The sequence below is a fragment of the Bradyrhizobium yuanmingense genome (assembly GCF_900094575.1).
GTDB classification, from domain to species: Bacteria; Pseudomonadota; Alphaproteobacteria; order Rhizobiales; family Xanthobacteraceae; genus Bradyrhizobium; species Bradyrhizobium yuanmingense.
On the sequence record NZ_FMAE01000014.1, the window covers coordinates 1 to 53,932 of the forward strand.

Annotated in this window: 36 protein-coding genes and 5 pseudogenes; 16 read left to right on the forward strand and 25 right to left on the reverse strand. The window is 58.0% G+C overall.

Annotated features, from left to right (window positions below):
* A pseudogene (locus GA0061099_RS34140) lies at positions 1-331 on the forward strand (transposase); the annotation flags it as partial.
* A 336-nt stretch (positions 332-667) separates the two neighbouring features.
* On the opposite strand, the gene GA0061099_RS34145 reads toward GA0061099_RS34140, so the two are convergent.
* The 12 genes from GA0061099_RS34145 to GA0061099_RS34200 form a co-directional block, all read right to left on the reverse strand.
* Positions 668-1,531 (reverse strand): electron transfer flavoprotein subunit beta/FixA family protein, encoded by an 864-nt coding sequence (locus GA0061099_RS34145; protein ID WP_036030720.1) that lies wholly within the window; start codon positions 1,529-1,531, stop codon positions 668-670.
* A 497-nt stretch (positions 1,532-2,028) separates the two neighbouring features.
* Positions 2,029-3,777, reverse strand: a complete 1,749-nt coding sequence (gene nifA, locus GA0061099_RS34150; RefSeq protein WP_420886580.1) for a nif-specific transcriptional activator NifA — start codon at positions 3,775-3,777, stop codon at positions 2,029-2,031.
* A gap of 250 nt (positions 3,778-4,027) precedes the next feature.
* Entirely contained in the window at positions 4,028-4,864 is an 837-nt protein-coding gene (locus GA0061099_RS34155; protein WP_036030714.1) for an SDR family NAD(P)-dependent oxidoreductase, read from the reverse strand.
* 721 nt (positions 4,865-5,585) lie between these two features.
* A complete protein-coding gene (locus tag GA0061099_RS34160; protein WP_081493063.1) occupies positions 5,586-6,698 on the reverse strand; it encodes a nodulation protein NodZ in 1,113 nt (370 codons plus the stop codon).
* A gap of 145 nt (positions 6,699-6,843) precedes the next feature.
* Entirely contained in the window at positions 6,844-7,401 is a 558-nt protein-coding gene (locus GA0061099_RS34165) for a carbamoyltransferase N-terminal domain-containing protein (RefSeq protein ID WP_036030711.1), read from the reverse strand.
* A gap of 302 nt (positions 7,402-7,703) precedes the next feature.
* A complete protein-coding gene (locus tag GA0061099_RS34170) occupies positions 7,704-8,492 on the reverse strand; it encodes an ABC transporter permease (RefSeq protein WP_036030707.1) in 789 nt (262 codons plus the stop codon).
* Positions 8,493-8,495: 3 nt separating this feature from the next.
* Positions 8,496-9,416, reverse strand: coding sequence for a nodulation factor ABC transporter ATP-binding protein NodI (gene nodI, locus GA0061099_RS34175; protein ID WP_074448273.1), 921 nt, complete (start codon positions 9,414-9,416; stop codon positions 8,496-8,498).
* A gap of 1 nt (position 9,417) precedes the next feature.
* Positions 9,418-11,127 carry a nodulation protein NodU gene (nodU, locus tag GA0061099_RS34180; RefSeq protein ID WP_036030702.1) on the reverse strand — a complete coding sequence of 570 codons (1,710 nt, stop codon included), beginning with the start codon at positions 11,125-11,127 and terminating at the stop codon, positions 9,418-9,420.
* Positions 11,128-11,140: 13 nt separating this feature from the next.
* Positions 11,141-11,770 carry a nodulation methyltransferase NodS gene (gene nodS, locus GA0061099_RS34185; RefSeq protein ID WP_036030699.1) on the reverse strand — a complete coding sequence of 210 codons (630 nt, stop codon included), beginning with the start codon at positions 11,768-11,770 and terminating at the stop codon, positions 11,141-11,143.
* A gap of 11 nt (positions 11,771-11,781) precedes the next feature.
* Complete coding sequence (gene nodC / locus GA0061099_RS34190) at positions 11,782-13,158, reverse strand: chitooligosaccharide synthase NodC (protein WP_036030696.1); 1,377 nt, start codon at positions 13,156-13,158, stop codon at positions 11,782-11,784.
* Positions 13,159-13,175: 17 nt separating this feature from the next.
* Positions 13,176-13,835 (reverse strand): chitooligosaccharide deacetylase NodB, encoded by a 660-nt coding sequence (gene nodB, locus GA0061099_RS34195; protein WP_036030693.1) that lies wholly within the window; start codon positions 13,833-13,835, stop codon positions 13,176-13,178.
* A complete protein-coding gene (locus tag GA0061099_RS34200; protein ID WP_036030691.1) occupies positions 13,832-14,464 on the reverse strand; it encodes a NodA family N-acyltransferase in 633 nt (210 codons plus the stop codon). Before GA0061099_RS34200 ends, nodB begins: the two co-directional genes overlap by 4 nt.
* Positions 14,465-15,296: 832 nt before the next feature.
* Here GA0061099_RS34200 and nodD1 point away from each other — a divergent pair.
* The 6 genes from nodD1 (at position 15,297) to GA0061099_RS34240 (ending at position 22,784) form a co-directional block, all read left to right on the forward strand.
* Positions 15,297-16,241 (forward strand): transcriptional regulator NodD1, encoded by a 945-nt coding sequence (gene nodD1, locus GA0061099_RS34210; RefSeq protein ID WP_036030688.1) that lies wholly within the window; start codon positions 15,297-15,299, stop codon positions 16,239-16,241.
* Between the two features lie 639 nt (positions 16,242-16,880).
* Positions 16,881-17,873: a transcriptional regulator NodD2 gene (gene nodD2, locus GA0061099_RS34220; protein ID WP_036030685.1), complete on the forward strand. Its 993-nt coding sequence runs from the start codon at positions 16,881-16,883 to the stop codon at positions 17,871-17,873.
* A 556-nt stretch (positions 17,874-18,429) separates the two neighbouring features.
* On the forward strand, positions 18,430-18,639 hold the full coding sequence (locus tag GA0061099_RS34225) for a hypothetical protein (RefSeq protein ID WP_036030681.1): 210 nt from the start codon (positions 18,430-18,432) through the stop codon (positions 18,637-18,639).
* Between the two features lie 124 nt (positions 18,640-18,763).
* Positions 18,764-19,468 (forward strand): MerR family transcriptional regulator, encoded by a 705-nt coding sequence (locus GA0061099_RS34230; protein ID WP_193375216.1) that lies wholly within the window; start codon positions 18,764-18,766, stop codon positions 19,466-19,468.
* A gap of 299 nt (positions 19,469-19,767) precedes the next feature.
* A complete protein-coding gene (locus GA0061099_RS34235; RefSeq protein WP_225114804.1) occupies positions 19,768-20,907 on the forward strand; it encodes a branched-chain amino acid ABC transporter substrate-binding protein in 1,140 nt (379 codons plus the stop codon).
* Between the two features lie 1,514 nt (positions 20,908-22,421).
* Entirely contained in the window at positions 22,422-22,784 is a 363-nt protein-coding gene (locus GA0061099_RS34240; protein ID WP_036030678.1) for a hypothetical protein, read from the forward strand.
* A 418-nt stretch (positions 22,785-23,202) separates the two neighbouring features.
* Here the strand turns inward: GA0061099_RS34240 and GA0061099_RS34245 are convergent, their stop codons facing one another.
* Positions 23,203-23,547, reverse strand: a complete 345-nt coding sequence (locus GA0061099_RS34245; RefSeq protein WP_036030673.1) for a hypothetical protein — start codon at positions 23,545-23,547, stop codon at positions 23,203-23,205.
* Positions 23,547-24,634: pseudogene (locus tag GA0061099_RS34250) on the reverse strand (IS5 family transposase). The gene GA0061099_RS34245 and the pseudogene GA0061099_RS34250 overlap by 1 nt, the downstream one beginning before the upstream one ends.
* 665 nt (positions 24,635-25,299) lie before the next feature.
* Between GA0061099_RS34250 and GA0061099_RS34255 the strand changes: the two are divergent.
* From GA0061099_RS34255 to GA0061099_RS34280, 4 genes and pseudogenes are all read left to right on the forward strand, one after another.
* Positions 25,300-25,545, forward strand: a complete 246-nt coding sequence (locus GA0061099_RS34255) for a hypothetical protein (protein ID WP_036030671.1) — start codon at positions 25,300-25,302, stop codon at positions 25,543-25,545.
* Positions 25,546-26,026: 481 nt separating this feature from the next.
* Entirely contained in the window at positions 26,027-26,752 is a 726-nt protein-coding gene (locus GA0061099_RS34260; RefSeq protein WP_036030669.1) for an outer membrane protein, read from the forward strand.
* Between the two features lie 1,749 nt (positions 26,753-28,501).
* Positions 28,502-29,837 (forward strand): annotated as a pseudogene (hemN, locus tag GA0061099_RS34270) (oxygen-independent coproporphyrinogen III oxidase).
* A 1,649-nt stretch (positions 29,838-31,486) separates the two neighbouring features.
* Positions 31,487-33,085 (forward strand): carbohydrate porin, encoded by a 1,599-nt coding sequence (locus GA0061099_RS34280; RefSeq protein ID WP_081493062.1) that lies wholly within the window; start codon positions 31,487-31,489, stop codon positions 33,083-33,085.
* Between the two features lie 959 nt (positions 33,086-34,044).
* Here GA0061099_RS34280 and GA0061099_RS34285 read toward each other — a convergent pair.
* Together GA0061099_RS34285 and GA0061099_RS34290 are read right to left on the reverse strand one after the other, a co-directional pair.
* Positions 34,045-36,294 carry a hypothetical protein gene (locus GA0061099_RS34285; RefSeq protein ID WP_225114803.1) on the reverse strand — a complete coding sequence of 750 codons (2,250 nt, stop codon included), beginning with the start codon at positions 36,292-36,294 and terminating at the stop codon, positions 34,045-34,047.
* Between the two features lie 1,272 nt (positions 36,295-37,566).
* A complete protein-coding gene (locus GA0061099_RS34290) occupies positions 37,567-39,285 on the reverse strand; it encodes an NEL-type E3 ubiquitin ligase domain-containing protein (protein WP_036030727.1) in 1,719 nt (572 codons plus the stop codon).
* Positions 39,286-39,989: 704 nt separating this feature from the next.
* Between GA0061099_RS34290 and GA0061099_RS34295 the strand changes: the two genes are divergently transcribed.
* Positions 39,990-41,819, forward strand: a complete 1,830-nt coding sequence (locus tag GA0061099_RS34295) for an NEL-type E3 ubiquitin ligase domain-containing protein (protein ID WP_036030724.1) — start codon at positions 39,990-39,992, stop codon at positions 41,817-41,819.
* Between the two features lie 295 nt (positions 41,820-42,114).
* Here the strand turns inward: GA0061099_RS34295 and GA0061099_RS34300 are convergent, their stop codons facing one another.
* Positions 42,115-42,480, reverse strand: a complete 366-nt coding sequence (locus tag GA0061099_RS34300; protein ID WP_141697714.1) for a hypothetical protein — start codon at positions 42,478-42,480, stop codon at positions 42,115-42,117.
* Positions 42,481-42,944: 464 nt separating this feature from the next.
* Positions 42,945-43,949 carry a pectinesterase family protein gene (locus GA0061099_RS34305; RefSeq protein ID WP_050996213.1) on the reverse strand — a complete coding sequence of 335 codons (1,005 nt, stop codon included), beginning with the start codon at positions 43,947-43,949 and terminating at the stop codon, positions 42,945-42,947.
* Between the two features lie 75 nt (positions 43,950-44,024).
* Between GA0061099_RS34305 and GA0061099_RS41555 the strand changes: the two genes are divergently transcribed.
* Positions 44,025-44,198 (forward strand): hypothetical protein, encoded by a 174-nt coding sequence (locus GA0061099_RS41555; RefSeq protein WP_157786052.1) that lies wholly within the window; start codon positions 44,025-44,027, stop codon positions 44,196-44,198.
* Between the two features lie 3 nt (positions 44,199-44,201).
* Here the strand turns inward: GA0061099_RS41555 and GA0061099_RS34310 are convergent, their stop codons facing one another.
* Both GA0061099_RS34310 and GA0061099_RS34315 read right to left on the reverse strand, forming a co-directional pair.
* Positions 44,202-45,500 carry a glycoside hydrolase family 28 protein gene (locus tag GA0061099_RS34310; RefSeq protein WP_036030661.1) on the reverse strand — a complete coding sequence of 433 codons (1,299 nt, stop codon included), beginning with the start codon at positions 45,498-45,500 and terminating at the stop codon, positions 44,202-44,204.
* Between the two features lie 1,282 nt (positions 45,501-46,782).
* Complete coding sequence (locus GA0061099_RS34315; RefSeq protein WP_225115078.1) at positions 46,783-46,986, reverse strand: hypothetical protein; 204 nt, start codon at positions 46,984-46,986, stop codon at positions 46,783-46,785.
* 71 nt (positions 46,987-47,057) lie between these two features.
* On the opposite strand from GA0061099_RS34315, the gene GA0061099_RS40580 reads away from it, so the two are divergent.
* Both GA0061099_RS40580 and GA0061099_RS41560 read left to right on the forward strand, forming a co-directional pair.
* A complete protein-coding gene (locus tag GA0061099_RS40580; RefSeq protein WP_141697715.1) occupies positions 47,058-47,450 on the forward strand; it encodes a hypothetical protein in 393 nt (130 codons plus the stop codon).
* A gap of 2,213 nt (positions 47,451-49,663) precedes the next feature.
* Positions 49,664-49,816 carry a hypothetical protein gene (locus tag GA0061099_RS41560; RefSeq protein ID WP_157786051.1) on the forward strand — a complete coding sequence of 51 codons (153 nt, stop codon included), beginning with the start codon at positions 49,664-49,666 and terminating at the stop codon, positions 49,814-49,816.
* 275 nt (positions 49,817-50,091) lie between these two features.
* On the opposite strand, the gene GA0061099_RS34320 is transcribed toward GA0061099_RS41560, so the two are convergent.
* The 3 genes and pseudogenes from GA0061099_RS34320 to GA0061099_RS34330 form a co-directional block, all read right to left on the reverse strand.
* Positions 50,092-50,376 (reverse strand): DUF4102 domain-containing protein, encoded by a 285-nt coding sequence (locus tag GA0061099_RS34320; RefSeq protein WP_036030658.1) that lies wholly within the window; start codon positions 50,374-50,376, stop codon positions 50,092-50,094.
* 820 nt (positions 50,377-51,196) lie between these two features.
* On the reverse strand, positions 51,197-51,403 hold the full coding sequence (locus tag GA0061099_RS34325) for a cold-shock protein (protein ID WP_036030656.1): 207 nt from the start codon (positions 51,401-51,403) through the stop codon (positions 51,197-51,199).
* Between the two features lie 780 nt (positions 51,404-52,183).
* Positions 52,184-52,381, reverse strand: a pseudogene (locus tag GA0061099_RS34330) (response regulator transcription factor); the annotation flags it as partial.
* A 748-nt stretch (positions 52,382-53,129) separates the two neighbouring features.
* On the opposite strand from GA0061099_RS34330, the pseudogene GA0061099_RS43010 reads away from it, so the two are divergent.
* Positions 53,130-53,258: pseudogene (locus GA0061099_RS43010) on the forward strand (phosphoenolpyruvate phosphomutase); the annotation flags it as partial.
* A gap of 23 nt (positions 53,259-53,281) precedes the next feature.
* Here the strand turns inward: GA0061099_RS43010 and GA0061099_RS43015 are convergent.
* Positions 53,282-53,485, reverse strand: a complete 204-nt coding sequence (locus tag GA0061099_RS43015) for a hypothetical protein (protein ID WP_036030653.1) — start codon at positions 53,483-53,485, stop codon at positions 53,282-53,284.
* Between the two features lie 117 nt (positions 53,486-53,602).
* A partial coding sequence (locus GA0061099_RS34340) for an IS5/IS1182 family transposase (protein WP_074448276.1) occupies positions 53,603-53,932 on the reverse strand: 330 nt, incomplete at its 5' end.

The window sequence follows — 53,932 nt, forward strand, 5'->3', positions numbered from 1 at the left end:
CCAGGCCAGGACGCTGATATTGCCGCAGCGCCAGCCCTTTTGGAACTCGCGCCACCCATGTCTGCCCTCATTGGCGACAAAGGGTACGACGGCGATGGCTTTCGAGCCGAAATCGTCGATCGTGGTGCCAAGCCCGTCATTCCAAACAGATCCAACAGGGTCACTCTCCACAGCTTCAGCAAACGCGCCTACAAGGGGCGCAACGTCATCGAGCGCTGTTTCTGCCGGCCTCAAGGATTTCAGGCGTGTCGCAACTCGCTACGACAAACTAGCCACGAACTTCTTGGCTGCCGTCCATCTCGCCGCCATCGTTGCCTATTGGATCAATTGAGTCCGAGCCCTAGTACGGTGACCCGGGTCGCTGATTATTCAGTCTTCGCTCGTGACCGTTACGTGAGAAGCAATGGCCTTCCACGCCCTCGAACACGACCGAACGGTGACCCTGGAACATGCGCAGGCCCCTTTGACCTTTGCCCCGACAATTCCGCGCGACTCCGGCATCGATCGTAGCCATAACTTGGTCTACGGAACATGCGGACCCAGCTGCTCGCGAGATCGACGGATGCTATAGGCAGACCCTATTGGTAGCTGGCCGAGATGCGTCGCTACATGTTGCGCGCTCTTCGACACGGGTGCGGCGTTGATACATTCCTGGGCGTATCTACCATCATGGCCTGGACTCTCCAGATCGAGCCTCACGAGCAAGTGCCGCAAGATCGGTTTCGAGCTTCGGTTGAAGCGAGAAAATTGCGTCTATCAACGCCTGCGCCGGTTGCTCAGCGGCCTCAACCAGCGACGCCTTCTCGGCCCGCGCAGAGGGAGCGAACACACGCTTAACGACCGTTGGTGAGCCTTTGAGGCCGCAGTTGGAGGTGTCTTCGACACCGGCTTCGTGCGCGCTCCATTTCACGATTTGGGCGCGCGCGGCACGCAAGGCATCCGCCATCGCGCCGCGCCGGATCTGATTCGTCGCCTCAAGCATGGTGATGAGGCACGGCAATTTGGTTTGCAACACCTGCACACCACCTTCGCAGCGTCGTTCCACTTCAATCGTTTGAGCGGCGAGGTCCAAGGATCTGATCTTCGCAACGTAAGTCAGCTGCCCTACGCCCATTCGCTTTGCGATGCCGGGCCCAACCTGCGCAGTATCGCCATCGATGGTCTGCTTTCCCGTGAAAATGAGATTCGTCGGGCCATAGTCCTTACCGATTTTTCGGATGGCGGTTGCAAGTGCGTACGTTGTGGCCAGTGTGTCGGAGCCCGCAAAGCAGCGATCGGTGAGTAGGACGGCGCGATCGGCACCATAAGCCAGCGCCCTTCGCAAGGACTCATCTGCCGATGGCGGTCCCATGGTAAGCACGGTAATTTCGCCGCCGAACCGATCGCGCAGCTCCAGCGCGGCCTCGAGCGCGAAGAGGTCATATGGGTTGATGATGGTCGGCACTCCCTGGCGCATGATTGTATTGGTCACGGGGTGAACACGGATTTGCGCCGAGTCCGGTACCTGTTTGATGCAGACGACATTGTGCACGATGTTGCTCCAACAGTTGCGATAGCTACGAAGAGAAGAGCAAGTGTTGTACCATCGCTGCCGTTCTGGAATCGGCTCGCTGTCACAAAGGCTTAAACCGGGCTATAAGTCGCTCCAGCCCGCTCTTCCTGACGAACGAATGCCGACACAAGTCAGGGCACCGACAAGGCGGTTCCGCTCGTCACGCCAGCCGAGAGACGCAAGGAATGCTCGCAGGATAACTGCCGCGAACCACCTGCGGGCATCGGGCCGATCGACGGTTAAGCATTGCCGCTCACTCGTCCGCAAAATAGGGATGATAGCTTGTTACATGTTCGAGCTACCGATGGTTCGCCATTGTATGGCCCGCAGGTGAGGCTCCAACTCATGGCGCACAAATCCATGTTGCGCGCGCGCCCACGTCGTCGCCGCAGGCCGGCCCATTCCCTGCAGACTGCGTAGATTGCCTCTTCGGACACGATCTGTTTGGCAGCAGAAGTTCCGGCGGATGTGGTCGTTCAGAACCGCTTTATCTCAACTCCGTATTTTCGCAGCGCATAGCCGATTTGGCGCGGGGTTAGTCCGAGTAGGCGCGCTGCCTTGGCCTGCACCCAGCCAGATTTTTCCATGGCCGCAATGACACGCTCGCGATCGGTCATGCTTGCACCACCAACGAGAACTGTGCCGGCAGGTGCCGGTGGGGCCGGTCCGCAGACAGACTGCGGTGGCAATGTCGTTTGAGCTAGCGGAATGATGGACTTTGCAGGCATCGGCTGCATGGGTACCGCCACGTCGGTCTTGTCATTCGATGTGCTTTTCCAGAGCATCATGGAAAGGCACTGGCCTTGGCAGCATGCAAAGTCACTTCTCACAATCGACGGCCCGGTACACAGCGTCGCTGTTCGCTCGATGCAATTTTCGAGTTCGCGAATATTTCCCGGAAACCCGCAGTTCATCAGTACCTCGATCGCACTCGCCTCCAGGGTGAGCGTACGGCCGTTCTCGCTGTTGAACTTTCTGAGGAACTCTCGGGCTAGCAGCGGAATATCAGTGCGTCTTTCGCGCAGCGGCGGCAACAACAAGGGAACTACGCTAATACGATAGTAGAGGTCCGCGCGGAACTCGCTCCTTGCCACAGCCTCTTCAAGGTTCTTGTTGGTCGCAGCTATGACTCGAACATCGACCTTAATCGTGTGATTGCTACCGACGCGCTCGAACTCCTGCTCTTGCAGAACTCGCAGCAATTTCGCCTGGAACGGAGCTGAGATCTCTCCGATCTCATCCAGAAATAGCGTCCCTTTGTCAGCAAGCTCGAAGCGCCCCTTGCGCGAGCTGACCGCACCGGTAAAGGCACCTTTCTCATGGCCAAACAATTCCGATTCCAGGACCGTCTCTGGCAGCGCCGCGCAATTCAGTTTAACGAACGGTCGTTTAGCGCGGGACGAGGACTCGTGAATGGCCTTGGCTACGAGCTCCTTGCCGGTGCCGGATTCGCCCCGCAGCAGAACCGTGCTGTTCGATTTGGCTACAACCGCAATCTTCTCGAGCAGAGCGCTCAGCGCGGCGCTGTCGCCAATGATCCCGTGGGCGTGAAGCTTCTTGCGCTCGCGAGCGGCCACCTCAAGCTCAACAATCTTCTGTGGCTGGTCTTTGTCCACTAACAATCGTTCGCGATCGCAGGCCAACAAGCGATGTAGCTTGACTGTTTGTCCCACCAAGTTGGCGACCATAGCCAGCAGTCGCGCATCGTACTCGAGCCGAAGACTGGAACTATCGTCCTGGATGCGGTCTGCCGTCAGCGTACCAACCACCCTCGCCTCAATACGAATAGGAACCCCAATAAACGATACGCGCACGCTGTCGGAGGCGCCGAGAAACTCCCGGTCGGCAGCGCTGAAGGCTGGCTCGCCGGCTACGCTCTCGACAATAAGAGGCCCGTCTGTCGCTACGATCTGGGCAATTGCTTTCTGCGGCAGGCACGTGCGGTAACGTTCGTCACTGCCTTCGCTCCAGCCGGCGCCAACGGTAATTTCCGGGATACCGTCATCGTGGAATAGCGAGACGATGCCGTGTCGCATCTGCACAAACGATTGCAGCAGGCCAAGGACCTTGGCCAACGTGACTTCGAGCCGACCAGGGGCGCTGACTATTTTCGATATTTCGAAGATGCCGGCCAGCGCGCTCTCATACGACGGCTGCCCCGAGGGATCACGCTCCGGCTCCGGTTGCGAGGCAGGTCGTTCGCCCGAGGATGGGATGTGCAGCATGAGCCTGTCTCCGTTGTCTTGATTATCCTCCGTGGAGCCATGTTGGGATTGGCGAGCTTCGTTTTGCATGTCACTCTCTGATCTAGCCCCACGTGTTGAGGAGATGACATAGAACCGTGACACCTTATTATGGCACGACACCACACTTGCAATGTGCCCTCGTTTCACTTTTTGCGGATCGTGCGCGTCGTCAGTGGAGAACATACGTGCCGCTGCAGGACACGTCAGCTGCGTCGCCAGAGCGGCGGCTTTACAAATGCTGCCCGCCATTGATCGGCACCTCGGCTCCCGTGACATAACTCGCCGCATCCGAGCACAGGAAGAAGATGACCTTGGCCACTTCATCCGGGGTCCCCACTCTGCGCAGCGGGATACCTGGCACGAGACGGGCTTCCGTGTCTGGCGATAGCATGTCGGTCTTGATTTCGCCGGGCGCGATCGCATTCACACGAATGCCATGCGGCGCATAATCATAGGCCAGCTCGCGGGTGAGGCTCGCAAGCGCCGCTTTCGAGGTCGCATAGGCGCTACCGGCGAATGGGTGCACCCGTGAGCCTGCTATTGAAGTCACATTTACGATTGATCCTGACGCGGCTCTTAGCTCGTCAAACAGACCCTGCGCCAGCAGGATCGGAGCTACCAGATTAAGATGAAACACCCCCATCCAGGTCTCGGTTGACGTGGTCAACGACGTCATCCGATCGCCAGTGGGCGTTTTCGGCGAGACCCCGGCATTATTCACCAGCGCGTGCAAGGGCGCACCAGCCAAGCGCTTCTTGACCTCGGTGATCGCACGCGGCAGCATTCGATGATTGCTGAGGTCGATCTGGAAATGATCGTCATTCCCTGCCTCCCAGGAGCAGCGCTCGCTGTCGAAAGGTTGGCGCGCGCAAGAAATGACACGCCAGCCCGCCTCCGAGAACAGCTTGGCAGTGGCATGACCAATTCCGCGCGATGCCCCCGTGAGCAACATCGTCTTTTGTTCTCTACGATCATCACGCGCTTTATCGGCGTAAACGAGGCAACCCAAATGTGTTTCGGCCAGTGGCTCTCTAATCAGATTGTCATTCGGCAGATCGAGACCCAAGGCCGCCTCCTCTACTGTTAAGCCAGCGGACGATTAGCAGGATTTGCGCCACCGCGGTGCAGGTAAATCACCTCCGCTTTGCGTCCTAACGTCGCGCACGCCGAACACTTGGCCGATTTCAGACAGCCGTGGGTGTGCTTTGTGACAACGATGGCAAATCAGCTACGTAAGCTCTCTAGCACACTCGCCTGCTTCATCACAGGGGACGGGCCGCGCTCGCTTTCTTGATCGCGCAACCGAATGAGCTGCAGCTTGTCGGCGCCTCGCCGAAACCAACGACCGCTCGGGAGCGACCACGGACATTTTGCCGCGCTAACTCCAAAACTGACGTACCAGCCTCGCACGTCAGATTCGTCAATCGTCGATTCCGTTTGTCGCACCCCCTGGGCAGAGTTGGGGATATCGCTGGACGGGTTCGCTCCAGGCACGAGCTGGCGAACTGATATGTTCATCCACGCTCGAGCACTGATCAGCTCCGATTTGTAGCTGACCGAAGGACGACGACGTGCTCCGTCTGCTTAACGCTGCGCAGCACTTTAGGGCGGTTGTTATCGACGTCACGGCTCAAGCGAAGGCACCCCCGCGTCGCTTCGCTCTGCTCTTCGCTGCAAGTTCTCGCCAACAGCATCACGTTGGGCAGACGATTGTCGCCTGTACAAGAACTGGCAGTACTCTTGGATGCAAAGAGCGACAATCAGGTCGATCAAGCGGGCTACAACTTTCATGAAGCCACGAGCTGTTGCGAGTTGTCTTCGACCAAGATCAACCTGCTCGGATCGTTCAACTCGAATTCTATAACGCGTGGAGCAAAGAGACGCGCATAGCGCGTGAAGGCGCTCGTTGGGGGAAAACGGATCACCGTGTCGCAGCGCGCAAGGAGATACATCTCAGTGAGGGCAGAAAAGCCACCTTCGGCTCCGAGGGCGGCGTTGTGCAACGGGCCGGCGTGAGGCGCCTGGAACTGTTTTGGAATCGCAAAAACATCGGGGAATATTGCCGAAACCTGCTCAAGGATGAGCGCGCTGTCCGTGCACAGGAATGCCCTCACAGGCTTCGCATGTGCTAACGCCCTCGCCTTGTCAATGGCATTACAGATCTGTCGAAACGCGCGCTCCGCGTCCGCCCAGTAGGGAGCATGCCCCATAATGTCCTCACCGTTGCCATGCCTGACATGAATGCCGATCACGCTGTACGGCTCAAAGTGCTTGCGGTAGATGGCATCAATCCGAGCCTGAATTGCCGCTCGCGGCTTGATACTCCGAAAGATCTCTCGCTCCGCCTCCTGATCGCAGCGCCACATCAGGCAGGCATCACACACAACCGTGTTAGCGTCACTATCTCTCTGACTTTGGAACAATTGATCGAGTTGGTCGCGTTCCCGGAAGATCTGCTCGTCCGGGCGGTAGACGCAATCGATAGATGGCTTGTTCCACCATGCCGGAAAGAATGGTCCCGGAAACGAACGTTTGTTGATGTCGTCGTCGCAAATCACCGGCACGCCGGCAATGTCTTCGACCGGTTCGAAGAAGACCGGAAAGGCATTGGTGAATGGTTCATCAAGATAGCAAGACCCCCGCCAATCGATGGCTAGCATGCGCCCTGTCTGCTTTGCAAAACGCCAAGCTGCCGCCAGGGACCACAGACAGTCGCCAAAACCCGTACGTCGCCGGGACACTACGAACCGATCATTCATCGCACCGCTAACCATCTCGATTGCCTTTTCGCGCGCTCCTGGTTGGACAAAAGACATCGATACAGACATCTCCCGTCTCTTCTCGCCCGGCGTCACGGTCTGAAATCGCGGTGCCGGCGAGCTGCGTCGGTAGAACTTCATAGCAGGGCTACCCGTGATGGCCGCGTTCTCTCAACACTTTCTGTCAGCGGTGTTGCATCGACCTGCCCGAAGTCCGATGCCCAATGCTCCCTGTGCGTCGGATGGACTGGTCCCCTCACATGCAGGCATAGGAGCGTGGCCATGCTCATGACTTACGGCTATCAAGTTGCGCAACTCCCGTGTCAGATCCTACCGCCAATAAGCCTGAGAGACACTCGCCGCCGCCGTTGATCGCAAGGACGAGACTTTGCTCGAACCCGGACATGGCAAACGCGCTCACGGCATGCGCTTCGTGGTGATTCACGAAGGAAAGTCGGAGACGGATCGATCTCTGCCCCACACTCCCGTGCCAGCAGCTGCGCCGCAACAGTTTGGCGTCCAACGTAACGGGCCGAGAAACAACAGGACGCTCGAGCATGGTTTTGCAACAGGCTTCAGTCGCGTAGAACGCGATGCGGTCGATCTCCCCGAGCTCGACTCCTGCGGTAGACAGGCAGTATCGGATCGAGTTGCTGGGAGACTCGTTGGAGTGCTTGACACAGTTGAGACGCTCCTCTTCGAGAGCAGCAATTGCGCGGCCATCCTGCACAAGAACCGCAGCGCCATCGTGAACAAATGCATTCGGCAGCTCCGGAGAGCTTTCATGGATTCTGTCAAGGTCACCACTCAGTCCCGGGCACAACATCCCGTTCTCCATCGTCATGACGGGAAGGCCAACTGCCGTCCCACCGAACTAACCTGTACAGTCACGCTCCGCCGGTGCGCGGGCCAGACAGCACAACACGAGTTTGCAAGGTCTGTCTCGGCGACTAGCGACAGGCGCTCAGAAATAGGGTGCTGGCGTCCGATGCAGATGGACCGAACAGGCGGCCATAGAGCTGGCTCGATCGCGGCCTCTTAAGGCCGTTGCAGAAGCCGCTGTAACAGACCAGGTCACTCGCGAGCTACCGCGGAAGGGCTGATGACACTTCATCGATTGACTTTCTTCCTTTCGCTCAACTCACGTCAACGCAGCAGGCGCCGCCGAAATAGTGCTGTCGACGCGAAAAATGGCAAGACCGCGTAAACACAGAGCGCACCTACGTGCAGGGCGGCACTGTCGGCGCCGCGCTCAAGCATCGTTGGACGAATAAGGTCGACCGAATGTGCGAGCGGCAACAAGCCGGCAAAATGCTGAAATGAGTCGGGCAGTTGGCTCGTCGGAAAGACCGCGCCACAAAGAAACACCATAGGCGTAAGGACGAGCGACTGGTAAAACACGAAGTAATCGTAAGTTGGCGCAAGAGATATGACGACCATTGCCAGGCTGGCGAAGACAAGGCCCGTAAGGGCGACTGTTGGTATCGCACAAAGAATGGACGTCCAGGATGCATAACCCAGCGCGGCAGCGACAATCCCGATTGCTGTCCCGGCTAGAACGGACTTACTGGCGGCCCACACCAACTCACCTAGAACGATATCGCCGAGCGTGAGCTGTGTGAACAGAATTCCCTCCCAGGTGCGCTTGACACCCATCCTAGCAAAGGCCGCATACAGGGTTTCAAAGGTCGCTGATGTCATCGCGCTGATTGCGACCATACCGGCCGCCAAAAAGGCAATGTACGAAGTCCCCTCAACCCGTCCCACGATGAGTCCGAGGCCAAAGCCAAGGCCCAACAGATTGGTTATGGGGTCTGCGAGATTGCCGAGAAGCGATGCAAGCGCGACTTTCCTCCATCCCAGGAAGTTTCGTCGCCATACCGCGATCCAGTTGTACGCGTTAGCCGGCATCAACGACGCGTAACCATCATCCATTGCTCATTTCTCCATCTCGCGCCCGGTCAACCGCAAAAACACGTCTTCGAGATTCGGGGGACGCTGCAGTACGCGAAGGTTCGCTTGCCCGCGCAGGTGCACGCGGACTTGCTCCGGATATCGCGCGTAACAAAAAAGCGTCTCTCCACTCACTTCGATATGCCGCGCATAAGGCCGGATCAGCTCCCGGAGTTGATTGAGATCACCACCATAGATCTCGATCACGTTGCACCCGATATGCTCGTCGATCAAGGCGTCTGGCTTGCCTTCGGCGATTTTGCATCCACTCTCAAGCACGCATAGCCGATCGCACAGGCGTTCGGCCTCTTCCATGAAGTGAGTGGTCAATAGGATCGTCTTGCCACGCGCAAGCAGGGCCCGCAGACGTTCCCAAATCAGATGGCGTGCATGCGGATCCAGCCCAGTGGTCGGCTCGTCCATCACGAGTAGATCTGGATCGTTAATCAGGGCACGCGCCAGCGTCAGCCGCCGCTTCATGCCACCGGACAACTCGGAGACACGCACGTCCGCCTTGCTTTCAAGGCGCGCAAACTCAAGCAGGGCGGGCGCAACCGCCTCGATCCTGCGAGCGCTCATGCCGAAATAGCGGCCAAACACAAGCAGGTTCTCTCGAACTGTGAACTCGAGCTCAAGGTTGTCGAACTGCGGCACCACCCCGACGCGCACGCGCGCCGCACGAGCGCGGGAAGGCACAGGCTCATCGAGGACTGTAATTTTGCCTCCGTCGGGCGAAATCATGCCGAGGAGCATGCGCGCAATCGTACTCTTGCCAGCTCCATTCGGCCCAAGCAGTCCGAAGCACTCTCCGCGCGCAACCGAGAACGACAGGTCGTTGACGATAAGCTTGTCGCCAAATGACTTCTTTACATCGGCAAGGTCGATCGCCACAGTGGACATATTCATCTTAGGCTGACAGAAGTCGTTCCGTGGACGATGGCTTCTTGGCGACCGTTTTGCTCCAGAGCATGCCCTCGCACCAAACATGGTCGACACGCCCCCATTGGCAAGCTGCCGCAGCGTCCGGAAAGAATCCTCGTCCGTGGAGGTTGGCGCTCGTGTTGCAGAGCAGCGGAATGCCCGTGAGTTGCTCAAATTCGACGAGAAGCGCAGCAATTTCGTGAGGAGAGTTGCGGGAAATTGTCTGCAGCCGCGCCGAGCCGTCAAGGTGGACCACCGCCGGGACCTTGTCGCGCCAATTCGCCCGAGTCTGGTGATCGAACAGCATGTAAGGATCTGGCGTGCCCGGGCTGAAGATCTCCGGCGCCCGATCCTCGAGACAGATCGGCGCCACTGGTCGGAAGTGCTCGCGACGTTTAATGTCGTTGAGATGATCCTTCATTGAAGGGCATGTTGGGGCTGCAAGAATGCTTCTACCCCCCAACGCCCGCGGCCCAAGTTCGGCGCACCCGGAAAGAAAGATGACGGGCTTATTGTCGGCAAGAATCGACGCAAGTTCACTCAGACTGCAAGGTGCGGCGTCCCAGTCCGGCGGCACCTCGCTCTCCTGGAGGGCAGGACCACTGTAAACTGACCATTGCAATGGCCCGAAGCCATCCTGCGCTGCCATGGCGCCGCACGCCGCGCCGATTGCCGAGCCGCTGTCATTCGGAAACGGCGGCACCCAGACATCATCGAACAATCCTGTCGCGCGAAGCGCGCTGTTCCATTTGATATTGAGACCGCAACCTCCGGCGACACATAGATTTCGCGCTCCCGGAAGCGACGAATATCTTAGCAGGAGCAGCGCGATTTCCTTAACAAGAAGACGTTCCAGAAACACATGGAACGAGGCGAGGACGTCCTCCGCTCGCTTGGTGGCCAGGCGCAATGCGCTTGCCTCGAAGAACGCGTGCATAGCTGCAAGAGACGATTCCGCATTGTTGATGTCTTCGCGGTAGCGTCGAGCCTGCTCCGTGTCGGCCGCCAAGCGTGTTTCATAAAGCTCCTGAAACACTTCCACGATGCTTTCATCGACGGAGCCAAGCGCGATGTAAGCCATCAGCTTGCCGGCGATGCCCAGATCCCAACTGGAGCGGTTCGGCTGCCGGTATGGCCCGAAGTGAAGGCCCGCGGCAGCATAGGCGTGGCCAATCATCGGAAACAGCGATCCAATGAACCGAGCCCCGCGCGGTTCGACATAGTAAAGACGTGGAAAGATACAGCCATCCCATACCAGACAGAACGAGGGCTTTCCCGCGGCTGCAAAGGGACTGGTGCTATATGCTGACGCGACATGGCCCGTGACATGCGGGTAGCTCTTATATGGAAACTCCTTGCCTCCGAGGAGGAGGCCAACGCCGTCGACCGGATCAAGGAGGCCCTCAGCATGACGCTCGACATATGGCGCGCCTTTTAGCGCGACCTGCACCGCTCCGCTTAGGAGCTGGAACTGCGATTCACTCTCCCCGTCCCAGCCGTCAATGACGAACTGATCGATATCCCGCGGCTCCAGGCCATGCTCCGCCAGGGCGCACACGACTGCATCGAGATTGTCGACGGACTGATAGCGTGGACTGTTGTCGCGCTTCTCTTGCTCAACACAAAAAAGAAGCCGACCGTCTTCGACGACAGCAATTGCTCCGTCATGTGTCAGCTTTATTCCGCAGATGCGCATACGTCCTCCTGGCCTATTGACCGACGTTCGATTGTTCTGACGAGGCGCCCGGCTTCCGAAACCGGACGATCAAGCAGTCTTCGTTTGCCGATCCGGTGCAGCAGTGCCGACGCTCGACCTCCGGTAGGCTCTCGCTAAAGAGAGCGATCACAGTTTCGGCACCAGCAGCATGCCCCCAGCGTTGACATAGTTCATCACGCGCAGACCCGAAAATCAGAGTGCCACCTGGCGCAAGCATACTCACCAGGTTGCGGATAGCCGCATGCATTTCGCTCACGTCTTTGAGGTAGTAAAGAACCTCGGCCACGACAATCAAATCGAACTGCTCAGTGGTCGAGAACCGCTGAATGTCGCAGGTCACCCAAGTAATATGTGACCACTTACTGGTTCGCAGTCGCGCTCGCTCGATTGCCTGCGGCATGACATCCACCACGGTAAGTCGCTCGCATAGCGGCGCCAGCATGTCCGTGAATGCACCGGCTGCACATCCTACTTCGAGGGCAGACGCAGCATCTCCGTTGCCAAACGACATCCGGAGCATTTGCGCGTATCGCTCCTGCTCGAACGAACTACTGTCAAGGCGCCATGGGTCGTCGACAGCTAACTCTCGCTCTAATAGCTGATGGTTCGCGTCCAGATTCATGAGACGACCACTTATTTGTAGGCAGTCGAGCGTTCGCGACCGGAAACACTCTCCATGGCCGCCAGGCTCGATGGACGGTGCGATACCCCCGCTTTATGAATGGCAGTAGGCCCCACCCCTACACTAACCGCACCTCGTCCGGCATTGTGGCGCAGGATCACACGCTGTTTCTCCTCTTCCGCCGGCACATTGGTAACTTTTCGCGATAGCCAATCGCTATTGCTCAATGTACAAAGCGCATAGGCCTTCAATGGTAGTAATAGAAAGATATTGATCGGTGTATGGAGCGAGAAGCCGATAAACCGCAAATCGCGAGCACGAATTGCTGCCACACTGCACCGGACCATAGTCATTGCAGCAATCGTCAGTCCCGTCCACCAGGGTATAGAGCCGCCAATCACGAGCTGTGCAAGCGCAGCAAGTGTTGAAACGGCAAGGAGAAATGGGCCGAGATTTTGCCCGATAACATCTAGGGTCAAATAACCATCGAGCTCTGGCAGCAGGCGCAATGCAAGAAACGTATCTCGAAAGGTACTGCGCGCCCAACGGAGCTGCTGACGCAGATATGGCCCAAGACTGTGCGGGACGACGGTGGCTGCTATCGCGTCTGGGACGTATTCGGTTCGAAACCCCGCCTTGAGCATGAGTATCGTTAGATGGCGGTCCTCGCCGAAATCACTCGGCTTCCCACGAAAGAATTGCGCTTCGTATTGATCAAGAAGCAAGGTGAGTGCGGAACGCCGATACATTGCACATGGGCCGCAGCAACACATGACGGCACCGAAGCGCGCCTGTGCCGCGCGCTCTTCGTTGCACGCGAGCCAATATTCCATATCGATCAGCCTGGTCAGCCAGGTCTGGTCGCGATTACTTGCTATGAGTTGACCCATCGCCGCACCGATTTCCGGGTCATGCATCTTCAATACAAGCTTCGTGACGACGTCGGCAGCAAGAATCGTGTCGGAATCGACGTTGAGAACCAGATCCCCGGATGAGCTGCGTATTGCAGCGATCTGCGCCTTGCGCTTTCCGACGTTGTTGGCCAACAAGATGATATTGAATCTCGGATCGTTGGCATATATCTGGTGTACAGGCGCGACTACGTCGCGGTTTGCAGACCCGTCATCGACCACATAGACCTGCATCTTTCCGGTGTAGTCTTGACTGGCAATCGACTCCAGACATTCGGCAAGCGTGTTTGGATTCTCGTTGAAGCACGGCACGATGACGTCCACAGTGGGAAGGACCACCTCGGCTTGTCCGAGGCTGTCCTGTAGCGGTGAGTTGATCGTCGGCTGGGCATAAAGCGCTTGCACACTCTTATAGATAGTCGAGAGTAGCGCATAACTCGAAACAGCGGCAGCACTGGTTATCGCGAGCAGGTCCATAGGGTGTCAGTTCTTGTTTAGTGAAGTTGAGGGAGTGGACGGATTACAAACCCGCGCCGTTGTAGTGCCGGAATCAGAGATGCCAGCGCCTTCGTGGTCTGATCGCGCAGCGTTGTATCGGTGCACAGTCTATCCTCATCGGGTGGATACCCGTCGTGCAGGAGCACAATTGCGCCCGGGCGAACGTTCGCCAGCACCGAATTCACAATTGTATCAACCCCAGGGCGGGACCAATCTCTCGGGTCGACCGACCAGTGCAGAGCCGTGAGACCAGCGCTCGCAGTCATTGCGAGCACCTGTTGCGTCCATATGCCGTAAGGCGCTCGCATATGCCTGGGCGAGGCCTTCGGGCACGCCAGACGGATCGCCTCGCTCGCGGTCAGCACTTCATCCTGTAGCTCCGCAGGTCCGCATCTGGATAGATCAGGATGGGTCATCGTATGGTTCGCAACCTCATGCCCTTCCGCAATCACTCGTCGGATGAGGTCAGGATGCTCGATCGCGTACGTGCCGATGACGAAGAATGTCGCCGGAACCCGATGTTGCGCCAGCACATCGAGCACCTCTGGCGTACAAAACGGGTTCGGCCCGTCGTCAAAGGTCAAATAGACAGCTCGACTTCCGCTCACGTCAGCGTAGTCGCAGCGGACAGTGGATGGGGTGGAACGCTCTGTCACAACTCTGGCCCGTTCCGATCGATGAAAGTCCCGGCCGGCCATTCGCTTATCGAGCGTCCCAGCGGAAACACCACCACGATCACATCCTCGATGCGGGTCGGCGATAAATTGGGATAGACATCCGGCTGCGTGGAGCGGACGCGAATGCCATGCATCAGGGTGGCGAGCCCCTGCCTTTCGACCAGTCGCGTCATATGTTTCTCAAGCGCCGACCGAACCGTGCCAAAGCTGAATGGAACGCCAAGCTCCTGCAGTACGGGATACATCACGCGCATTGCGTGGCTTATTCCGAGCCCTTCGAGGTCCGGACGCACCGCATACAACCCCAGTTCTGCTACGAGGAGATCGACTTCACTAACTTTGATGAAGCGACGTAGTAGCCCGAGGTGGGCCGCTACCCCGCGCGCGTCGTAACCAATTGCACGGAGCTCCGGTCTTGCGCCGGCCCAACTTCGGCTTCCCTCAAAAGGCTGCGCATTGAACGCGCCCGTCGGTCCATAACTCTTGCGGAAAAACTCCGCGAGCTCGGCATGATCGGCGAGCCGCAGCTCGTTCTCCCAACGAAGGCTCCACTGCACTTGAGCGCGCGTAGAAGAACGTTCCGCAGCCGGGGACACGGCAATGTTCATGGCAAGCTTCCTTGCGCCAATGGAATTAAGAGCGAGACGTTCACGTGAACTCGTTAGTCGCCGAACCGCCGATCAATACCGAGATGCGCGGACTTGCTGTGTCGGGGCTCGGCACCGCTCGCCTGCACAGCGCCGCTGGCGCCATGCTCGCGAGGCAGCGAGCGCTCGGTTCGCGCTCCTCATCCGGCCAATGCCTTGCGCGCCATATATCGGAAGATGCCCACGATGCGATTCGACTAGCCAGAACCTGTCTGCACCAAAGAGCTTTTGCGCCTCCTGTCGCATCGATGTCCGTCGCTTTGATCTCTGAGGGCAGGCCATCGACGCGCGGCCCTCATGGACGGCGCTTCGGATCGGCATCAAGTCAAACTGGCTTTCATACATCTTCGACACGCCCCAAATGCACTGGACAGGCGAGCCATTTGGAAAGGCGCCTGGAATTCTTGGCATCCGCAATCTGCGCCTGCCGCTATTCCCTGACACTAGAATGATGCTGAATGCGCTCTCAAGTGTACGCGGGTAAACCTCGAATATGGAAACGGATGGCATCCCCATACCAAGGTTTATCGGACCTCGCTTGCCGACCAAACGAGCGCACTTCGCACGGAGACGCAACACGGCTCGCATGCCGCGCCTGTAGACGCCCATGAAACGGACTCGGCGGCGCGCTCGCACGTCCAGGAGCTTTCCTCTGAGCTCACCTGAACGACCATAAACCATTGTGGTGTGCCTGGTTACTTTTTCAAACTTCAGTTTGCTATCCAACATCCCGCAATTTGGTAAAATCGATTGTTTCGATAGAACACATCCACACGATGGATAGACTCACAACATGCGGTTCAAGGGACTCGATCTAAATCTTCTCGTTGCGCTCGATGCCGTGATGACGGAGCGCAATCTCACAGCGGCGGCTCGCAAAATTAACCTCAGCCAGCCCGCTATGAGCGCTGCGATCGCACGGCTGCGCACCTATTTCCGCGATGAACTATTTACTATGAGAGGTCGAGAGCTTGTCCCGACACCTGGCGCGGAGGCGCTTGCAGGTCCGGTTCGCGAGGCCCTGCTGCACATCCAACTCTCAATCATATCACGCGACGCGTTCGACCCGACTCAGTCTAGTCGGCGCTTCAGGGTCATTCTTTCAGATTTCATGACGATCGTTTTCTTCCGCAGAATTGTGGACCGCATGGCACAAGAAGCTCCCGCCGTGCGGTTCGAATTGCTGCCATTTTCCGATGAACCCGATGAGCTGCTCCGTCGGGGCGAAGTCGACTTTCTCATTCTGCCGGAACTGTTCATGTCGAGTGCGCACCCTAAGGCGACGCTGTTCGACGAGACCCTCGTGTGCGTGGGATGCCGCGCGAACAAACAGCTATCCCGACAGCTTACGTTCGAGAAATACAGCTCGATGGGGCACGTTACTGCCAAGTTCGGACGGGCACTGAGACCGAACCTGGAAGAATGGTTTCTGCTTGAGCACGGTCTGAGGAGACGAATTGAGGTGGTCGTGCAGGGCTTTAGCCTGATTCCGCCCATATTGTTAGACACGAGCCGTATCGGCACGATGCCCTTACGACTGGCCAGACACTTTGAAAAGCGGATGCCACTGCGGATCATCGAACCGCCTCTCCCCCTACCCATATTCACAGAGGCCGTGCAGTGGCCCTCGTTCCACAATACCGATCCCGCGAGCATCTGGATGCGGCGGATATTGCTCGAGGAGGCATCCAACATGGCATCTAGTGAGCAAAAGCCTCCAACTCGCAGGCGCTGTTAGGCTTACCGCAAGCTGCGACTCCGAATATCCCAAGCACGCTACAGGCCCTTCGACGTGCTCGGTCCCTTCCTCGCTTCCGCGTCTCCTGGCGAGACACTGCCACGACCTCACAATGCAGCGATCCGTTTGCGAAGACTTTTCTAAGCGTGGTGACTTCCCAGGTGTTGTTTGATGGGCTCGCGCCGCGTTCAGGGCTCCCCCTGGCACTGTCGCGGATAGAACACACCTCCATTACAAATGTTTAGCTTGGCCAATAAAATGGCTTGAATCGCACATTGCGTCAGGTTGTAGGTTGACCGTCGCGACTAGCGCTGCACGACGCAGCCGTCGACGGAGCGCTTTGGGGACCTCACGGCGCTCACGGACGCTGGGATGATCTGCCATCAGCGAGCTGAACGGACCAGCTACGTGGTCGGCCGAAACCGGCGAGACGGATCAGCTTGGAGGTTCCTGAAGCTTTCCCGCCACGGCCGATCGGCTTACCGCTTGCCGTCCATTCTTGTGGTCATTTCGCGAGCTTCTTGTCGTGATGGCAGGGTTGAGCCGATGTCCATTCGGGCGAGCCAGGACGATTGCTCCAGACGCAGCCGCCACCGCACGCTTTTTCGCAGCAAGGACGTTTGCGCCGGATAAGAAGAGATGCGTTTCAAAGGTCTGGATCTAAATCTTCTCGTTGCGCTGGATGCTCTGATAACTGAGCGCAATCTCACCTCAGCGGCGCGTAGCATCAATCTCAGTCAGCCGGCCATGAGCGCAGCCGTTGCCCGGTTGCGCACATATTTTGGCGATGAACTGTTTGGGATGAGGGGGCGCGAACTTGTCTTGACCTCGCGCGCGGAAGGGCTCGCAGCTCCTGTACGCCAGGCTCTGATGCACATTGAACTCTCAATTATGGCGCGAGATGTCTTCGATCCAGCTCGATCGAGCCGGCGGTTCAGGATCGCCCTTTCTGATTTCATAACAGTTGTATTCTTAAAAAATGTCGTGGAGCGCGTCACACGAGAAGCCCCCACCGTCAGCTTCGAACTGGCGGCGCCGACCGCTGAGCACGAGGAGCTCCTCCGCCGCGGCGAAGTCGATTTTGTTATCCTGCCAGATTCTCTCATGTCCAGCGCGCACCCCAGGGCGGCCCTATTTGAGGAGAGACTCGTCTGCGTAGGCTGCTGCACGAACAGGGAATTACAACGCGGGCTTACATTCGATCGATATGTGTCGATGGGTCACGTTGCAGTTAAGCACGGAGGCGCGCCCCACGCGCCAGTTGAGCAATCATTTTTAATCGATCTCGGTCCTACTCGGCGCATCGACATTCTCGTGCAGAGCTTCAGCATGATCCCGCCCCTCCTTGTTGGGACGAACCGCATAGGCACGATGCCATTAGGGCTCGTGAGGCATTTCCAAAAGACGATGCCTCTTCAGATTGTCGAGCTTCCGGATCCATTCCCCGCCTTCACTGAAGCGGTCCAATGGCCCGCACTTCACAACAATGACCCGGAAAGCCTGTGGATACGGGAGATATTGTTCGAGGAGGCCACGCGCATGGCAACTGCACAAGAGCCCCCCGTCACCAGCACTCCGGAAGGAGCGGGCAGTGCCGGAAAATTCGCACAATCCGTCTCGCCGTTGCCGTAAGGACGTTCGTGAAGTCTACGAACCTCAAATTCCAACACTTACACACTATTTCTTTGCCTGCCTTGCTCTCCTCGTCCCGGGACAAAGACCCTCCGGGCGCGCGGGGTCCTTGAGACGTTCTTGATTTTCTTTCGCGCGTTGGGGTTAGGCGAGATGTCACAAACGCAGAGTGTTGGCCTGGCTTTAGAGACGGAGCAGCAGGTTCGCGCTTAGGCCAGGCGTTTACGTTGCAACGGCGGCCGCCAATCCCGTCTCTCGAGAAGGCAGGACCGGCACGGGATCCTCTCGTCAACTCTCCGGGTTAGTAGTTGCTCCCGATGAATGGAGGCGATCGGCTTCTTTGGAGTCGCAACACAATGCATCGTGAGCATAGAGGTCGTCGATCATAAAGACGAAGCAAGCATCCGCGCTCGCGTGTGGCGCTATGGCATCACTCTACAGTACACAGCATCCCCATCGCTCTGCGCCGCAGGTATGACTTCTTTTGGCCCTACCGCAGCCAAACGTCTTGACGACCTGCGCTGCCCTGGACCCAATTCAAACAAGGAGCTGAAGGTTGAAGCTATCCAGCGGCGTGTTCGATCCAGAAGAGCTTTCTGCCCTCGGACGACTTTATGACAGCGCCATCGACGCGCTACCCCCATCGATGCGGAGTCCAGAGAATCGCACGGCAATCGCCAAGCTCATCCTGGAGCGTACAGTGGCTGGCGAGACTCAACTGGCATGCCTTGCGAACTTGTTGATCACCCTTTCCCCTCAGGGTTGATCCGCCGCCATTCTAAGGATAGTCACCACTCTCGCGCTGGAGAATGGAAGACGATTCAGGCTGACGCTTAGAAGCAGCTTGAATCATACGTGACGTCAGGTTGTAGGCTTCAAAATTGAACAACATGAACAAACCTACACCAAGAAGGCGTCGATGGCGCATTGGCGAACTTGCAGAGGCGACCGGAGTAACGGTACGCACGCTGCACCATTATGAGCACACAGGACTCCTAGCAGCCACAGAGCGTACTGACGGCGGCCACCGGATGTATGACCGCGAAAGCCTGCAGCGGGTTCAGCAGATTCGCGCGCTGCGCGAGCTTGGCTTCTCACTTGTCGAGATCCGTAAAGCCATGGAGGGCACGACTTCTCTCACGGACCTGCTGCGCAAACATTTAGAGCGCATAGAACTTCAAGTCGCTCGAGCAACTCTGTTGCGCGACCGTTTGCGCAACATGACCATCGACGGCGAGGCGCAAGTAAGTGTGGATGAGCTGCCTGCCACTCTGAGTGCAATGTCGCGAGTCGAGACGCGTAGTCAAACGTCCCCATGCATCTGCAATTTAGCTTCAGAGCGCGAGGACCGGTGGCGGCGAATCCGTGACGACCTTCGCGATTGCATGGATCGGCGCGAGCCCCCTTGCGGTGAGCGCGCAAAGGCTGTCGCAGTTGCAGCACGCTTGCTGATCAGCGAAATCGCCGGCGCCGATTCACGCGTTTCGATGATCCTGAAGGTACTTGCACGACTGAGCGCCCCCCGCGCTCTGGCTGGTTGGGATCCCTGCCTGATGCAATATCTCGATCTCGCCCTTGGCGGGTTGGAGGATTAGCCGTACTGACCCGTTCATGGCCGTTTCCACACGTCGGTTGAAGGCAACCTGACAATGCTAGGTTGATCGGCCGCGCTCTGATGCGGGCTGAAAGCTTTACGAGCTTAAGCGAACAAATGGTCATGGCCCGCCGATGCGCGCTCCTGACGCACCCATGCCCCTTAAAACGGCTTGATCCGCACGTAACGTCAAATTGTAGACTCTACGGAAATTGGAAGCTGGTCGAACCAACGCACGTTTGGCTTGGAGCAGCCTTGACCTGCAGGGGTGTCTGATCACAACCACTTGGGATCACTTCAGTGAGCATTGAAGGCTATACAATTGCAAATACGCAGCGCGCTTCTGTTGCAAGTGCGGCGATTCTCTTCTGCGCTCTCGCCGCCCCGCTTGCGCGCGGTTCTGAAGTAAAGATCGCCGTGGCTGGCCCAATGACTGGAAGCAGCGCCGCGTTCGGCGCGCAAATGCGCGATGGTGCAGCTGCGGCGGTTGAGGACTTGAACGCTTGGGGCCTACTTCCGGATAATGCCAAAGTTATATTGAGGGTCGCTGACGACGCCTGCGATCCAAGGCAAGCTGTCGCAGTTGCGAATAAGCTCGCGACAGAGCGCGTCCTGTTGGTGGTTGGCCATTTTTGTTCCTCTTCGTCGATCCCGGCCTCCGACATCTACGCTGAAGCAGGCATCGTTCAGGTGTCACCAGGCTCGTCAACTCCTCAGCTAACAGAGCGCGGCCTTAAGACTGTCTTTCGGATCTCCGGCCGCGACGACCAACAGGGAACAGTTGCCGCCGAGTACATTCACGTGAACCATCCCAACGAGAACATCGCGGTGCTCGACGACAAGAGCACTGCTGGAAAGGGCATTGCCGACGTGGTCGAAGCCCAGCTTCATCGATTCGGACGACAAGTCAGTCGGCAAAGCTATGTTGCAGGTGAACGGGACTTCAGAGCGCTAGTCTCAAGAATGAAAAAGGATCGAGTGCGCGTCGCCTATATCGGCGGCTATCATACGGAAATCGGATTGTTTGTGCGCCAGGCATCAGATTCAAAAGCAGACTTCATAGTCATGGCAAACGATCCGCTGATGACCTCTGAATTCTGGGCGATTACCGGCAGCGCTGGGAATGGCACATTGTTTACCTTCATGCCCAATCCCGCCGGGAGTGCCAAGGCGGCCGGCGTGGTCGCCGGACTCAAAGCTTCCGGCCTGTCCGGTGAAGGCTACACACTATACGCCTATGCAGCTGTGCAAGCCTGGGCAGAGGCGGTGAACCGGAGCGGCTCCTTCCATGCTACGCGGGTCGCCAGCGCACTTCGTTCACGGCCGGTCGACACCGTAATTGGCCCGGTCCGGTTCGACAAAAAGGGAGACAACTCGGCTTCTGGATTTTTGGTCTACCGCTGGCGCGACGGCCGTGTTGAACGTGTCAAGAAGTACTGATTGGCACGCACCGCCGGCTCCAAACGCAATGTATCACGAATGACGAGACGCCCTCAGAACGTTATCGCAGCGATACTCGCTAGCTCTTTAATACTTGCTGCTTTCGGAGCGTTTTTCGCGTTCGCGGCGGCGCTCGCAGAGCTAGCTAGGGTCGAGCTGACGGAGGTGCTACGTCCGATGATAGACAATTAGCAGCCCCGTTGTCCTGATCCGTCCGGCAGCACAGGACCGCTGAGCGGTCGACTACAGTTCTGGCGGGTCTGAAGGCATGACCTTTCTGCGCCAAGCGATTGAAGGTTCAGGACGAGGAACGCGAAGCCAACGAGTTTACAGTCACGCAATGGCTCAGATGGGGGCCGCGTTCGCTACTTCGATCAAACTGATAGCCGGATCGCCATTGACGCATTCTCCTGTACCGATCATATCGCGCAAGCTCGGATCCACGCAGGGAAGAGAGAGCGGGACGGCATGAAGCAATCAGGGCCCATTACATAGGCTATAGCCGGGTATTGCGGGTAACCACAGCTGGTGGATCGTCGGCGCCGAGATTGCATGTCTGTCTCTTCGGCTCGGGACTACGGCAGAGCTTCTTCGGCTCCATTTCAAAGCTATTCGCAAACGTGCAGCCCTGCGACTTTTCTTTGTCAATCATGATCGGTGATCAACGGATCAGCAACCCTGCCCGACATCCCTTATGCTCTGAGCCCAGACCGCGGGAAAAACCAGTTAACCGGCTCCCATGAAGGCAGTGAGGCTGCTCGCGGGCGCTATCAACGAACTGGATGCATCCCATCAACACTTTCGATTGTACTAATTCAACCCAAACACCGCATAAGTCGACGCCGGATTACGGAAAGAACAGTCCACGAATGTCTCGTGACAATGGCTCTTTGCAGGTTGGTCGCAGCTCAATTCGCGTCTGTCGTGGCTGCATCACGCAATGTTTGACAGCGAAACACGCGGGGCACCAATGCAGTGCGATGAGCAACCGCAGGCGGGCGCGCAGCCTATCACGTTGTCGTCTCTCGCCTTTGCGATGATACTTGGCGGCTCTAAGAAGACAGCTTTCACGCGCACTGTTCGGCGAAGGTAAATGCGTCCGCAGCATAGAACTCGGGCAGGTGAACTGTCCTTTGCACCGGTGCGGGCCGGACTTTTCGCTCTGACCAGAGCCGATAGCATCAACAATCCAGCCGGGTCGCCGCGGCTCCAAGCAAGGCAGTACAACCACCTGTGTGACCCCGACTGGAGTCACTGCAGTTATCCGACACGCCGGACGGCTCGATTACGGTCCAATAGACTTCCGGGCCATCTACAACGCTTGTCGGCTTTTCCATATACGCCCACTTCCCCTTTGCGATCCTGTCGCGGGACATGTGTGCCGCCCTGTTTGGGGAGCGTGCGCACCTCCTGTGCAACAGCGATTTGTCGGCCGACGCATCCGGCGTCTGGCGAACGGGAAACGACTACCCTTATTCCGCCTGTCTTGCATTTCACCACTTTGGAGAAATACCGTGAAACTTGACCCTTCCAATTCACGCATACAGGATCTCGAGGATCGCATCGACCTGCAACTCGACATCGTGGCCGCGCTCATGCGCGAAGAAGGCAACGAGCTCGAAGCGATCCGACTGCTCAATGCACTCATAGGCCAAATGATTACGGCGGAGCTGGAGCTCGGCCAGCGTGGTGATACGAGCACCGGTGACGGACGAATGCGACTGTTTCGAGACCGTGGCGTTTACCAGCCCGAGGACCTTCAGTTCTTGGGACGCCTCTTCGATCAGACTGTGGCAGCATTACCGGCAGCGCTCCGAACTTCCGTCAATCGAATGACGATCGCCAAGCTGATTTTTTCACGTGCGGCGGCGGACTGAACTTTCATTTGGCTTTTTCTGGGTTGAGGGCGCTGACCGAACGTTTATCGCTGGACTGACAATCGTGCCAATGTCGTCCGCACCAGATGGAGGTATGCGGCTTATGGGCTCCCCGTCCCACAAGCGGGTCGCTTCCGCTGGCTTTCTATATCGCAACTGCTCGTGACGACGTTCGAGAGCAAGGCTCGCTTTATCTCGCGCCGCGGACGACGCAATTACGTTCGGATCTAGCAAGACCTTGCTGTTCCTCGACGCCTGTGGCCACCAAGAGCTGGTAGCGCGGAAGCGCAACCCAACACATACGTTCGAGACACCGGACGGCTATCGCCGCTTCCGACCGCTCCCTGCGCCGACCTTCGAACTCGCTACATGTATCAGATACGATTCCCAAAGCAGCCATAGGAGGCTGTTGAAGAACTCAGCCGCGTTCGCAAACGAAGGCTGAATCGTCGCCATTGTGGATGTAGAAGTGGCCGACGAGCCTGCCCGCAGTGCCGATTATAGCCCATCCGCGACCACAGGCCGGATCATTCTCGTCGTGCCCTTCCCATGAGAACTCGGCGCAGGCCGATCCGTCGCGGGTGCCGTAGCGCACGTCCAGGAAGCCCTTGAGAGCCCCAAAGGCGATTTCGCCATCGGACTTGCCCTGGAAGGTGAGATGCGCCTCTTCGACAAGATCAAGGAAGTCGCTGTCCCAGACGTCCATCTCGACGATGCGCCAGCGGCCGACACAGGCCTTGGCGAAGCCGGGCACCTTGGCCATCAGCCGGTCTCCGCAATCAGCTTGGGCAGTCGCAACAGATTGTAGGCGGCGGCAGCGAAGGTAAAGGCCCATGCGACGCGATCACGGCCACGGAAGCTGGTCTTCTCTTGCCCGGCGACCGTGTTGATCCAGCCGAATGCCTCCTCGATGCGCTTACGGATGCGCTGACTGACGGCATAGCCGCCGTGCCGGGTCGTTCGTCCGTCAATCGCGGAACTACGGCCGCTGGTGTTCTGTGCAACATGCGGCGTCACGTTCATCGAGCGCAGTTCGTTGACGAAGTCTTCTGCGTCGTAGGCTTTGTCGGCGCCAAGCGTGATCGCCGTCGGCCGGTCGGCATGTGGTTCGATCATGTGCAGCGCGGCCACTCGCTCGGCATGCCCGTCGGCCTGCGTCAGGCAAGCGTCGACCAGCAGGCCGTGGCGGCTCTCCATCAGCCCGTGCCCGATGAAGCACAGCTTGGTCTCCTTGCCTTTCCGCTTGAGATAGAGCCTGGCATCGGGATCAGTGGAAGCGTGGGTGTCGTTCGGGCGTTTCTGCCCATGGAAGTCCGCTTCGGCATTGCGCCCGCCGCCGGGCGCTGGCGGCTCGCCGGAGCCATCCTTCGGCTTGACGCTCTTCATCGAGGCCCAGGCCTCGATCAGCGTACCGTCGACCGAGAAGTGATCGCTCGACAGAAGCCTCTTCACCTTGGGCTGCGCCAGCACCGCCGCCAGAAACTTGGCCGCGATGTCGCCTTCCAGCAGCCGGTCGCGGTTCTTCGAGAACACCGAATGGTCCCAGGCTGCGTCGTCAAGGCCGATTCCGACGAACCAACGGACAGCAGGTCGTATTCCAGTCGCTCCATCAGAAGCCGCTCCGAGCGGATCGAATAAAACGCCTGCAACAGCATCGCCCGCAGCAGCTTCTCCGGCGGGATCGACGGCCGCCCAATCGGCGAATAGTGCGCGGCAAACTCGCGCTCCAGCGCCGACAGCGCTTCGTTCCCAATCGTCCGGATCGCTCGTAGCGGATGATTATCCCGCACCCGCGCCTCCAGGTCGACGTAGCTGAACAGCTCGCCCGCTCGATAGTCGCCGCCGCGCACGCACCATCTCCGAATCTCGTCGGAGCCAATGAATCACGGCCGCCGGTCGGCGGCGAGCGCCTTTTTCAACGGCCTGCTAGGAGATGTGGTGCTTCTTCTTCCGATCAAGATCTACCAGATAAGGCAGCTACGACATGTTGGATGTGTGGTACCCTTCAAAGCTAATGCTCGGAACAGGGCGATCAGCCTCTCCGCACGTTAGCAATCTTTCCGCGAGGCACCACGATATTGTCCGCCGCGCACTGGTGGCGCTGAGACGCGGCGCGCACCACCTGTCCGTATCCGAGAACCTCACATAGCTTCCGAGATCACCATATTGCGGTTGGGCCGCTCACGTCCGGTTAGTCGTGACTGGCCTGGCGCGGATCTTCCGATTGCAGGACGAATATCCACAATTTATTGTCGACGCCAATCAACAGCGCACTACGGTAAAGAAGCGCGCTCGAATCCTGCTCGTTTTACTCCTTTCAGAATTATTCGACTGCGCCTGGCAATACGACATTCGGTCATCCGACTTTCAACAACGATCTATAAACTTCCCTGAAGCCCGAGAGCAGCTCGATGGGGGGTCTGCACGCTGATGTCTTGCTTGCTACACGTCACGAAATCTCGGTTAGCTTTTGGGAGGGTACTCCCTTGTGTCAGGATGTCGAGGAGTGTTTTAGATGGATCAGTTTTCTTCCGACCAAGTGCAGGTGCCAGATGCTGTCGTGAGCGTCGCATTTGACAAGGCTTGGGGCTTTGTCGAGAAGGATCCCTTGCTGGCACATAATCTCAAGGCCGTCCTTCATAGACGATTGCGCACTTACCTTGAGTGTTCGATAAGAAAAGGCGAACGGAATACTCTCAATCTGGCAAATGAGGCGATACGCAACTTGCGTGCTGAACTCGCGCCGTCGACGGAGCAATGAGCGCTTGCAGCCGTACCGCTGGGAGCGTCTGGCTGGGTAAACACATCTAACGGGTCTATGCGTAGAAATCGCGTCAGAGCGTGGTCGAGCAGACTTTCCTCTACTGAGGCTCTGCCCGGCGCGCCTGTAATCAAGGCCTTCATTACCGATCTGCCTGAGCCGTCAGCATACACGAAGTGTGTAAGCGCGGCCTCGGTTTGCCGGTTTGCAACAGAAGGAGCCAAGCACCTCCCAACTTTGCAGTCGCATCGACGTCATCATGAACGGCTCGTGTCCAAAGAAGGGCCCCGCGAGGCACCACTGCCGGGCCGCAGCGTCTCGATGGATGTGGAGCAGCGGCATTTTGCGCGCTCCGCAATCTAACGCCGCGTACGATTGGACACATTTCTTTCCAAGACATGTTGTGCGGCAGTTACAGCAATTCGCGTTCATATTGATAAACGCACGGCGCCGGGGGGCACCGAAAGGAAACGACACTCGAATGAAAAACATTCTAATTCTGACTGCAAGCATCGGCGCATTCGTTGCGGCCACTCCCTCCTTCGGCACGGACTTGGCCGGGCAGCCTGTCAAGGTCAAAGCGGCACCGCTGCCGGCCGCGGCCCCGATTACAGATTGGTCCGGCTACTATATCGGTGCAAATGGCGGCTGGGGAACGAGCCACAATTGCTGGGATTTTAATGGCGCCACTCCCGAGGGCTGCCATAATTCGACCGGCGGGACCATTGGCGGCCAGATTGGCTATCGTTGGCACATCTTCAACATGGTCTACGGCATCGAAGGTCAGGGCAACTGGGCCGACTTCAGCGGCTCCAATATCAGCACCGCCTTTCCGGCAAGCACCGTTGGCACCACGACAGATGCATTCGGTCTACTCACGGGCCATATCGGCTACGCGTTCAATGCCGTGCTACTATACGGCAAGGGTGGTGCTGCGGTGACCAGCAACACCTATCAGGTCAACTCGTTGGCTACTGGCACCGAGATTGGCAAAAGCAGTGATGTGCGTTGGGGTGGCGTGCTGGGCGCCGGTGCCGAAGTCAGCCTCACGCCGAACTGGTCAGCTGGCGTCGAGTATAACCACTTGTTCATGCAGCGCAGCAACATCAGCTTCCCAGCGGCTCTTGGTACGGATCGCGTCCACCAGGATGTCGATCTCATCACGGCACGGCTCAATTACAAGTTTGGCTCGCCCTTTGCTAGATAGAGACCTCCACGCGGCTGCGTGAATCGGAACCCCGGCCTGCGGTCGGGGTTCTTTCGCGAGTTGATCCCACAAAAACGGCAATCATGACATTGGTAGGGAAGGCGACAGCACCATTTGCGAAGCAGGGACACGAGGTGACTTACAGCAAGAAATGCAGCTTACCTCGGCGGCCCCTTGAGTCCGGCCCTCTCAGGGCCAAAAGCGCAGCCCTATTCCAGCCCAGTCAAGTACAAAGTTCGGCAGTTGATGGGACGGTCTACACACGACGCTCGTTAAGGACCTTGACCTGACTGCAGCTCCGGCCGCGCCATCCCACTTAAGCCCCTTGCGGAACACAACTAGGCCGCACCTGATGCACAACTTATGAAGGGCTCGGTGGAAAACGGCCAAGAGCTTAGCCTCCGCTCTTCGCGATCATCTCGCTGCTCTATGCGAGCGTTGGTGAGGCGGGTGGTACTGCATTTCTGTTGCTAATAACTTTCGTTGGTATGCCACTGCATTGTACAACAGAGGTCGGGTGGGGCACCCACTTTCGCCTGATCAAGCGGTTGCCGCAATCTCCTCGACGCCTGGGTAGGCTCAGCTCGCATTCGCGTAAGAGCATCTGCAGGCTCGATTGGTCTACCGAACCACAAACTTCCTCAATCCATTGTGACCGGACTGGAATACCAGGATGGGAACGCATTCATGCAATGAAAAGCCGCAAGCTCTCCACCCCGATCCTGCATAGACGGCTCGAGCTCGCAGCATCGAGAACATAGTGACTGGATGGTCGACGCCTGACCGGGCGCCCTATGTGACACTGAGAGCTGCAGGTGCATCACATCGACGCGACGCGAATGAAGGCTAACGGAGTAGATATGCGCGTCTGGCAGCGATCGATAGCTGCAAAGGCTATGTTCCAAAGAAAACTACCCAGCTGGTCACGCAGAATAGACCATACAGATAGTGTTACATCTGATGTATCTGGCCAGAATTCGCTTTGCCATCAGCAGAACGTCCACAACCGTTGTGAGTTGGTGAGCTGCATTAGACAGGAACCAGACGCCGCCGAACCAAGGCGCCCCGACGCACTCGGCCGGGGGGCTGAAAGTGCGCCGGGTTCGCCCCAACATCATCAGTACATCCGTGATGATGCTTGTGGCAATGAGACAAGCAGCGTGGCGGAATTGAGGCTTATGCTTCGATACTAGAGATCAAAGCGAGCTTTCGTCGGCTGCGCCGACAGACTTGAATCGCACGTCGCGTCACGTTGTACTATTGCGCTCCTCTCGCTCTCATCCAGCAAGCAACTTGTCTTTCCGTGGCACGCCGGCCTTTGACGGGAGGCATCCTTTGAACCCTGTGAGCAACCAAATCGGCTTTTGCTTGGAAAAACCGGTTTGAAAATCTGCGCCAGCTCAGCTGCTTCTGGTGAGACCTGCAATCCCTGTTTTCGTCGCAGAATGAGCAGCCCTCAGCGAATGCGGAAACGACGTGCCCTCGTATGAGCGATTGAACGTTGCGCAGGCTCGTCGGGCACGTCTAGTCGCTTCGACCGTGCTCGCATGAGAAATTCATATCCTAAACGTTCAGATAGCCGCCAACGAGCGACTCTCACTCCCTCACCCTGCCCCTAAGCCGCGTTTGCAGTAACATCGAAAACGGGACCAGATCTCAGAAACCACTAGGCGGGTTTGACATATCGCAAAGACATTAGAGAGGGTATTCGTCAGCTTTATGCTGGCCTGAGCATTGGAAAGTTAGGACTTGCAGACCTCCCTTCTGAACAAGTATTGCGATGCTCGCCTGCCTTGGTACACCATCTATCCAACCGTACCGGATTTCTCCGCGATGGTCGGTGCCGAGACTTGTGAGACATGGCTGAGGCGACTGCCGCCCGACGAGCCCGTATCGCTCTACATCCACGTTCCGTTCTGTCGCTCTATCTGTTGGTATCGCGGCTTCCCTACAAGCCTCACTCGCAGCGAGCGACCGGTCCGCAATTACTTGGCAGTTGCGAGAGGAGATAGGCTTGGTCGCAGAGCAAGTGCCGCGCGCTCTGCCGGTGAGCGACGTGCATTTTGGCGGCGGGACGCCGACGACCATTGCACCGAGCGATTTTCTCGCCTTGATGGAACTCCTGCGCCACTGCTTTGCGTTCAAAAAATCAGCTACCATCGCCATAGAAATCGATCCGCGTGGGGTCACGCCCGAGATGGTCGAAACGTTACAAGCGGCCGGGGTCAGCCGCGCGAGCATCGGCGTGCAAAGCTTCGATCCTATAGTTCAAAGGTCGGTCAACCGCGCGCAGAGCGAGGTGCTGACGGCTTCTGTCGTCGAAACTCTACGCCAGCATGGGATAAACCGCATCAATTTCGACCTTCTCTTCGGACTACCGCATCAAACGGTGCGGTCCTGCGTGGACACCGCGCGGACAGCTCTGGCCATGCGGCCAGACCGGCTTGCAGTTTTCGGCTATGCTCACGTCCCCTCCTATATGAAACGTCAACGCCAGCTCGATGAGAGGTCGCTGCCGGACAATATTGCCCGCGCTGAGCAAGCCGCGGCCATTGCAAATACTCTGGTCTCGGCCGGCTACCACCAGATCGGGCTCGACCATTTCGCCCTGCCCAACGACGAGCTCGCCCTAGCGCAGAAAGCTGGTCGACTGCGCCGCAACTCCCTCGGCTATTCGGCTGATACCTGCAAAACCGTAATCGGCTTAGGTCCTTCCGCGATCGGCCGTTTGCGTGAGGGTTATGTGCAGAACGAGATCGCAACCACTTCCTATCACGAACACGTTCGAGCCGGCCGCCTGGCAACCTCAAAAGGCTATTGCCTGTCGACCGAAGATCGCCTCCGCGCCGCAATCATCGAGCGTCTAATGTGCGATTTGCACGCCGACATACCAGCGATCTGTGCTGCTCACGGATTTGATCCGATTCCTCTTCTCAATTCTGCAGGCCGGCTGGGAATGCTTGCCGAAGACGGGATAGTGGACGTTGAAGGGGGTTTAATTCGGGTCAAGCAGGAGCATCGGTTCGTCGTTCGTGCGGTTGCTGCCGCATTCGACACTTATCTCGACCGTACCCCCATTAGCTAAGCCACGCCTCGAGCGGAGTTGAAGACCCGAGTACACCTGCAGCAGTCTCGGCCTCAAGGCTCGGCTTTCTTCGGTCCTGCGATCATTGGCGCGCCTCCGAGAGAAACAGGCCCTTCTGGTTTGGACCGGCCGAAGGGTTTCCTGGCGCTGCTTGAACAGCCCGGGCTGCCGACAAAGCAGTCGCGGGAGCAGCAGATGGGAGAGGAGTTAAACTCTGCAGCGAGTCGATTCGCGAGGTCAGGATCGTGATCTGATCCAGGATCCCTTTCAGGTCATCACGCTGGGCAACGGCCCGGCGCTTGAGTTCCGCGATCTCATCGTCAGCTTTCTGTTGCGCCTCCCTTATCTCGGACTGAACCTGTCTCCCGTGGTGACGGGCTCATCTTTGAAGCGACCTCCTGCACTTCTGGCGACTCGACAAATTATTCAAGATGGCCCAAAGCCACGCGCCAGAAGCGAGCCGACGAGGACAAGCGGCAGCACCAAAACCGCGAGATTCCGTCTTGACGGCCTATGCAGGAGCGGCCGCACGTCTGAACCGGCCGCTTGAGCAATCGACTCCATTGCTCCTCCCTCAACATCCCTCCCAGCAGGTTTCTTTGTCGACGTGAGAGCCTACGATGCTGACGCGCTTCTAAGGGCTACTAGCGTCCACAATAAGCAATTTCGGCCACCTTCCCGATCGGCTGCTCCTGCTTTCGATGCTATCCCCTTCAGCAACTCGACAATTTGCGCTCGTTCTCCATGATAGAGTCCCGCAGCGAGCATTGGTGGTCGTCGTTTGGCCATGGCGATGGCCCAGCATTTTGCTCATTCAGAAGAATCTTGCAGATTTTCTCGAGCGTCGCACGAATGCAAATCGTCCGCGGCTTCCTGCATTGTGTTGGATAGAGCAGCCTCGCCTCAGGCCTGACGACATCACAAACTTCATCCGGGACACGCCACATAGGCACAACGGCTGAACGGCCGACCCGCAATGGCCGATCGGACTAGCTATCATTGCAAACTGTTCAACTCCCAATTCCGGCGGGTTGCTTGAGATGACGGATAGATGGCAAGCGTGACCAACGAACGCCGCGCACGTTATGGACTCCGATGCAACACAGATTTTGCACTGACAACCGCGGTAACAGAGCCAGCAACGTGCTCGCAGATAGGCGGCAAAGCCGCTGTATGGCTGTTCCCTCCGGCCTCCTGGGCCATCCGGTTAGACCTTCTGGTGTGATTGCCGGACGCGCAAATTCAAAGGCGCGCCTCGGCGAGCTTGGCGATTGTCTCGTCTTTCCGTGACAACGATGCCGATGAAGCGCTTCGTGAAGCCTGGTCTCACCGCCAAATCGGCTGACTCACGGTGAGCAAAGTGGAGATTCGCAACGCTTTCGTGCCCATTGCAGCGAGGCGCTGCGCGCTCGTGATTAGCATCTTGATGAACCAACGCTCGGGGCTGGCTCTCGGCGCACCGGCCTCGTTCATAGCCGTGGTTGCGAAGCGGATCATCACGTCGCGAGCTAACAGCTTTACAAGGCGTGGATGGTTCTTGTCGGAACAATCGAGATCCAGCTCGCCGTCCTCGCCCTCGAACGAGAAAACCCTGAGAGCTTACCGTTCGCCAATCAGGCCGCAGCGCAATCTATTCATGGCCGGGAAAGATGAAAGCAAGCTGCGCCGTGCGTGATCGCTTTCTTGAGACGAGTTTGCCGTGGGGATACCCGGCGGCCAAAGCACTTTCCTTTAATTTAAAGCCGAGAGGAAAGCAACATTGGCTTGTTATCGCAGTTTCGCTCGCAGCTTATCTGGTCGACAATTCCGTACTGGCACAAACCGCCAGCGGGTTTGATCCTAGGAGCCACCCTGTGGATCAGGCCAGCAAAAGACGAAAGGCTTCTGATCCGGCCGAAAAGCTCCGGATGGGCCTGGCAACCAGCCCTCGTGCCCCGGCGCCAGCACCAAATCCCGGCGCGCCTTTCGAAAAGCGCGCTCGTGCGGACAGAGCTACTCAGACTAGAACGCAAAAGACGGTCGATCCCTTCGCACGGTACGACAATCTGCGTGAAAAAGGAGTGTGGTTCAACATACCCGGCGCTGTGGACACGATCGATCAGGACAAGGGCGGCGTTAGATCGGCGCTTGCAGATGTCGGCATCGGTTACATCGGCTGGACACACAACAGCTTTGCAAACAACCTGCTGCCGAATGCCGCCAGAAGTACTATCGCAAACCAGCTCTATATGGGCCAGAATCCGACCTTCGCGTCGGCAAACTTCATGATCGTCACCTACGATCTCAGCCGGCTTGGCATTTCCGACGGACAAATTGTCATAGGGGCCGAGCAGCAACACTGGACGTGGGATCGCCCGGGACCAGATCGAGTGGGGCTCAATACGCTCGCCTACTACCAGACTTTCTTCGACAAGACACTAGAGCTTAAACTCGGCTATCTCAGAAACCAAAATGAATTCACCGGCACATTGTTCGGAGGGATTACAGGATCGAACATGTCTGCCTTGTTCCAGGGGGGCATGAGCACCAATGCCGCACCGACGCCCGCGGTCAACCTGAAGTACAATTTTGACCGTGGCTTGTACAACAAGGTCTCCGTCCAGCGCTCAATTAGCCCAGATGGTCCCTATGTCCAGATAACGGAGAATCCCACGGGCTTGAACTGGAGCACGCCCCATGCAGGCATTCTTCTCATTGATGAAGCCGGCTACAAGAGCAAGGCAGCTCCCGGCGTACCCGATACGTGGCTGCGGGCGGGCGTTGGTTTCAACACCAGCCGGTACACGAGTTTGACGGATCCCAAGCGAGGGAGGGAAAGCGGGAATAACTTTCACTACATCGCTGCGGACAGGCAGTTCTGGCAGAACGACCCCGATGGGATCCCATCTCGCGGCATCTATGGCGGCTTCTCCATCATGGAAGCTCCGCCGGACCTGAACAGGATCAGCCGGTATTCTGAGCTTCGTCTTTACGCGAGGGGAGCATTTGACAGTCGGCCCAGTGATCTGATTGCACTCGTTGCTAGCAACACGAGCTGGAGCAAATTTGCGGTGGATGCTGCCCTCGCCAAAGGGCAGCTTGCGCATCGCGACACAACAGCAATCACCGCAACATATACCGCCCATCTCGCTCCGGGAATATATGCAGGGGTCGGACTGTCATACATTCATAACCCGACAAGCATCACGCACACACCCCAGACTAAAGACGCGCTCAATCTGTTGCTATCTACGTTAATATTCTTCTGATCATCGCAACCGCCATTGTGCTACCAACTCCTCGTGACCCGAGGGACTTGAGCTTGGCGATCTCTTTGAAAGGATCCGCCGCATCTGCGCTAGCCAGGCATTGTTGCTCGGCTTGACGGAAAGTCGCTGACCCGGCGGTGACGTGCGCGAGTTCAGCGGGGACGCGAATAGCAACAGACTCGTTGAAGCATTAAAGTATCTACGGACCTTTCGCTCGACGGGGGCGTCGTGCCCATCGTGCGTTCAAGGCGCACTCGCGCTAATCTCAATCCTTCCCCCACAGAACCGGACTCTCATCAATCCGGACGCCACACCCACGGACACGGATCGATGGCGCCCCTGTGCAGGACCGCGCGCCGCACGAGGCTAATCGGCAAGAGGAGCATCAGGGTGGGCAGGATAATACGCCCGTACCGTCGGCTCTCCACGAAGGACAGGTCCTTGTCGGTCCAGAGCAGCTTCTTAAGAGCAGCTTCGCTGCCTACTGGATCATCTGGGCGACCAATCCATACCCTTGCCGTGTTCCGTCCCTTCGCAGGAGCTTCAGCAGCTCGAAAGGACTTACGTGACGAGCTTCAGCGGCAATGAAAGCATCCCTTGGCCTCTCGTTCTTCGTTGATCCAGAAGAGTTTACTGTGATGAGGAGCAGTTCTCGAGGGGGGATCGACGCAGAGCAGGGCTCTCGGGAGGAACCCTCGGGTAAGCGTTGCGGGAGGGCCCTATCGATCGGGGTGCACACGGCGTTGGCGAGAGACAGTCGTCTTCGAGACCAACCTCGTGTCTGAGTACGAGCATTGAAGTTGTAGCACGATAAACCGACCGCCAGCACCATCGCCAACGTCACGCCTCAGCTCTGCAATCTACATCGACTGGCTGCATGGCCCATCAAGCGCGACGTGAGCGAAGGCCGCGCGCGAACTGCCCGCCGAGCAATTGGAAATGCAGCCAAGTTTGATTCTTCAGCCACGTTCGGGATAGGCGCGAACGCGCCGGCGTCCCTCGCTTTCCACCAACTCGCCCCTATAAGGCACTCCACGGATATCGAAATAGGTCGGGCGCCCAACTTCGGGCATGATGCGCTGCCCTTCAAGGACGCGGACAAGGTAATCGGGCAGGAATCGCTCCCGGTGCTCCCATCCGCCCCGAATCAAGTACCCAAGATCGACTGTACCTTCGTCGGGTCGCGCGGCCCTGACGATCTGCGGGGGACGATAGAGGGGCTGCGATGGGCCAGCTTCGTTTATCCCGCCAGCGCGCGCGTGGTGGATCAGGCGAACATCCATGGGGCCTTCCGGCCCGACAGTCGCGGAATAGTGCTCCCCATTGATCGCAAACTGACTTGGCCCGAACTGGTTTGGCAGCAGATTGATATTGCTCAAGACATCGATCAACACGTCTGAAGCCGCCTGGGAGCCGTGGCGCCAGTCGGCGCCAACGATCGCTCCGATATCCCGCAGCTCCGGAGCCGGCCCCGGCGGTCCTGCGAACCACGAGGTGACTGCAAATTCAGGTGCTGGCGCAGAGCGCGCATCGTCACGCAAGTCGTGCGGTGTGGGTGGATCCAGATCAACGAAGGAGTCGAGACCGCCGTAGATGTTTGACGATCGGGGCCTTACCGATGACGGCGATGCGGGTTCTTGCATCTGTTGCCCAAGCCAGGCCCAGGCTCCCTGGCTCGGGGTGGCCGGAGTAGCAGGAAGCTCGAGCGGCGGATGAGCTTGCGCGGCCCAGTGCGGCGCTGGCACTGGTGAGGCGGGTTCGTGGATTTGCTCGCCAATCCAATCCCGGGCTGCCGCGCTCGGCGTTGCCGGGGCTGCGGGAAGCTGTTGCGACGAACCGGCCTGCCAATCGCTAGGCGCTCGCATCGATGTGGTGGGCCCGTGGATCTGCTCGCCAAGCCAATCCCAGGCTCCCGCGCTCGGGGTGGCTGGCGTTGCAGGAGGCTCCTGCATTGAGTGCGGCTGTCGAGCAGCTTCCCAAGAAGGCTGGCCCGGATCGTCAGGAGGCCGCAATCCAAGCGCCCTGTTCGCCTCCAGGATTTGCTCGTATTGGCCAAGCTTGACTAGATCAGGCTTGATCTTGCCGTCCTTGGTTTCGCGCCTGTATTCCTCGACGTCCCGGTCAAGCGCTGGGGTGGAAAGTCTGCCAGCCATTGCCGGCCGATCATGCGTCTGCAGCCACTCACTTAGCCTATACATGCGGCGAGCTTGCCTGTCGATCGTCTCCGGCTCGATCCTGTGCGCCGCCTTTTCCGCCGCCGACCACATGTCGATGAGGATTGCGTCCGCGCGGTGAGGGGCCAGTCGGCGGAGATCAGGCGCCAGGGCGTTTCCGGCACCGACCTCGCGGAGCTTCTTCAAGGCCGCTTTGATGCGTCTGCTTCTGTCCTTTGCGTAGGTATCGACATCCTCATCCAGCTCAGCTTCCAGCTGACGGTTTTCCACCTCCGGGTTGTCCTGCTGCGCGTTTTCTGATTCCCGTTGAATTCGATCCGCAATTGAGGGCCTTCCGGCCGTGCTCAGGCGCGCGCTCAAATGGCGCAAATCGGCTGCGGCATTCTTGATCGTGCCGTCGGTGAGGTTACCCGCCGCCTTGTTTCTGAAATCTCTTATCAGCACCTCGTCCTCCTCTGGGACAGCGCGCGTCCGGCCTGGCTGGCGAGCATAGTCAATGCGAAGGGTCGTGGAAAAGGCATCCCCCTGTCCCGCATTGCGCGAGTACTTTTCGCTGCTGCTCCCGCCAAAAGCCTTGCCGATTCCCGACTTGAAGCGTGACCATAATCCGCCGCTCTTTCCGCTCTTGGCCGACGCGGCAGACTCTGCGTCTGGAAAGCTGTAGCGCGCGCTGCTGAACGGATCATCTCGCAAGCCGGACTGCGGCACTTGCGCCGAAGCGGGAAGCTGGAAGCTGGGAATGTCTACGCTCCGGCGCGTGCCGCCCAGCGCACTCTCCCTAAAAGCGGAGTCCGGCGGCACCCGCATCGAACCGCCGAAATCCTCCGGCCGGACTGCTCGCCCCCCTCCTGCGGGAGCCCGATCAGGCGAATTTGAGTTGCTTTCATCTGACGGATCGAGACTCAAATCCTCCAGCCGCCGTTCAAAACCACGGCGCTCCCTTTGGTTGTCTCCTCGCTGCGCGGTCCGCTCTTGCAGGGCGGCGTACTCCCGCATCCAGGCTCCTGAATCGAAGAATGGGTCAACCGGATCCACCCTGCTCTCCTCATGTTTGTACAGGCCGGACAGCAATCGGTACGGCCTCGTAGCAGATCGTCTAGCAAGAAACAGATTGTGGATTGTTGTAGCCGCAGCCTTTCGAAAAGCTGACGAGATCAGGACATTGCTGCGCGATTGACGGCCTCGCATCGGCCACCGCCTGGCGACAGGCGCTCCAATTTTTTCGCACCTCTTCGCCCGGCCTGTTCCAGTCGGCGAATTTTGTAAGCCGATGATACCAATGGATCGTCCTGTCGATCGTGTGAGCAATTCAAGCATCAGGCCCGGAACTCACTCAGCCGCTAAGAATGTCTAAGGTCATGCGTGACGAGCATCTTCTCCTCCTTCGCATCAACTTTGGCGCTGAGCTTATCCTGCGGGTGCTCTTCAACGGCGGACAGCGACCTCTCCTTGACGCAGACCGGGGGCGTTCTGGTGACCTGGACTTCCATTTGTTGCTTTCGGCTGCGCTTGTGAGGGACCGAATTGGCCTACTGCGGTTTACGAGGTCCGGCGCTTTCGCTCGAATGCAGAACGTCCCTTTCGAAGGCTTACGGCGTATCCCCCGCTTTCCGGAAGACGTGGATCACATAGGGCTGCCCTTGAGGGAGCGTAGTCGCCTAGACGAGAGGAACAGCGGGTTCAGATATCAAATCGCCCAGACAGCTTTTTCAAGAAGATGTGCAGGTTGTCCTGAGTTCTCAGCAGTCATCCCGAGCGCCTCTCGGCGCTCGGGAGCGGACAGGCAGCGCAGTTCGAGGCTGAGCTTGGCAGGCCAGCTCGGCATATGAAAATCCGGCAGGCTTCATTCGTCCCTTGACTGCGGAACCGCAAGGCTTGTCGTGCAGTCTCGGAAGCGCCTCGATCAAGCGCGTGCAGGACTTCGCCCGCATGACGGATTGGCCATCGTAAGCTGCGAATACGGTACTCCAACACTGCTTGCCCAGATGGATCTCGCTGGAAGGACTCGAAGTCAACTAGATCTGACGAACAGTTAACTCCCACGTCAAACCAGCTGGTTGGCCGGCGCAGCGGCCTGTCTGGTCTGCTCAATAACTTCCGACTGACGGAGCTCTGGTCCCGAGGAGCTGTGGAGCTGACGCAGATATGCCTCGCCTTGCGCGCGCGTTTTCATCGCTCGGCAAGACCGAAAGGCCCGCATTTTCCAACCTGCAAAAGCACCTTCGCGGCAATTGGCGAGGCTTTGACGATCGACTTTTTGGCTCCGCCACAGAGCATTGATAGATATATCTCCGGCGTGAGGAGACCTCAGAGTTCGAGGCCGCCACGCTCGGCCAGCACACGGTGCATGACATCGCGTTTGATCTCGCTGGCGAGCTCGTTTCGGACTTGAGCTCCGAGCACCCGCTCGGCATCCGGATCGCCTAGAAGACCGTGCTCGGCCAGTCGCTGATCCAAGCGGGTTTGAAACTCCTCGCCCATGGCTTCGACGAGCCGGACTTGCATCGCTTCATATTCATCAGGAGCGATTCGCCTCAGCACCGTCTCCCACGGTTGCCAGCGGGTTGCCATGTAGTCAGTAAACTGGTTCGCTTCTTGCTCGCGAACCGAGTCCAGTGCGCGCGCCGCATCATCGGATGTCACGTGAGAAACCGTCAGAAAGCGCATGTCAGGGGCGACGTGAATCAGCTCCAGCGGCTCGCGAAGAAGATTTTGATAGGCCAAGTAGACTTCAACGTCGTCTAAGTCCGGGTGGAGAGTGAGGAGCGCGTTGACCCTGTCGCGCGCGATGCCTTCCAGCGCGTCCAGGCGGAACGCAACGCGGCCGCGCTGGATGAGTTGGCCGAGCCTATCATCATACAACCCCTCCTCGACGTCAGCATTAAGGCGCGCGGTCCGCATACCGTTCCAGTGCAGAGTAACACGATCCTCGCAACTCGCGTTGGCTTCGGAAGCCTGTGTGAAAAACTGCTCGCGCAATCTCGGATTGGTCGCCGCCTGCCGCAGATCGTCCGCCACGGCCTGCCGAAACTCGTGATTGCCATAGTTGACGGTCCCACGTAGCCTTTCTAGGAACCGGGCGTAGTCTTGGGCGCCAGGCTCATCCGCAAAGTGCTGCCACTCGGCTAGCGCCGTCGGATCGTCCCCGAGCCAGTGCGCGGCAGCCTCGTCCAGAGGCAGTTGCTCAAGATGGGGTGCTGCTAGGTGAGCGCGGACCTCGTCCGGGAATGGGTTATTACCGAACTCGACGTTCTGCAGCGGATGGCTCAAACTCCCCGGTAGGAGATCCTCGGGCAGGCTGGTCAGCCGGTTACCGCTGACATCGATCGATTCAAGCCAGCTCGGAAGGGTTTCGGGGAGATTGGCCAATTGATTGCTGCTGACATCGAGCTCAACGAGCCGCCAAGGGAGAGACTCGGGGAGTTCGGTCAGCTGATTGCCACTAACCTCGAGCGAGGTGAGGCTGCTCGGGAGAGCGTCGGGCAACCTAGTCAGTCGGTTGTTGTTTGCGTTCAGGATCCCCAGCTCCGCCGGGAGGCTATCTGGGAGACTCGTCAACCTGTTATCGCTCACCTCTAAGCGATAGAGGCTCGCCGGAAGAGCGTCCGGCAAACTGGTCAACCGGTTGTGGCTAATAAAAAGTTCGTGGAGACCAGGTGGGAGGCTAGCGGGCAGGCTGCCTAGCTCGTTGTGCATGGCGCGGAGGTTCAGCAGTCTCGGCGGCAGGGCGTCGGGCAAAGCGGTTAAGGACAGGGATGACAAATCGACCAAGTGCGAGCGCATGTTGTCCGCAGCCCTGATTCGCGAGCGCCCCTGTCCGCGGCTCTCCGCTGAGCCCTGCCCCTCTTCGCCAACCCACTCGTCCAGGATCCGCGCGCGCGCGGAGCTGGGGGTCCGATACCCTGTCAAGCTTTCGACCAAATTTGCCAAGGCGCGGTTGAAGCCGCCGAGGTAGCTTTCCCGCTCCCCTTCTTCAAAATTATCCGGGGCAGAACCTGCGCTCCGCTGTGCCTGTCCTGTGTCCATCACCTTATCTCCCTCGTCAGAAACTAAGAAATCCGCGTGCCGCTGCGCAAGGCCGCGGAGCAGGAGTTTGCGCGCTGGCGCAATAATCATTCGAGCGGGCGCACGTGCGCCCGCGGCGGCCCGCCCTGGTCGAAGGCGGCTCAGCTTCACACGATTTGGAGGCGGCGAATGGATCGCTGCTGCTGCAACGTTTGCTGCCATTCCGTTGGCCGATAGATCCAGAGGACCGCTAACGTGAAAGCGTTCTGCCGCTAGCACGGCCACCTGTCGATCAGCTGACGAGTCTCGCTGCAAAAACGCCCAAGTCACTCGGTTTGCCACCCGTAGCAAAGACCAGCGTTGCACCGATTGCCTTGGCAAGTGAAAGGGCGGCCGCGGAGGTGAGTATTCGAGCGCCTGCCGCTCGTCGTTCTTCACGGACTCGGCCGAAAAGGGACCCCTGCCTGCCATTGACGTAACGCACCGTTGCCGCGCCCCGGGCTCGATGTTTAAGCCGCTGCCGCGTCGGTGCGGAAACGTGTAGGCGGAGCTAACGGACCGCCATGGATTCACTGTTCCAAATCGTTGCACCGAAATTATGCCTGCTTCGATGCCATCGCTGCGGTAACTGCGATAGGGCCGTCAGCTTGTCGAAAGAGTAGTGTCCTAGGTCCTAGATGGTGTCGTCACGGGCTGAGTTGGCCCGGTGTGGTAAGGGAGGTGAAATGGATCCTTTTGAGACAGGGCAAATTCGGCCTGACGGAGGCATTCCTTCTGCATCTTCCCAACAAGAGGGGGCGGAAGACGGGCGGGGGGCGGCACAGTGGGATGCATTCGTGACGGGTTTCGCAGCAAACTCCGGGCATTCAACTCATGCGGTGACCGAAGCAGACGAGACCCTTGAGAATTGGGCTTCTGAACAGCACGTGGGTCTCCTCGAGGACCGGGACGAAGCGGCAAGGCGGGTCAATGCTCTGGGTGAAGACGCCATGCTGGATCTCCAGTCGCTGTCCCTTACCAGTCTGCCCAGACTTCCAAGCGAGATCGTCGTGCTCGATGTGCCCTTCAATCGGCTTACCAATCTGCCTGACGAACTTCCGGCTTCGCTCCAGCGTCTTGATGTTAGTGGCAATCAGTTGAGCAGCCTGCCCGCGCTCCCGGGCGGGCTCAGAGGCCTCGACGTGAACTCGAACCGGCTGGAGAGCCTACCTGCCGTCCTACCTGCCGGGCTCCAATTTCTTTCCGCCAACCACAATCGGCTGCTGAACCTACCCGACTCCTTCCCTGCTTCGCTCCAATTTCTCCACGTCAGCGATAATCAGCTGACGAGTCTACCGGTGGCGCTCCCTGCTATGCTCGAGTTTCTCGACGTAAGCCAAAATCAACTGACGGATCTGCCGCCGGCTCTCCCAGCTTCGCTCCGGTTTCTCGACGTAAGCCAAAACCATTTGAACAGTCTGCCCGAGAACCTGCTGACCGCCTTGGGCGATGGTGGCACCCTAGTTCTGACTGAAAATCCGCTATCTGAGCAGGTGCTGGCGAACCTCAGTACAATCCTAGGCGCGGAGGGTTATGTCGGCCCGACTGTCCACCTTTCGCACGACGACGAAAGTGAATCGTCCGCGACAGACGATGAGCAGGCGGACGCTCTCGCTGAAACAGTTGCAGAATGGCTGAAGGGCAATCCACAGGAGGACGATCGGGAGGTGCTTGCCGCTTGGCAGAACTTTGCAGAAGAGCCGGGCGCTCGGGAATACGGGCTTTTCCTCGCCAAGCTGTTCGAGTCCGTCAGCTCTGGCAATGAAGGGTTCCGGCAATCGGTGGCCAATGATCTGCGTCAGGCGGCAAAAAACCCGCAATTGCGTGCCCAGTACTTTCAACTGGCATGGGATGCCAACCAGAGCTGCGAGGACCGCAGAACATTAACCTGGAACGGAATGCAGACCGCGCGCCTCATCGCGGAAGTCGAGAACGGCCTCTATGACAACAAGGCACGGCTTGCCGATCTCATCGAATTGGGGCGCGTCATGTTCCGCATGGACGCGCTCGAGGCGATCGCGCGCGATAAGGCTCACTCGCTCGCCTCGGTCGACAACGTAGAAGACATCGACGCCGTTGAAGTCTTTCTTGCCTATCAGAACAAACTGCGCGAGCGGCTGGGACTACAACACGTCGCGCCGGACATGCGCTTCTTTGAGGTCTCCGGCGTCACCGACTCTGACGTTGACAGGGCAGAGACATCCGTGCGGGAGAGGGAGGCGGCCGAATTTGCCGACTATTTGGCAATGGATTGGCAGCCTTGGGAGGATGTGATTCGCCGCATCGCACCTGAAGAGCATGCCAAGACGCAGGACCAGCTCATTGGTGCAATGGGAAAGGAGTTCGACAGCCGAATGGAGCAACAGCTCGCCGATCAAGGCCTGACCGGGGCTGAAGCTGGCCTCCTCGAAGATGCCAAGCGAGTGTTGGGCGCCGCAATTCGCAAAGAGATCGCCCGTGAGATCAAGGGCGCCCTAAGAGATAAGGTGCTCAATGAGCACGGCCTCGCGCTCTGAAGGCCCCTTTGCCGTAGGATGCTGTTAATTTTGCTGCCGTTCCTCTGGTGCGCCGGTTGGTGGCCGAGAGGAACGCGTAATGCGCAGCGAATGCAGCGGAGTGCCGATCGAGAGACCGGGCGTTGCTCCTGTCGCTCATGCTGCCGTTTGATGTAGGTCAGGTCGAGGCTTGGAGTAGACTGGCTGCTAGCTCTCTACTGAGGATCCTATACGCAACGACTGGATCGTCAGTCATACCAACTCTCCATGCGGAGCACGCCAGTACACATTTATCGGACACGCCTGCAATGAGAGTTCAAGCTGGCTTATTCGCGCGCGTTTCGATCTCCACGCAGCGGCTCATTAATTCGTCAAACGTGTCCGGCACATCGAACAACAGCCCGTCATCAACGATGTGCTGGTAATCCTGCTCCAAGACGGTTCGGGACCTTCCTTCGGGAACAAGCTTCAAGGCACCGCCGACAGCGCTTTGCGTACGCCCGTAAAGACGCCATCGCGGATCGCGCGAGACGCCCGCAGCAATATGCCGCTGGCGGTGCCCGGCTATCGGAGCCATTTGAATCGGTTCGCTGGGCAAGCCCGCCGACGACGGAAGAGCCGCTACAACCCCGTCACCGCGCCATGCAGGTCTGCTTGCCGTGATGAAGGCATGCTCTTGCATCAGGGCTCTCCTAGAAGAAAAAGGGCCATCGGCACACTTGGAAATGTTGCGCGGCACTTGACATAAGAAGGAGTCGATTGACCGTGTTATCTTGAATGCCGACGACCGGCGCCTGACAAGAAATTTATGCCGACTTTGCCTTCATCTGAGCCTGAAGAATGACCTTTTGCGCTCGCTGGTGCATTCGATTAAATCGAGCTGCGATGTTGGCCTCACATTCGATTTACGCCCATTGGCACCAATCTTCGACGGGTAGTTGGACAGGCTGCCAATAAGGGCGGGATAAGCGGATGATCGCATCCCGCCGCGAGCGATGGAGCGTCTTAACGAGCTCCTCTAAGCGTGGAGTGTCAGCCGAAGCCCTGCCCCTCTCACGCCCCTGGCAGTTTGGTTGCTGGACACCACTCTCCATCATGTCCGCTCTCTCCGTCATTCATCCGAGGATCGCAGTCGTTCCCTCACCGTCAGCGTTGTTTTGTCTTCCATCGATATGGTTCCGCGGGCAGCCAATCCGTGGCACCCCCGAAGAACGCTGTCAGCGACCATCTCGCGGCTTCCCCATCTGTCAGTTGATGGGAGTAAAGTTCGCGGCCTGAGGGGTTAGCCCCGACCCCGAAGGATCTATATTCGGCATAATAGCTCGTGCTCAAGTTGTTGGTCTTGCCCCTATCCCATTCGCGCCAGCCCTCCGGAATGACCTGGGCATCTATCTTTGTCGACAGAAAGACCACTGTGGCATACGGCCGCCAGGGGCGGCCAAGCGCGATATCGCGCGCGGCAGGGTCGGCACTTAGAGTGCAATGATCAAAAACATAGCCGCTGTCCTCGTCAGGGGCTGCCTTGCTCTGAGCGGTAAAGACGACCGCTTGATTGGCGATGCCGTGCAACTCACATTTCCGGAACCAGGCCTTGGCGTTGCCAAATACGAAATCGACATGCCCTTCGATGTAGCAGTTCGAGAAGTATTGACGTGACATTCTGCCGTTTGGACCCTTGCCGGCAAGCAGCGTGTCCTGGGCGCCGAGCAGGCGGACGCGCGTAACGACGTCCCTGTCTCCGGTAAGGGATAATGCAACCGCCTGCGAGGGTGGATTGGCCGGGTTGAGAGCGTAGTCGTTCTGGATGGTCAAATTCTCGAGCCGGAAGTCATCGCCAGTGGCATCCAGCGTCGCCGACCGGGCGGTTCCTCCTACATTGATCGCGCCATCGCCATACACAATGACGGTATTCTCCGGCTTGCTACCAGTGCCTGAGAGATGAACACCGGATTTGGAGATTTTGACCTTCTCACGATAGATACCCGGCGCGATCCGAACATCTCCGCCTTCCGCCGGCAATCCGTCGATGGCTTGCTGCACCGAGTGATAGTCGGCATTTACGGCATGCGACACGAACAGTGGCTGAGCGTATGCTGACGAGATGCAGAAACATCCCGTCAGAAGTGCAGCAGGGTGAACGAAAATACGCATGATCCTACACTTCGTTGAGTCAGCGGCACCTCGACGCAGTCGACAGAGCCTCTCTCGGCGGGATAGCCGCCGCGCATGGCCAACACATTTTTCGCGCCAAATCAGAACCTCCACGTCACCTTCGCATTCCTGGCCCTGCAAACCGTCAGACAATTGCAAACAAGTCCGGACATGAGGCTGACCTTCGTCAACACCAGTAATCTTGGCCCAGATGCTGAACTCACCACCCGAGTTCGGCGCCGGATGTAGTGCTTACCGATTGCTGTTGCGGAACGTCCTGGAACATACCTCCGAGCCGCGCAGCAGCGGTTTTGCAGCTCGTCCGGGCAGCGGCGGTGATACGTCAGAGTTATTTGCGGTGACGTTCGCATGTTCAACTTGCCAAGTGGCGGAATCGGCAAATCGGACATCTTCGAGTGTCACGTCAAGTGCATGCTCCTCGTCTACGCCGCGCATCAGCAACACACCGGTGTCGCCATGCACATGACGGAGAACGATTCGCCGATAGACCGGAATTCTCGTGCCTTGTGCGCGCGGATCATATTTCGTATCAAAAGCTAGCGGCCACCGGTTGCCCCTCAGGCACACGTACTCATAAGTCACGCTCTCGACCAGACCGCCTCGGCTAACATCGCTCTTGATGCGCAGGCCGGACGTCGTACCATCCAGCGTCAGATTACGCACCAATATGTCTCTGGCCCCGGAATTCACCTCACTGCCGATCGACATGCCATGCCCCCAGCCGAAATAATTATCAATGATCGAGATATGGCTGCTTGAGCCATTGTCGCCGGCCTTGATTGCGACGTTGTCGTCACCCGTACGGATCAAGCTGCGGGTAATGGTCACATCCTGACTCGCGCCAAGATCGATGCCATCAGTGTTGCGCGCATCCGCCGGTGAATCGATTATGAGGCCCCAAAACGTGGCACCTTGGACCCGGTTCATCGCGACATGAAAGTTGGGAGCGTTGCGCAAGGTGACATCAGAGAAAGTGATGTCCTGCGCATGATCGATTTGGATCAAGCGCGGGGCGTTCTGGTTGCCGCCCTGGGCTTGAGCGCGGCGCGCTAGCTGCCACCAGGTTTCCGCGCCGCCGCCAATTATTGCGCCGCCCTGACCATCGATGATGCCTTCTCCGTAGATGCCACCGCCGCTCGTTTTGGAAAAGCTGATGAATGGCCGGCAACCGCCGCCGTTTTCCGCAATACGACCACATTGTCCGAGGCCCTTGTCGTAAGCAGCAGGTTCGGGGATGGCGATCAGCGCCGCCCCGCGTCCGACCCATAACGTCACACCCGATTTCATCTCGAGTGGGCCCGACCGGAACTCGCCACGCCCTAAATACACGGCGGCCCCGGAAGGACATTGGTCGATGGCATTTTGCAACGTGGTCGTATCTTGCTTGCCAGACGGCACGAGGCGTTCGCACACCGTATGAGGTGCAACAGGCTCAGTGATAGTCCGGCGGTCTTGCGCTTTCGCGGTGGGGAAGACAACGATGGAGGTGAGTATGAACAATAGGGCCAAGTTGCGAAAACGCTTTGTCATCGACCTCCTCGTGCTTTGTCAGGCATCCACGCCCCATCGGTGTCGAGCCGCTGGCTCGATCTAGCAGCCGCGCGCGTCACTGGCGCGCGCAAGATGACATTTATAAGACGCAGCAGAGGCCCGGACCGTGCACCTGCGCAGCAGCACTTTGCAGATGCGCAAAAAACAGGAAGCGTCATGTTCAAAATCCGACAGCTTCGTCAATGGTCGGCCTTCTCACGCCAATCAAGCGGGTCGCCGGATTCGGCTTTTTTGCATCTAGAAAGTCGTCGGCGCCCAGTGCTCGCTCTTGATAACGATTTCGATAAGCGGCGCATCAGCCTCACTGGGAGCAATTGGTGCTTGCCCAGTACCCGCCGAAGTCCGCGGCACTGACGCGCGCCTGACCCCGACTGCTGCTACTGACCCTCCGCGCTGTTCTTGAAGCGTCCGGAAAGCCAACCTGCGTGCTTGTTCTCCTTGAACACCGTGTTGGCGAGCTGGTTTAGTGTACTGTCACCACTGGCCTGGAGCGACTGCCGCCCTCGCCGGGAAAATCCGCCACCTTAAAGCATCTGAAGATACTTCTCAGCCGTAGATGGTGAGAGTTTCCGACGAGTACTGGGACCGCTCACCATCTCGTGAATGTAATCATGATCCGCGCGCGAGACCATTCGACGGCGGATTGCGACCGCGGCATCGTGGCAAGGCCTGCCACGCGCGCTGTATTCAGTTGCGGCTCAAAGGCATCTTCTTCCGCCAGTTTCGGCTGCTGATCGTTTAGTCCGGCGTGCTGTACCGATGGTGGAGGGGCAGCACTGGATAGTCGAAATTGTGCGAGTGCACGCCCGCCTACCGTCCAGGATCAATGGGTTTATCCATATTCGGAGAAGCTTTCGAAAAGCTGACGAGGCTACGGCCGGGAAGATGGATAAAACGACCGAACTGGCCCTGAGTAAGGGGGACAGCTCTTGACGTTCAATCCAGACATGTGCGTGAGCAGCCCTCCAGATAGGAGGCTCTAGTCAACACCGCAGGGAGACGTCCCGCATGTGGTGTTACTCCGCGCCCCATCCGCCGGCCCAACGCACCGCGATCACCAAAACGCCCCGCATAACGGCAGGCCGCCAGTTCGCGCGCCCCGGTCCGTAAAAATGATGCCTCCCAAGCCGGTCGGTATTCTCGCCGTTAACGTGGGTTACGGCAGTTTTAATGGTCTCATGATCGCCTGGAAAACGCCACGGCGGCACTAGCCAACAGGATCATCGATGCTTCGCGGTTCGCGCGGTAGCGCGTCACGTATTCAATTGTTTGCCGCAGAGTTGCGGTGGCGTTCATCGATCGGCAATGAGATCGCTCGACCCTCAAGCCTCCGCTCCAAATCCGCCAATCCTGCTTTACATTCGGCGACGACCGATTGGGCACGAAGCAGCTTGACCTTGAGCTCGTCCTTCTGCCTGACTATGTTCTCAGCATCCCAATCGTCCTGCAACAGCTCATTTACCATGTGTGACCACTGATGCAAGGCCGGCGCTTAGCTCCAAGAACCCAGGCTTGGCATCTCGCCGATACGGGCGCTTGAGCCAGGGCTTAAAGGTGGCGCAAACGATCGTCCAGAAGCGTAACGTCTTAACCCCGGTGTGCGCCATCTTGTTGAGGACCGCCATTGGTCGCGAGCCCGTTGCAGGACAGTCGGACTCTGGCCGGCAAAGCAAACGGCAATCCGAAGGTAGCGGAGTTCGCGATGCTGGCGCCCGTTTTGGAACGTGCATCAGGAGACGTCTGCCGTCGATGAAGTGGGCACGTTTCATTGAATACCTGGATCGGGTGCTGAACGAATATCATGGCCAAATTGGTGCCGTCACACATTCAAGCAACCGGCATGCCAATGCCCTCGAGCATTTTCATAGACAGAATTATGTAGTTTTTTCGCGCCATCTGGCTGCCGGCAATAATATTTGTCGCGACTGAAACAACCGATGTCTTGAGCAAGACAGCGAAAGCCGCAACCACGAGCCTGTAGCGGCGCTCACTCCGGCAGCCATTTCGGCCAGAGTGCTCCCACCATTTTTGCGCACGACGTTGTGGCGTGAGCCACAGTGGCGAGCGTTAACGCCAGAGTGACGGTGCTGTGCGGCCGATCGGCAGTCGATCCCCAATGCAGAAGAGCGTTGGAGGCTCCTCGCAATCTGGTGCCACGGCTGTTCACGATACTGATCTCACGCTTGAATTCCGAAGCCGCGTTTGGCCCAGCCTGGTCGAAGATCAGTTCGTGGCCCGCTTGCATCCTACGTCGCGATGCTACGCAACTGCGCCGCTCGGAACGGACTGTCGCACCTTCAGTCAGCATGGGCATCTTGGATGGCGTGGGAGATTGAACGGTTGAGCCTAGAGTGAGCCAAGCACTCGCGTCCGAATATGCCAAGCTCAAGCCGATCTGGAGCCCGGACAATGTTCGAATGTCAACAGCGTTTCGGTTTCACTCTTCATCGCGCGTTCTCGCTTGCTTGCCCGATGAGAGGCTCAAGACCTCCGAAATCTCCCGCAATTGATACTCGCGAGCACGGTGGAGCTGCTCATTGCGGGAGCGAGACCGCCGTCCGAAGATCCATGTCTCGCGGAATAAGTCGCGCACGCCAACCGTCCGTCAAAGAACAGATCGCGATTTTTTGTCCCCGAGTTCTTCACTGACGAAGAACTGAGGGAGGCAATTGTAGCCGACAGCGAACCCGGTAGCGGAATCCATAATCCTTTATCCGCGGCTTAGCTCGAATTGATAAAACGAGCGGGAGAGTTGGTGGGATCAGCAGCCGAGGAAAACCGACGAGAGAGCAATCGCACGATGATCACTGGGGCGAGACCGCCCGTCGTGGCTGCCTGCCGTTCTTCCATGGGACGATCAGCAAGCGAGAATAACGCACGCGTTCGCGGTCCATTGGGAAATGGCCTACTTAAGCTGGGAGTGTCGCGTCTTTCTGACGAACTGTAGATTTTAGAAGTTAACCAGAGTCAGCCAGATGGCACCTCGCCAGATCACGCGCATCACAAAGCATCGCGAAGACAGCCATCGGCGTATTCAAGTCAGCGGCGCGCCCCTTCCACTGAATAGACGCAATCTAGCGCACGTATTGAGCTATGGTGACTCTACAAAGGAAGCGCCGGTGAGATCATGGCCTTCAAGATGGGCGTTTCGGTGCTGTCACGCCAACCGCTGACCTGCCCTACTCTCCGAACTAATTGAACCTTAAGCTTCCAGAGTGATCCGCTCAAAAACGCGCGGCCCTGAGAGCGGGCCGCGAGTTAGGCCACGCAGCCGTATAGCTTTCGAGCAGTCCGCACCCGTTTGTTCCGGCGGCACTCGCACACAATCAACACCCACAACAGCACGACCGCTTGGGGGTCCGTCAGCCCAATCCGGACCGCACAGAAATTCAACGAGAAGGAGCGGCATGGTGACAACCCTTTTTCCATCGGGCTCATTCACCAAGATACTCAGCCACGCCGGGCTCCAAGCGCCCACAGGCAAGCGACCGTGATTGCGGTGAAAACGAGTACAGCGCCAATTGCTAGCACAATTTCCATCGTCGGCTTCCTTCTATTGCGCGGACCACCCACCAGACGTTGTATGTGAAGGAATTCCTCCGCCAATCGACTATCTGGACACCATTGTCTGTCACTCTCACGGAGAAGGAGGTTGAGGTGCAATAATCAAGACCGCTGTAGACTCCTGGGCACTTGGGCCTCAGTAGCCAATGCGATTCCGCACCGAAGTGATATACACTCGGTAGCGCACCGGCGATGTGGCATTCACTTTCGAAGTCGTAACCGTTTGTTATGCTCCCGGTTACGCGGACTCTGATTCTATTGTACCTGCGGCCTTCATGTTCGTACACGCTGAGGACTTCGCGACCGAGCGCATGAGCGAACGCGATAGCCGCTGAAGCCGCCCGAATGCGTTGCTCCATGTTGCCTCGCGAGCAGTAACGGGGCGGACCCGAAATGGTCTTGAACCATATCAGGCCCGCCCCAGCATCACAGCCCCTGCAAGACCGGTGACGCTCACTGCACCCAAGCAAGGACCGTGCCTTTCTTCCAAAAGGCTGCTGTACCTCGCTTGGGCTGTGTATACTTGTGAAGTGTCTCCTATTTTGTTCTGTCTCCATGTCCGTCAGGACGCAAAACGTTTGCAAGCCGACATTCGCGCATCAACGTTGAACTCAAGCGCAGGTAAGCTCGAAATCGCACAGGAAGGCGATCGCATCGCTCCGGAAGTAGCGCTGACGCTTGCAGTCTACAACCCTGCCGATCCCAAGCAGCGATGGGAATTGCTATTCTGAGTATCGTCGACACTAAGCCGTGCATCGACAACAAAAGCCGCGTCAGGAAAAATGGCAATCCTACTTGGCTCTACCAATTCAAAGGGTCAGTTGCTCAGCAGTGGAATTTTGTACCCCTAATGGACCTTAAGGTTGCAGAGTGACTGCCTCAAGAGGGGCGACGATTCGCGGCGCGCATAAACCGAATTCCGCTGATTACTCGCAAGGTAGTAGCGTATGGTACGATCATGCTGCAGGCGCAAATCCGTGTCGTAACGCAAAGCACGAAAATGAGTTCATGGGCGCCTTAGCCCCTCATCATTCTCGATGTCTCTCCCCTCCTTGGCGCTTGCGTTAGCGATCGGCTTCCTCAAATCGAGCAGCATGTTTTTGACCCAGGTCATTGACGTTTCATTTTCCCCAACGGGAGTACCGAGAGCGGCAAAGCCGCGGCGGCGTGCTTCAGCAAGTTTCAAGTCAGAATAGTGACCCAGCCGAACTTTGGTGCGGTTGTTTGACAACGACCAGGCTTTTCGCCTCTTGCGGACGCGCAAGGCAAAGGCCGGCGTCTTCCCGTCCATATACAAACCGGGCTTCAGTGACTGAACGAGAAATCTGTGAGTCCAAGAATTGGCACGATCTGGCACGCCTCTCACGTGGGCTGAGGCGGGCAGCCATCCCGAAGTATATTTGGGTCGAATTCGCGTAAACCACCACGAAACGCGGTTCACGGGCACTCTGTGGAATGGTGGAGTGGCTTCACAATCGATTCGCAAGCTGGCGGCAGTGGTCTGAACAATTGCGTTTAGGATTATGGCAGCCCGTGATCGGCAAGATCGAGTGCGGCAACTGGCGCGTCGCCTTTTTTGCAGCCGGCGGCAAAGCCCGTCAGCTTCTCGCGAGGTCTCCGGTGTAGCGGTGCTGTCCTTGAAAGAAGGAGCAGAGCGTAGACAATCCTCCGCGTCGAGCCTGACGGCTTTGATGGAGGTCCAGGACGAGTTCGTGCCTCAGGCGGCGCATGCCAGGCAATAAATTCCGGACCATCTTCAGTAGGCAGTTCAGGCAGAGCAGACGCGCCAGACTCTGCGGCAGAGGACGGTGCGGCGCTATGCTGACGCGCCTTTTTAGCTCGGCTCTCGTGATGAAACATTCACCGCACTCGAACCACAATCTCTACCAGCCCGCATCAAGAACTATTTGTGGCCGGACTGACGGCTCTGCGCCAGCAGCGCTTCACCGGTGTCGCAATCCCAATGCCTGGACGGCGTACGCCTCGGCTATGTTGCTTCAGCTGAGAAGGGGAGTGGTCACGTCAGCAAGACCTCACCATTACCTGACAACTATCCTCATCAACCCGAGACAGAGACCCCGCTCTCGTCCAAGGCGTCATTCGTCTTTCGATCAGCCAACCCGGAGATCTTCAGCTGAGATCTTGCCCGTACGCCCGGCCTTGGGCTGATAACTTACGCGGGCCCCCTCTTCGAGAGTGGTGTAACCGGCCTTTTCCACGGCACTGACGTGCACGAAGACATCGGGGCCTCCATCCTCGGGCCTGATGAATCCATAACCCTTGGTCGGATTGAACCACTTCACAATACCCATTGCCACCTCGGCACCTCCATAGTGAACCGTTGTGATCTAGCGAAGAGTCTTCCGGCCATCAAGAGCAGCGGCAAAAAACATCGCGGCATGAATGCGAAGATCTCGTCTCATTTTTCTGTCCGATCGCCTAGCTGTCGCCCAATATGCAAACGATAGAAAGCCCCTGACGCGACCGCACTTCGCTTCCATTCCTGTGGTCCCGGATGGCGATTTGACCTTCGCTTCAGTTGCCGCGGCGAACGGTTCACAAGAGAGTTGCACGCATCGAACACGCCCCAATAATCCAACAACACGACGTCTGCATTGATGGTCCGCGAAGTATCGGTCACTAAGCCAGCAACGTTTCGGGAGGAATCACCCGAACGTTGGTTGAGCGCGCAGAGTCATAGTTCGTCCAACTTCTACCAGCAGCGTGTTTTGGAAATGCGTCTGCCGACCATCATTGCCGTCTTAGGGTGCGGCCCGCGCCGTCCGAGCCGCGTTTGGGTGATCACCATTTCAGCACGTCAGCCGCTATGATCACCAGATTTCAGCTTCCGACACATATCGAACCGCTACGCCGGTAAGGGGAGGACGGACATTGGAATTCGACCGACCGTCCAGCTTTCAAGAGTGTGATGCGCGTGCGCCGTTGGCTTGATTACCTTGTCCACGTTGCGCCTCACCGTCGCAATCAGCGATGACATGGAAGCACGCACTGTTCATAGTGTCAGCACCTCTATCATCGCTGTACACTTGCCACGCGACGTCTGCTTGTATTCGCCACAGCGCCACCGAAACCGCGGCTTAAAGAAGACCCAAACGCCGCGCCTTGACGACGCACTGCGTCCGGCTGGTCGTTTCCAACTTTCGCATCGCATTCTTGACATGAAAGTTGACGGTGTTCAGGCTCACTTTCAGGATCACTCCGATAGCCCAGGATGACTTCCCTTCCTCGACCCATCGCAAACACTGTCTTTCCCGTTCCGACAGCACAACCTCTTGCCTATCCGCCATGAATTTCTCCTGTAGTCCAGAGAACAGGAAAGCATCAGCAAATGCCATACCACTCAGTGGCGCCAGCAAACTGGCGGCGAGGCAGGACAAGTTCTTCGGCGATTGCCGCTCCATTCGCACGAGGCTGCCATCCTGCTGTAGCCCTATCGACGGGCTTTCGACATTGTCGTCAATCCGACGGCAGCATTACGACATCCGTGGCTGTCGATATTTTCGTCTAAATCTATGTGAGCCGGATATCACCCTTTCCCTAAGCACTCCTCCCCCGAAGGACTGTGGGAATTCTCTCTCGAGGCGTAGCACGGGCTCGCGAACCCAGGTCATTCATTTTGCATCCAAGCCCTTCTTGCCAGCCTTAGGCGCGATGTCAATCAACCCATAGCGAAAGCTTTGCGTTCGGCGCGCCTCCTATGGCGATCATGCAAGCCTTTGCGGTCCCAATAAACTACCAATGCTGTTCATTGAGCGGCATCACCCGAAAAAATATGGGCAGCGACGTTGGTGGCAATCTAGGTCGGCTTACAGGATCTAGGCATGCAGCATCAAGCCAGAGGCGTTCGGTCCACCGCAGGTCAACAACGCGCGCGGCCCTCGCCTGTGGAAATGCTTCGTGCCCAGGACTGCTCGAATGATAAGCTCTCGTTTTGATAGAAGCCCATGATGGCCCTTCCGCCACAATCGCCCAGCGCTCAGAATTTAAGGGGCTCTGGGCTCTGGTCGGTCGATTGCCAGCTCGCTGAGCTATCGTGATGCCAATGAAGCTTCATGGAGCCAGCTCGTCCAGAGCGTCGAACGTATGGTGGACTCGACAGAGCTAGCTGTGCTCGTTGACGGGGATGGCAGCTTCGGCAGTTTCAACAATGCTCGCCTCCTCGCACGCAAACTTCGTCAGGCTGGCGCGGCGCGCGTCTCGCTTGAGGACAGCTGCTTCCCGAAGCTGAACTCGCTCATTGGTGAGCGGCCTCCGCTCGCCTGGATGAATTCTGCGGTCGTCTGCAGGCTGTAAAAGATGCAGTCGCCGAGAATCTTGTTCTCGTGGCCAGGATCGCGGCGCTGATTGCCGGTCACGGATTGAACGAAGTCATGCTCCATTCGATTGTCGCCTTGTGGTGCCTGCCGTCCCGCAGTAGGGCATCCAGGCGTCGCACCAGGTCGCCGGCCCGGCCGACGAGTCCCTGCCCGATCTGCTCGGCGTACTAGGGCTCGGACTCAATTGATCCAATAGGCAACGATGGCGGCGAGATGGACGGCAGCCAAGAAGTTCGTGGCTAGTTTGTCGTAGCGAGTTGCGACACGCCTGAAATCCTTGAGGCGGCAGAAACAGCGCTCGATGACGTTGCGCCCCTTGTAGGCGCGTTTGCTGAAGCTGTGGAGAGTGACCCTGTTGGATTTGTTTGGAATGACGGGCTTGGCACCACGATCGACGATTTCGGCTCGAAAGCCATCGCCGTCGTACCCTTTGTCGCCAATGAGGGCAGACATGGGTGGCGCGAGTTCCAAAAGGGCTGGCGCTGCGGCAATATCAGCGTCCTGGCCTGG

Bases quoted from the DNA above. Each gene is read 5' to 3' on its own strand.
- nifA (WP_420886580.1), bottom strand. From the start codon at position 3,777: ATGCTGCACATCCCATCCTCGGGCGAACGACCTGCCTCGCAACCGGAG.
- GA0061099_RS34160 (WP_081493063.1), bottom strand. From the start codon at position 6,698: ATGAAGTTCTACCGACGCAGCTCGCCGGCACCGCGATTTCAGACCGTG.
- GA0061099_RS34165 (WP_036030711.1), bottom strand. From the start codon at position 7,401: ATGACGATGGAGAACGGGATGTTGTGCCCGGGACTGAGTGGTGACCTT.
- GA0061099_RS34170 (WP_036030707.1), bottom strand. From the start codon at position 8,492: ATGGATGATGGTTACGCGTCGTTGATGCCGGCTAACGCGTACAACTGG.
- nodI (WP_074448273.1), bottom strand. From the start codon at position 9,416: ATGAATATGTCCACTGTGGCGATCGACCTTGCCGATGTAAAGAAGTCA.
- nodU (WP_036030702.1), bottom strand. From the start codon at position 11,127: ATGCGCATCTGCGGAATAAAGCTGACACATGACGGAGCAATTGCTGTC.
- nodS (WP_036030699.1), bottom strand. From the start codon at position 11,770: ATGAATCTGGACGCGAACCATCAGCTATTAGAGCGAGAGTTAGCTGTC.
- nodC (WP_036030696.1), bottom strand. From the start codon at position 13,158: ATGGACCTGCTCGCGATAACCAGTGCTGCCGCTGTTTCGAGTTATGCG.
- GA0061099_RS34200 (WP_036030691.1), bottom strand. From the start codon at position 14,464: ATGAACATTGCCGTGTCCCCGGCTGCGGAACGTTCTTCTACGCGCGCT.
- nodD1 (WP_036030688.1), top strand. From the start codon at position 15,297: ATGCGGTTCAAGGGACTCGATCTAAATCTTCTCGTTGCGCTCGATGCC.
- nodD2 (WP_036030685.1), top strand. From the start codon at position 16,881: ATGCGTTTCAAAGGTCTGGATCTAAATCTTCTCGTTGCGCTGGATGCT.
- GA0061099_RS34230 (WP_193375216.1), top strand. From the start codon at position 18,764: ATGAACAAACCTACACCAAGAAGGCGTCGATGGCGCATTGGCGAACTT.
- GA0061099_RS34245 (WP_036030673.1), bottom strand. From the start codon at position 23,547: ATGGCCAAGGTGCCCGGCTTCGCCAAGGCCTGTGTCGGCCGCTGGCGC.
- GA0061099_RS34255 (WP_036030671.1), top strand. From the start codon at position 25,300: ATGGATCAGTTTTCTTCCGACCAAGTGCAGGTGCCAGATGCTGTCGTG.
- GA0061099_RS34260 (WP_036030669.1), top strand. From the start codon at position 26,027: ATGAAAAACATTCTAATTCTGACTGCAAGCATCGGCGCATTCGTTGCG.
- GA0061099_RS34280 (WP_081493062.1), top strand. From the start codon at position 31,487: ATGAAAGCAAGCTGCGCCGTGCGTGATCGCTTTCTTGAGACGAGTTTG.
- GA0061099_RS34290 (WP_036030727.1), bottom strand. From the start codon at position 39,285: ATGGACACAGGACAGGCACAGCGGAGCGCAGGTTCTGCCCCGGATAAT.
- GA0061099_RS34295 (WP_036030724.1), top strand. From the start codon at position 39,990: ATGGATCCTTTTGAGACAGGGCAAATTCGGCCTGACGGAGGCATTCCT.
- GA0061099_RS34300 (WP_141697714.1), bottom strand. From the start codon at position 42,480: ATGCAAGAGCATGCCTTCATCACGGCAAGCAGACCTGCATGGCGCGGT.
- GA0061099_RS34305 (WP_050996213.1), bottom strand. From the start codon at position 43,949: ATGCGTATTTTCGTTCACCCTGCTGCACTTCTGACGGGATGTTTCTGC.
- GA0061099_RS41555 (WP_157786052.1), top strand. From the start codon at position 44,025: ATGGCCAACACATTTTTCGCGCCAAATCAGAACCTCCACGTCACCTTC.
- GA0061099_RS34310 (WP_036030661.1), bottom strand. From the start codon at position 45,500: ATGACAAAGCGTTTTCGCAACTTGGCCCTATTGTTCATACTCACCTCC.
- GA0061099_RS34315 (WP_225115078.1), bottom strand. From the start codon at position 46,986: ATGGTAAATGAGCTGTTGCAGGACGATTGGGATGCTGAGAACATAGTC.
- GA0061099_RS34320 (WP_036030658.1), bottom strand. From the start codon at position 50,376: ATGGACGGGAAGACGCCGGCCTTTGCCTTGCGCGTCCGCAAGAGGCGA.
- GA0061099_RS43015 (WP_036030653.1), bottom strand. From the start codon at position 53,485: ATGGAGCATGACTTCGTTCAATCCGTGACCGGCAATCAGCGCCGCGAT.